The sequence below is a fragment of the Aminobacterium sp. UBA4987 genome, assembly GCF_002396985.1.
In the GTDB taxonomy this organism is placed as follows: domain Bacteria; phylum Synergistota; class Synergistia; order Synergistales; family Aminobacteriaceae; genus Aminobacterium; species Aminobacterium colombiense.
The window spans coordinates 115344-172139 of sequence record NZ_DGZF01000011.1 but is presented as its reverse complement, the minus strand read 5'-3'; the positions used below and the strand labels follow the sequence as shown (position 1 = coordinate 172139).

At 44.6% G+C, this 56796-nt stretch carries 62 protein-coding genes and 1 riboswitch (2 of these 63 running past the window's edge); of the genes, 29 read left to right on the top strand and 33 right to left on the bottom strand.

Translation table 11 applies throughout. The annotated features are described in order from the left end of the window. The 10 genes from hutH to B2U56_RS08695 form a co-directional block, all read right to left on the bottom strand. Positions 1–7, bottom strand: the 5' end (the start) of a protein-coding gene (hutH, locus tag B2U56_RS08740) for a histidine ammonia-lyase (protein ID WP_213699957.1). It extends 1529 nt beyond the left edge of the window; 7 of the gene's 1536 nt are visible here — the first part of the coding sequence; the start codon lies at positions 5–7; the stop codon falls past the left edge of the window. 160 nt (positions 8–167) lie between these two features. Continuing rightward, on the bottom strand, positions 168–1814 hold the full coding sequence (gene hcp / locus B2U56_RS08735) for a hydroxylamine reductase (protein ID WP_286953392.1): 1647 nt from the start codon (positions 1812–1814) through the stop codon (positions 168–170). Between the two features lie 28 nt (positions 1815–1842). Next, positions 1843–2610 (bottom strand): ATP-binding protein, encoded by a 768-nt coding sequence (locus B2U56_RS08730; protein WP_286953389.1) that lies wholly within the window; start codon positions 2608–2610, stop codon positions 1843–1845. Then, positions 2594–3019: an RrF2 family transcriptional regulator gene (locus tag B2U56_RS08725; RefSeq protein ID WP_286953388.1), complete on the bottom strand. Its 426-nt coding sequence runs from the start codon at positions 3017–3019 to the stop codon at positions 2594–2596. The genes B2U56_RS08730 and B2U56_RS08725 overlap by 17 nt, the downstream gene beginning before the upstream one ends. 197 nt (positions 3020–3216) lie before the next feature. Continuing rightward, a complete protein-coding gene (locus B2U56_RS08720; RefSeq protein ID WP_286953387.1) occupies positions 3217–4395 on the bottom strand; it encodes an aminotransferase class V-fold PLP-dependent enzyme in 1179 nt (392 codons plus the stop codon). 85 nt (positions 4396–4480) lie between these two features. Further along, on the bottom strand, positions 4481–5038 hold the full coding sequence (locus tag B2U56_RS08715) for a DUF4234 domain-containing protein (protein ID WP_286953386.1): 558 nt from the start codon (positions 5036–5038) through the stop codon (positions 4481–4483). A 21-nt stretch (positions 5039–5059) separates the two neighbouring features. After that, complete coding sequence (locus B2U56_RS08710) at positions 5060–5803, bottom strand: hypothetical protein (RefSeq protein WP_286953384.1); 744 nt, start codon at positions 5801–5803, stop codon at positions 5060–5062. 18 nt (positions 5804–5821) lie between these two features. Beyond that, positions 5822–7066, bottom strand: coding sequence for an SPFH domain-containing protein (locus B2U56_RS08705; RefSeq protein ID WP_286953382.1), 1245 nt, complete (start codon positions 7064–7066; stop codon positions 5822–5824). 57 nt (positions 7067–7123) lie between these two features. Then, positions 7124–8332, bottom strand: coding sequence for an MFS transporter (locus tag B2U56_RS08700; protein WP_273015394.1), 1209 nt, complete (start codon positions 8330–8332; stop codon positions 7124–7126). A gap of 23 nt (positions 8333–8355) precedes the next feature. Next, positions 8356–9354: a DHH family phosphoesterase gene (locus B2U56_RS08695; protein WP_273312035.1), complete on the bottom strand. Its 999-nt coding sequence runs from the start codon at positions 9352–9354 to the stop codon at positions 8356–8358. A 390-nt stretch (positions 9355–9744) separates the two neighbouring features. Here B2U56_RS08695 and dnaA point away from each other — a divergent pair, with 390 nt between their 5' ends. The 5 genes from dnaA (at position 9745) to B2U56_RS08670 (ending at position 15898) form a co-directional block, all read left to right on the top strand. Then, complete coding sequence (gene dnaA / locus B2U56_RS08690) at positions 9745–11073, top strand: chromosomal replication initiator protein DnaA (protein ID WP_286953380.1); 1329 nt, start codon at positions 9745–9747, stop codon at positions 11071–11073. 227 nt (positions 11074–11300) lie between these two features. After that, complete coding sequence (dnaN, locus tag B2U56_RS08685; RefSeq protein WP_286953378.1) at positions 11301–12452, top strand: DNA polymerase III subunit beta; 1152 nt, start codon at positions 11301–11303, stop codon at positions 12450–12452. Further along, complete coding sequence (gene recF, locus B2U56_RS08680) at positions 12449–13510, top strand: DNA replication/repair protein RecF (protein WP_286953458.1); 1062 nt, start codon at positions 12449–12451, stop codon at positions 13508–13510. Before dnaN ends, recF begins: the two co-directional genes overlap by 4 nt. Before the next feature lie 38 nt (positions 13511–13548). After that, positions 13549–15447 carry a tRNA uridine-5-carboxymethylaminomethyl(34) synthesis enzyme MnmG gene (mnmG, locus tag B2U56_RS08675; protein WP_286953376.1) on the top strand — a complete coding sequence of 633 codons (1899 nt, stop codon included), beginning with the start codon at positions 13549–13551 and terminating at the stop codon, positions 15445–15447. Beyond that, on the top strand, positions 15425–15898 hold the full coding sequence (locus B2U56_RS08670) for a DUF721 domain-containing protein (protein WP_213700516.1): 474 nt from the start codon (positions 15425–15427) through the stop codon (positions 15896–15898). Before mnmG ends, B2U56_RS08670 begins: the two co-directional genes overlap by 23 nt. Positions 15899–15941: 43 nt before the next feature. On the opposite strand, the gene B2U56_RS08665 is transcribed toward B2U56_RS08670, so the two are convergent. Then, positions 15942–17138 carry a M20 metallopeptidase family protein gene (locus tag B2U56_RS08665; protein ID WP_286953373.1) on the bottom strand — a complete coding sequence of 399 codons (1197 nt, stop codon included), beginning with the start codon at positions 17136–17138 and terminating at the stop codon, positions 15942–15944. Between the two features lie 168 nt (positions 17139–17306). On the opposite strand from B2U56_RS08665, the gene B2U56_RS08660 reads away from it, so the two are divergent. From B2U56_RS08660 to B2U56_RS08625, 8 genes are all read left to right on the top strand, one after another. Then, entirely contained in the window at positions 17307–18059 is a 753-nt protein-coding gene (locus B2U56_RS08660) for a hypothetical protein (protein WP_286953372.1), read from the top strand. 42 nt (positions 18060–18101) lie between these two features. Then, positions 18102–18980, top strand: a complete 879-nt coding sequence (locus B2U56_RS08655; protein WP_286953369.1) for a YitT family protein — start codon at positions 18102–18104, stop codon at positions 18978–18980. 33 nt (positions 18981–19013) lie between these two features. Beyond that, positions 19014–19865: a pantoate--beta-alanine ligase gene (panC, locus tag B2U56_RS08650; RefSeq protein WP_213700512.1), complete on the top strand. Its 852-nt coding sequence runs from the start codon at positions 19014–19016 to the stop codon at positions 19863–19865. Positions 19866–20309: 444 nt separating this feature from the next. Beyond that, positions 20310–21290, top strand: a complete 981-nt coding sequence (locus B2U56_RS08645) for an aspartate-semialdehyde dehydrogenase (protein WP_213700511.1) — start codon at positions 20310–20312, stop codon at positions 21288–21290. A 14-nt stretch (positions 21291–21304) separates the two neighbouring features. Then, positions 21305–22189 carry a 4-hydroxy-tetrahydrodipicolinate synthase gene (gene dapA / locus B2U56_RS08640; RefSeq protein WP_213700510.1) on the top strand — a complete coding sequence of 295 codons (885 nt, stop codon included), beginning with the start codon at positions 21305–21307 and terminating at the stop codon, positions 22187–22189. Next, a complete protein-coding gene (locus tag B2U56_RS08635; RefSeq protein WP_213700509.1) occupies positions 22189–22851 on the top strand; it encodes a 4-hydroxy-tetrahydrodipicolinate reductase in 663 nt (220 codons plus the stop codon). Before dapA ends, B2U56_RS08635 begins: the two co-directional genes overlap by 1 nt. Further along, a complete protein-coding gene (gene dapD, locus B2U56_RS08630) occupies positions 22821–23519 on the top strand; it encodes a 2,3,4,5-tetrahydropyridine-2,6-dicarboxylate N-acetyltransferase (RefSeq protein WP_286953365.1) in 699 nt (232 codons plus the stop codon). The genes B2U56_RS08635 and dapD overlap by 31 nt, the downstream gene beginning before the upstream one ends. Before the next feature lie 17 nt (positions 23520–23536). Next, a complete protein-coding gene (locus tag B2U56_RS08625; protein ID WP_286953364.1) occupies positions 23537–24751 on the top strand; it encodes an aspartate kinase in 1215 nt (404 codons plus the stop codon). A gap of 107 nt (positions 24752–24858) precedes the next feature. Here the strand turns inward: B2U56_RS08625 and B2U56_RS08620 are convergent, their stop codons facing one another. Genes B2U56_RS08620 through B2U56_RS08600 form a run of 5 tightly spaced genes read right to left on the bottom strand, consistent with a single transcriptional unit; the run spans position 24859 to position 27573 of the window. Next, complete coding sequence (locus tag B2U56_RS08620; protein WP_286953363.1) at positions 24859–25176, bottom strand: NifB/NifX family molybdenum-iron cluster-binding protein; 318 nt, start codon at positions 25174–25176, stop codon at positions 24859–24861. 10 nt (positions 25177–25186) lie between these two features. Beyond that, the gene (locus tag B2U56_RS08615) at positions 25187–26065 is read right to left on the bottom strand and encodes an ATP-binding protein (RefSeq protein ID WP_286953362.1); all 879 of its coding nucleotides are present in this window, start codon (positions 26063–26065) and stop codon (positions 25187–25189) included. Next, the gene (locus tag B2U56_RS08610) at positions 26062–26907 is read right to left on the bottom strand and encodes an ATP-binding protein (RefSeq protein WP_286953360.1); all 846 of its coding nucleotides are present in this window, start codon (positions 26905–26907) and stop codon (positions 26062–26064) included. The genes B2U56_RS08615 and B2U56_RS08610 overlap by 4 nt, the downstream gene beginning before the upstream one ends. A gap of 9 nt (positions 26908–26916) precedes the next feature. Further along, entirely contained in the window at positions 26917–27267 is a 351-nt protein-coding gene (locus tag B2U56_RS08605; RefSeq protein WP_213700459.1) for a NifB/NifX family molybdenum-iron cluster-binding protein, read from the bottom strand. A gap of 15 nt (positions 27268–27282) precedes the next feature. Next, entirely contained in the window at positions 27283–27573 is a 291-nt protein-coding gene (locus tag B2U56_RS08600) for a DUF5320 domain-containing protein (RefSeq protein WP_213700458.1), read from the bottom strand. A gap of 98 nt (positions 27574–27671) precedes the next feature. On the opposite strand from B2U56_RS08600, the gene B2U56_RS08595 reads away from it, so the two are divergent. Together B2U56_RS08595 and B2U56_RS08590 are read left to right on the top strand one after the other, a co-directional pair. Continuing rightward, a complete protein-coding gene (locus B2U56_RS08595; protein WP_286953358.1) occupies positions 27672–28235 on the top strand; it encodes a Fur family transcriptional regulator in 564 nt (187 codons plus the stop codon). Positions 28236–28376: 141 nt separating this feature from the next. Then, positions 28377–28811 (top strand): hypothetical protein, encoded by a 435-nt coding sequence (locus B2U56_RS08590; protein ID WP_286953356.1) that lies wholly within the window; start codon positions 28377–28379, stop codon positions 28809–28811. Positions 28812–28936: 125 nt separating this feature from the next. Here B2U56_RS08590 and B2U56_RS08585 read toward each other — a convergent pair whose 3' ends face one another. Further along, complete coding sequence (locus B2U56_RS08585; RefSeq protein ID WP_286953354.1) at positions 28937–29716, bottom strand: creatininase family protein; 780 nt, start codon at positions 29714–29716, stop codon at positions 28937–28939. 189 nt (positions 29717–29905) lie between these two features. Here B2U56_RS08585 and iadA point away from each other — a divergent pair, with 189 nt between their 5' ends. Both iadA and B2U56_RS08575 read left to right on the top strand, forming a co-directional pair. Continuing rightward, positions 29906–31087 carry a beta-aspartyl-peptidase gene (gene iadA, locus B2U56_RS08580; protein ID WP_286953352.1) on the top strand — a complete coding sequence of 394 codons (1182 nt, stop codon included), beginning with the start codon at positions 29906–29908 and terminating at the stop codon, positions 31085–31087. A gap of 220 nt (positions 31088–31307) precedes the next feature. After that, positions 31308–31925 (top strand): PHP domain-containing protein, encoded by a 618-nt coding sequence (locus B2U56_RS08575; protein ID WP_286953457.1) that lies wholly within the window; start codon positions 31308–31310, stop codon positions 31923–31925. On the opposite strand, the gene B2U56_RS08570 is transcribed toward B2U56_RS08575, so the two are convergent. The 3 genes from B2U56_RS08570 to B2U56_RS08560 are packed head-to-tail and all read right to left on the bottom strand — an operon-like array spanning position 31922 to position 34672. Then, a complete protein-coding gene (locus tag B2U56_RS08570; protein WP_286953350.1) occupies positions 31922–32797 on the bottom strand; it encodes a hypothetical protein in 876 nt (291 codons plus the stop codon). The genes B2U56_RS08575 and B2U56_RS08570 overlap by 4 nt on opposite strands. 40 nt (positions 32798–32837) lie before the next feature. Next, positions 32838–33605 (bottom strand): polysaccharide deacetylase family protein, encoded by a 768-nt coding sequence (locus tag B2U56_RS08565; protein WP_286953349.1) that lies wholly within the window; start codon positions 33603–33605, stop codon positions 32838–32840. Positions 33606–33607: 2 nt separating this feature from the next. Beyond that, positions 33608–34672 (bottom strand): class I fructose-bisphosphate aldolase, encoded by a 1065-nt coding sequence (locus tag B2U56_RS08560; protein ID WP_286953348.1) that lies wholly within the window; start codon positions 34670–34672, stop codon positions 33608–33610. A 96-nt stretch (positions 34673–34768) separates the two neighbouring features. On the opposite strand from B2U56_RS08560, the gene B2U56_RS08555 reads away from it, so the two are divergent. Continuing rightward, positions 34769–35641 (top strand): NAD(P)-dependent oxidoreductase, encoded by an 873-nt coding sequence (locus tag B2U56_RS08555; protein WP_286953346.1) that lies wholly within the window; start codon positions 34769–34771, stop codon positions 35639–35641. 52 nt (positions 35642–35693) lie between these two features. Here the strand turns inward: B2U56_RS08555 and B2U56_RS08550 are convergent, their stop codons facing one another. After that, positions 35694–36125 (bottom strand): thioesterase family protein, encoded by a 432-nt coding sequence (locus B2U56_RS08550; protein WP_213700452.1) that lies wholly within the window; start codon positions 36123–36125, stop codon positions 35694–35696. 75 nt (positions 36126–36200) lie between these two features. On the opposite strand from B2U56_RS08550, the gene B2U56_RS08545 reads away from it, so the two are divergent. Continuing rightward, complete coding sequence (locus B2U56_RS08545) at positions 36201–36635, top strand: MOSC domain-containing protein (RefSeq protein ID WP_213700451.1); 435 nt, start codon at positions 36201–36203, stop codon at positions 36633–36635. Positions 36636–36696: 61 nt separating this feature from the next. On the opposite strand, the gene B2U56_RS08540 is transcribed toward B2U56_RS08545, so the two are convergent. From B2U56_RS08540 to B2U56_RS08520, 5 genes are all read right to left on the bottom strand, one after another. Beyond that, a complete protein-coding gene (locus B2U56_RS08540; RefSeq protein WP_286953343.1) occupies positions 36697–38280 on the bottom strand; it encodes a DEAD/DEAH box helicase in 1584 nt (527 codons plus the stop codon). Between the two features lie 86 nt (positions 38281–38366). Continuing rightward, a complete protein-coding gene (locus tag B2U56_RS08535; RefSeq protein WP_333593323.1) occupies positions 38367–39218 on the bottom strand; it encodes a proline/glycine betaine ABC transporter permease in 852 nt (283 codons plus the stop codon). After that, positions 39199–40119: a betaine/proline/choline family ABC transporter ATP-binding protein gene (locus B2U56_RS08530; protein WP_286953339.1), complete on the bottom strand. Its 921-nt coding sequence runs from the start codon at positions 40117–40119 to the stop codon at positions 39199–39201. Before B2U56_RS08530 ends, B2U56_RS08535 begins: the two co-directional genes overlap by 20 nt. Continuing rightward, positions 40116–41138, bottom strand: coding sequence for an ABC transporter substrate-binding protein (locus B2U56_RS08525; protein ID WP_286953337.1), 1023 nt, complete (start codon positions 41136–41138; stop codon positions 40116–40118). Before B2U56_RS08525 ends, B2U56_RS08530 begins: the two co-directional genes overlap by 4 nt. 101 nt (positions 41139–41239) lie before the next feature. Then, positions 41240–41545: a DUF6262 family protein gene (locus B2U56_RS08520; protein ID WP_286953335.1), complete on the bottom strand. Its 306-nt coding sequence runs from the start codon at positions 41543–41545 to the stop codon at positions 41240–41242. A 217-nt stretch (positions 41546–41762) separates the two neighbouring features. Between B2U56_RS08520 and B2U56_RS08515 the strand changes: the two genes are divergently transcribed. From B2U56_RS08515 to B2U56_RS08505, 3 genes are all read left to right on the top strand, one after another. Next, the gene (locus B2U56_RS08515; RefSeq protein WP_286953334.1) at positions 41763–42023 is read left to right on the top strand and encodes a hypothetical protein; all 261 of its coding nucleotides are present in this window, start codon (positions 41763–41765) and stop codon (positions 42021–42023) included. A gap of 33 nt (positions 42024–42056) precedes the next feature. Next, the gene (locus tag B2U56_RS08510) at positions 42057–42827 is read left to right on the top strand and encodes an inositol monophosphatase family protein (RefSeq protein ID WP_286953332.1); all 771 of its coding nucleotides are present in this window, start codon (positions 42057–42059) and stop codon (positions 42825–42827) included. A gap of 141 nt (positions 42828–42968) precedes the next feature. Continuing rightward, entirely contained in the window at positions 42969–44582 is a 1614-nt protein-coding gene (locus B2U56_RS08505) for a Na/Pi cotransporter family protein (RefSeq protein ID WP_286953330.1), read from the top strand. Between the two features lie 138 nt (positions 44583–44720). On the opposite strand, the gene B2U56_RS08500 is transcribed toward B2U56_RS08505, so the two are convergent. Both B2U56_RS08500 and crcB read right to left on the bottom strand, forming a co-directional pair. Next, a complete protein-coding gene (locus B2U56_RS08500; RefSeq protein ID WP_286953329.1) occupies positions 44721–45692 on the bottom strand; it encodes a biotin--[acetyl-CoA-carboxylase] ligase in 972 nt (323 codons plus the stop codon). A 20-nt stretch (positions 45693–45712) separates the two neighbouring features. After that, positions 45713–46093 (bottom strand): fluoride efflux transporter CrcB, encoded by a 381-nt coding sequence (gene crcB, locus B2U56_RS08495; RefSeq protein WP_286953326.1) that lies wholly within the window; start codon positions 46091–46093, stop codon positions 45713–45715. A gap of 31 nt (positions 46094–46124) precedes the next feature. Further along, a riboswitch (Fluoride riboswitch) is annotated at positions 46125–46189 on the bottom strand. Between the two features lie 99 nt (positions 46190–46288). On the opposite strand from crcB, the gene B2U56_RS08490 reads away from it, so the two are divergent. Continuing rightward, complete coding sequence (locus tag B2U56_RS08490; protein WP_286953325.1) at positions 46289–47206, top strand: ketopantoate reductase family protein; 918 nt, start codon at positions 46289–46291, stop codon at positions 47204–47206. Positions 47207–47218: 12 nt separating this feature from the next. Continuing rightward, a complete protein-coding gene (locus tag B2U56_RS08485) occupies positions 47219–48244 on the top strand; it encodes a molybdopterin-binding protein (RefSeq protein ID WP_286953323.1) in 1026 nt (341 codons plus the stop codon). Here B2U56_RS08485 and B2U56_RS08480 read toward each other — a convergent pair. The 4 genes from B2U56_RS08480 to B2U56_RS08465 form a co-directional block, all read right to left on the bottom strand. Further along, a complete protein-coding gene (locus tag B2U56_RS08480) occupies positions 48241–48912 on the bottom strand; it encodes an amino acid ABC transporter permease (protein ID WP_213700830.1) in 672 nt (223 codons plus the stop codon). The two genes, B2U56_RS08485 and B2U56_RS08480, sit on opposite strands and share 4 nt — an antisense overlap. Then, positions 48905–49684 carry an amino acid ABC transporter ATP-binding protein gene (locus tag B2U56_RS08475; RefSeq protein WP_273015452.1) on the bottom strand — a complete coding sequence of 260 codons (780 nt, stop codon included), beginning with the start codon at positions 49682–49684 and terminating at the stop codon, positions 48905–48907. Before B2U56_RS08475 ends, B2U56_RS08480 begins: the two co-directional genes overlap by 8 nt. Positions 49685–49686: 2 nt before the next feature. Beyond that, the gene (locus B2U56_RS08470) at positions 49687–50361 is read right to left on the bottom strand and encodes an amino acid ABC transporter permease (protein ID WP_286953319.1); all 675 of its coding nucleotides are present in this window, start codon (positions 50359–50361) and stop codon (positions 49687–49689) included. A 115-nt stretch (positions 50362–50476) separates the two neighbouring features. Continuing rightward, positions 50477–51232 carry a transporter substrate-binding domain-containing protein gene (locus tag B2U56_RS08465; protein ID WP_286953317.1) on the bottom strand — a complete coding sequence of 252 codons (756 nt, stop codon included), beginning with the start codon at positions 51230–51232 and terminating at the stop codon, positions 50477–50479. Between the two features lie 265 nt (positions 51233–51497). Here B2U56_RS08465 and msrA point away from each other — a divergent pair, with 265 nt between their 5' ends. Further along, positions 51498–52241 (top strand): peptide-methionine (S)-S-oxide reductase MsrA, encoded by a 744-nt coding sequence (msrA, locus tag B2U56_RS08460; protein ID WP_286953454.1) that lies wholly within the window; start codon positions 51498–51500, stop codon positions 52239–52241. Here msrA and B2U56_RS08455 read toward each other — a convergent pair. After that, complete coding sequence (locus B2U56_RS08455; protein WP_286953316.1) at positions 52238–52660, bottom strand: PaaI family thioesterase; 423 nt, start codon at positions 52658–52660, stop codon at positions 52238–52240. The genes msrA and B2U56_RS08455 overlap by 4 nt on opposite strands. 126 nt (positions 52661–52786) lie before the next feature. Here B2U56_RS08455 and B2U56_RS08450 point away from each other — a divergent pair, with 126 nt between their 5' ends. The 4 genes from B2U56_RS08450 to B2U56_RS08435 form a co-directional block, all read left to right on the top strand. Continuing rightward, complete coding sequence (locus B2U56_RS08450; protein ID WP_286953315.1) at positions 52787–53911, top strand: MGDG synthase family glycosyltransferase; 1125 nt, start codon at positions 52787–52789, stop codon at positions 53909–53911. A gap of 116 nt (positions 53912–54027) precedes the next feature. Next, positions 54028–55152 (top strand): iron ABC transporter substrate-binding protein, encoded by a 1125-nt coding sequence (locus tag B2U56_RS08445; protein WP_286953314.1) that lies wholly within the window; start codon positions 54028–54030, stop codon positions 55150–55152. A 10-nt stretch (positions 55153–55162) separates the two neighbouring features. Continuing rightward, positions 55163–56233: a FecCD family ABC transporter permease gene (locus B2U56_RS08440; RefSeq protein WP_286953313.1), complete on the top strand. Its 1071-nt coding sequence runs from the start codon at positions 55163–55165 to the stop codon at positions 56231–56233. Then, a protein-coding gene (locus B2U56_RS08435; RefSeq protein ID WP_286953312.1) for an ABC transporter ATP-binding protein crosses the window boundary here: on the top strand, positions 56230–56796 show its 5' portion. Its footprint extends 189 nt past the window's final position; the window shows 567 of its 756 coding nt (coding positions 1–567); it begins with the start codon at positions 56230–56232; the stop codon falls past the right edge of the window. Before B2U56_RS08440 ends, B2U56_RS08435 begins: the two co-directional genes overlap by 4 nt.

Here is a 56796-nt window from a genome sequence, read left to right as displayed (position 1 = left end):
GACCCATTTAATCGCACCTCCTGGGAATGAACGAAATCTTGCGATTTAGTGTATACCCTAAAGTGCTGTTTTGCAACTCTCCCTTTTATCTTCGCTTCATCATACATCAAAAATGCCAGGGAAAAGCTGCCCTGGCATTTTTGTTTTATTTATACCCTTGCCGCATTCTACCCAAGGATGGCTCTCAAATCTTCCTCAGGCGTCGTTATGGCCATGAGATTCAGCTTCTCGTGAAGAACGTCGAAAACTGGCTGCTTCACGAAGGCCGGCAAAGTAGGACCAAGACGCATATTTTTAATGCCAAGATAGAGCAGTGAAAGAAGAATGCAGACAGCTTTCTGTTCATACCATGAAAGTATCAGTGATAAGGGAAGGCTGTTTACATCTGTATTAAAGGCCTCTGCCAGGGCCATAGCTATACGTACTGCTGAATAGGCATCGTTGCACTGTCCCACATCAAGCAAGCGGGGAATTCCCTCGATTTCGCCAAATTCAAGCTTGTTGAAGCGGTACTTTCCGCAGGCCAGGGTCAGGATTATAGTGTCTTTCGGCGTCATTGTAGCGAAGTCGGTGTAATAGCTCCGCCCCGGTTTGGCCCCGTCACATCCGCCAATAAGGAAGAAATGGCGTATCTTGCCGGCTTTCACAAGATCCACAACTTTTCCTGCAACTGACATTACAGTATTCCTTGCAAAGCCAATAGTAATGGTATGCTCAGGTGCATCCTCAGCAAAGCCTTGGGCCTTCAGAGCAGCCTCTATAACTGGAGTAAAGTCTTTCTCTTCACCGATATGGGTCACGCCAGGCCACGCAACAAGCCCTGTTGTGAAAATACGGTCTTTATATGAATCTTTCGGCTTCTGAATACAATTGGTGGTCATAAGGATAGCTCCGGGAAACCGGTCAAACTCTTCCCGCTGATCTTGCCAGGCTCCGCCATAATTGCCTGCGAGATGTTTATATTTCTTTAGTTCAGGATAGGCGAGACACGGCAACATCTCTCCGTGAGTATAAATATTAATGCCTTTCCCTTCTGTTTGTTTCAGCAAAAGCTCCAGATCTTGAAGGTCATGGCCCGATACCACAATGGCCTTTCCCTTGACTGGCGTTACACGCACCTTTGTAGGTTCAGGATGACCATAGGTAGATGTGTTAGCTTTATCGAGGAGCTCCATGACAGAAATATTCCATTTGCCCGCCTCCATGGCTTTCGCCACGAGATCATCCACAGTGAAGTTTTCACCGCCGAGATAGGCCATAAATTCGTGGAAAAAACCATAGATTGCAGGATCGTCCATCCCAAGGACATGGGCATGGTCTGCATAGGCAGCGCTGCCTTTAAGGCCAAAAAGTATGAGATCTCTGAGCCCTTGTACAACTTCACCATGCTTTTGGCTCCAGGCTTCAGGGGTTACCTTTTCACCATCACGAATCATATCGTCACGGTTGTCGGGAAGGGCATAGGCCGCTGGACCTCCAAGGTTCTCCGGATTTTTGCCTGATTTCCCGCAAGCTTTTTCATAGAGCAATTTTGCTTTCTCTTTCATTCGGCTTGCTTCTTTAAGCATAGTCTCCATTCGCTCTTCGTCAAAATTTACATTTGTAATGGTGGTAAAAAGGGCTTTAACCACAAAGAGGTCGATATCCGGATCAATAGCGTCAAGTTCACGGGCTTTATGGGCATACATTGAAACCCCCTTGGAGATGTGAATCAAAAGATCCTGAAGGTCAGAAATCTCTGGAGACTTTCCACAAACGCCAAAAGCGGTGCATCCTGTTCCCTTTGCTGTCTGTTCACACTGGTAGCAATACATCTCTCATATACCTCCCTTATTCTAAAAGTTACTTTGAGAACACATACTTTGTTGTCTCTTTTTCTATAATCTGACCCTGAATTCCTATTTTGACAAGTTTCAGAGCAACATTTACTTTTGCATGTTCTATAGCGGCAGTAATGAGACGTACCAGCCCGCCGCAGCATGGAACCTCCATATATACAACGGTTATAGATTCAGGTTCGTTCAAAGCTATGATTTGAGTTATTTTTTTCTCATAGGTTTGGGCATCATCAAGTTTAGGACATCCGATTAAACAGACTGTTTTTTCCCCGCCAAGGAATTTCCCATGAAAATCAGCCATAGCATAAGCTGTGCAATCGGCAGCAATAACAAGGTCGGCGTTGCGAAGGTAGGGCGCGTTATCCGGCACCAGTTTAATCTGGACAGGCCAATTTCCTAAGCGCGATTGAAGTGATTGTATTTCAACAGGTGCCTCAATTTTACTTGAAGAGACCATGTTTCTCAAATCTTTTGCCATTGTGCCAGGACACCCACAGGGAAGGGAGTCTGTTTTTAAAGCCTTACTAGCCATATGGTGTTTTACCGCCTCTTCGTCATAGGGAGCGGCTTCCCTTTCTTCAAAGGTAATAGCGCCTCTTGGACATTCGCCAATACAATCGCCAAGACCATCGCAATAAGACTCGCTCACCAGCTTTGCCTTGCCGTCAATGATCTGAATGGCTCCTTCATGGCACGCCTGGGCACATATCCCGCAACCATCACACTTCTCTTCATCAATAGTGATAATCTTTCTTTTAACTGTTGTCTTCATTCACTTCACCTCTTGCAAGCTCTGATAAATTCTTTTCTCTCAAGAAATCTCGAATTTCCTTGGTCATTTTTTTCAACATATCTCCAAAGATACAGGTGCGGAAGGGGCATTCCTTTCGATGTAACAAGCAATAGCCTCCATCCGCTTGCCCTTCTATGGCTTCGTATATATCAAGTAGGGATATGCTCTCAGCAGACCGTGCCAATTCAAAGCCTCCTCCCGGCCCTCTGGATGACGTAACAAACCCGCATCTCACAAGCCTTTGAAAAACTTTTGCCAAATGGGCCTCAGATACATTAATTGCCTCTGCCATTTCTTTTGTGCTCATTCGCTTCCCTGAAATTGCCAGCAACCCCATTCCATGAAAGGCGAGGGACGCGGCTTCCGATATAGATATAAAGGTATTCATCTCATTGATGCCTCCTGATGGAAATTCAAGAATTATGGTACCTTAATTCCTTAATTTGTCAATGTCTTATTTTATTATAATTATTCGAAATTTGAACTGATATGTGCGATGGGAAAAAGAATGGTTTTAAATAAAAAAACTTCCTGTCCGCAAAAATATGAGGGGGACAGGAAGCAGAAAATCAACGTTGATCTTTTTTATGCTTTTAGGGGTTCAGCTAAAATAGACGCAAGAGTTTCGAGACAACAATCGATATCCTCTTCAGTATTAAAATAACCTATAGAGATACGAAGAGCCCCGCCCATTGTATCTGTGCCGAGGGTTTTATGGGCAACAGGAGCACAATGAAGTCCTGGCCGAGTTTCAATACCTGCCCTTTCCACAAGTTCAGCTGCCACAATGGCATGGTCACGCCCTGTAAAGTTCAGTGGAAAAACAGGCAGGCGACCCTCCATTGTCTGCTTTCCGGCAAGAATAACGCCTGGTATTTTTTTAACTCCCTCAATAAACCGCAACCCCAGCTGTGTTTCACGAGCATGGATCTTCTCAGGCCCTTCTTTCACAAGCCACTGCAAAGCAGCCCTGAGCCCGGCGATTCCCGGAAGATTGGGGGTTCCGGCTTCGAATTTATCGGGCATAGAATCAGGTTGAAGTTCAAGATGGGAAAAACTGCCTGTTCCTCCCTCTATAAACCATTCAACCTTCTCCGCAAAATCCGGTTTCCATATAATGCCTCCCGTCCCCTGGGGACCCATGAGGCCTTTGTGCCCTGTGAAACATAATGCGGCGAGGCCCAGATCTGACACATGGATAGGCAAAACTCCGGCCGTCTGGGCCGAATCCACAACAAGAGGCACACCGGCTTCCCGACAGAGACGGGCAATGCCAGATATATCCTGAACAGTTCCACATACATTGCTTGCATGGGTTATTATCATAAGATCAAAGGAATCCTCTTTTAAAACCTTGTCCAGGTCTCGGAGGGAAAGCACCCCTTCCATATCGCATGGAAGAACTGTAATATGAACACCTCTCTGCTCAAGACGTCTGAGAGGCCGCATTGAAGCATTGTGCTCCATGCTGCTTGTTAAAACTTTCATGCCCGGTTTGAGGTACCCCTTGAGAACGATATTGAGAGACTCTGTGATATTGGATGTAAAGGTTACATATCGAGGGTCAGCGTCTTCATAGCCATGAAAAAATTCTGCTAAAAGTTCGCGACAATTCAGTACGAGGTCCATAGTGCCGAGATCCCTTTTAGCCGCCGTGCCCCGAGCTAAATTCGCACCGGAATTGACCATAAAATCATACATGGCCTGAGGAACCATGTGAGGTTTGGGCCATGATGTAGCTGCATTATTTAAATATATGGACATGAAACACCATCACCGTCCGTTATAAGATATATAGAGATATCTTATCACTAAATTTTGATAGCACAACAGAAAGGCTTCCAGTGTTTCAGTTGGCCCGTTTGAAAACCCCTATATCGATAAGGCGGTTTATATGGTACTGGATATAGAAAAACGTAAAAAAGAAGGTCATAACACTCGAGGGCGCTACGTTTAGAAGAAAATCCTTGTCGGCAAATCCTGCAACGTATTCACGAAGCATCCTTCTCATTTTGAAAGCTAGAACAATCCATAGGATCCAGGTAGCAATGCCCAGAATTCTTTCCAGATCACTTTCATTTCCACTGACAGCAAAGGAAGCTACAAGAAGAACTAGAGGCATTAGAGCGAACCAGTCAGATATCCTTTCACTAACATTCAGCTGATTAAAAGCTTTTCTTCTGAAGAAAGCCCACAGTGCCTGATAAAAACCTAGGGTCACTATGGTTAGAAAGAGCACAAACCCCACACTGACGCGCTTGAAAGATACCTTGGCTTTTTCAACAGCAGGAAAAATATGTTTTACTTGAAGGAGCGTTCCGCAATAAGCACAATATTTGGAACCTGGTTCATTGACCGCTCCACAGGAAACACAGGATAGTTCTCGTTCTACAGTGTCTGCTGCCATCACATATCCCCCTTATAGAATTTACTTCGTTCGAGCGATGAGCGCCTCTCGCGCTTCTACAAGCTCCATTAATTTTTTGATAGTCCTGATCGTATCTTCATCTTCCAGGGAGGCAGCCTCGCCTTCCACAGAAAAAAGGTCTACAGTATGGGAAAGTTCCTCAATAGTGCTCGCTATTTCTTTTTCTATATGAATAGATTCATCGCAACTTACAGGGTCCGTATATCTTACCCTCCCTACAACCTTCTGAAGTTCAAGAAGTATCTCATCATCCAGACCGTTATCCCGGGCTTGACTGAGAATACGATGCAAACGATCGGTCCAGAGACGGATCGTATAAATATCTTCTTTTTCCTGTTTTTCCCTGGCTGTGATAGAAACAGCCGCCATAAGAGTTGTTCCGCTAAGTGAGAGAAAAGTTGCCAAACCAATAATATGAGTAATGGCGTACCCTGTTACCGAAAACTCAAAACCCTTCCAGAAGAGAAGGGGGTTTACTATCAGGAATAGATCGTACAGTACAATGAGGGTTCCAAGACTGAAAAAGGCAGGAGTGGGAAGCCCTTTATCAAGGTCAATACGAATCTGGAGAAGTCCGAAAAGAAAAGAAAATACCACTCCGAGCAAAAGAAAGAAAAGGGTCATCCAAAAATGGGCGCTGCGGCTATCTGGCTCTGTCGTCATAAAAGAAACGGCAATTATAGCCGCAAGAGCCACTGCCATGACAAAAAGAAGAATGAGACTCAATTTATTTCTGATCTTCATAAAAAGCTCCTTTCATCCTTATGAGGCGGAGTCCTCATCTATTTTCTGTCCGCAGGAGGGGCAGAAGCGGGCGTCAATTTCGACGTTCTTTCCACATGAGGGGCAAATTCTTTTAATTTCTATTCCGCAGAATGGACAAAATTTCATATCTGAGTCAATGGTATGGCCGCATTGAGGGCACAGGGTAGGAACCGGAGCGCCACACTCAGGGCACTTGGCGGCATTATCTGGAATGTCATGACCGCATGATCCGCACATGTTTATTTTTCGACCGCACTGGAAACAGAAACGGGCGTCTGGATTAAAGGGGGTGCCGCAGTTTGAGCACACCTTGCTCTTTTCTGTTAATTTTTCTTGCCCCTCCGTGCTAAGGTTTTTTGTTATATGGGCCGCTGTCTGACCCAACGCACCTCCAACACCGACACCCATGCCCAAGCCAATACCTGCCTGCATGAGACCAGCACCATTCCCTTCATTGCTGGCTGCCTTTTCAAGGGTGTCAAAGCTGCGCTGCTGCTGATAAGAATATCCCAGAATATCCATTTCCGCTCTTTTTGCCAGGGCATTTTTCAATTGAATCACTACTGGGTCATCCTCTGGAACGTTAATAGAGTTCACAAAAAAATTAACGAGTTCTATGCCGTAATCCTCAAGAACAGGACGAAGTTCTTCCTCCATGTGGTAGGAAATCTCGTTGAGATAAGCATTCAGCTCAAGAATACCTTTCCTCTCTGTGATCATATAATTTGACACCAAATCCTTGATACGGGTGATGAGGAGCCCTTTAAAGAATTGGCTTATATTTTCTTTTGTAAAGGAACCCAGGCTTCCTACAAGTTTGAGCAGGAATTGTCGAGAATCAGCAATTCTTATTCCAAATTGGCCATATGAACGAACCGGAAGCCAGACACCATATCTCGGATCCTGAATCTGAATGGGGCTTGGTGTTCCCCACTTAACGTCGAGGGAATAAAGTTTGTTCACAAACCATACTTCTGCCTTGAAGGGAGACTCCCCGCCGTAGGGAAGATTGATGAAAGCAGAGAGAAGAGGAATGTTATTTGTACTTAGCGTATAGCGCCCGGCCGTAAAAAGATCGAAAGCCTGCCCATTCTTAAAAAGAATCGCTTCTTGCGCTTCCCTCACCACAAGTTGGGTCCACGTAGACAATTCATCTGAGGCTCTTGTTTTATCAGAATACTTCCATGCGAAGGCATCATGAGGGTCTGGTCCGTTATATTCAACTACTTTAATGATTCCCATTGATGATCACACCCATCTTTATGGTTTCATATCTTCTTTTCTATCAGTTTACGTCTTTTACGGCAAGGGCCTTCTGAAATCTTCTCCTTTCAGAATAAACCAGATTGTTCCCAAGGCCCCAAACAAAGAGGCCCCATAAAAATTGACTGCTGGATCCACCATCCACAGCAGGGCTCCACCGAAGGCAGCGATAGAGACCACAACGTCCCGTATCAGATAGTAGAGGCCAAACATGGCCGCTTTGCGTTCGTTTGGCGCTAGGTCGAGAATAAGGGACTTCCTTGTAGGTTCGCCAAATTCCTTAAGACCTCGAACAACAAAAGCACCTGCTAAAGGCCAGAAGGATCGGGAATGATAGAGAATAATGGGGAAAGCAGTAAAGAAACAAAAGGTAATGACTACAAAAATCTTTTTATTGCCTTTATCCGCTAACCAGGCTACAGGAATATAGATCAACATAGCCACTGCCATTTCTATGGTGGTAAGAATTCCAAACTGAAAGGCCGATACAGGATTCTCAATACTCTTCATTGCCCAAACCACAGCAAAAGCATAGGGGATCTGCTCACAAAAACGAATCAATATATCAGAGATCAATAAGTTTTTAAGAGCCGGGCTCATAAGCTTGAAGATTACCATGGGATTTTTTTCGGGCCGCTCAATGGCACTGCTGTCAGGCCGTATAAGAATTTGCTGCGCCGCTAGAGCAACGCCAGCCAGGATAAAAGCAATGGCGAAGGCAGCTCGAACTCCTGTCTTCTCCCCCCAAAGGCCTATCATGACCCCTCCCATAACAGGGCCTAAAGCCATAGGAATACGCCTTACGAGGGAATGGAGAGAGACTCCCATCGTTCGCCTATTCATGGGAAGGGCCTGGGCAATAAGTTTCATTGTCGCTGGCAAAGAAATTGCCGTCCACGACAAAAAGAAAAAGGAAGCGCCAATAACAGCCAGTTGGCTTGGTATCAGTACAACTACAAGGAAGCCAAACATGGCAAGAAGATTGAAAACGAGAAGGGACTTTTTTGTCCCCAAGCGATCAGCAAGGTAGCCCCCCGGGTAGGAATATAAAGCGGAAAGCAGATTATCAAGACCATTAAGAATGCCAATTGAAAGAGCTCCTCCTCCAAGGGCGATAAGATAGATAGGGAGAAAACGCTCTGCAAGTTTTTCCCCAAGCCCAACAAGGATGACCATCAAGAGAAGACCCGTCATATTCCTTTCAATGGCTAGAAAGTCTAAAAGTTTCTTTCCACGCACCCTCATTTTTTACTTACCTTCCTATAAAGTTAATTTTTCTGTTTATCATTCAACGCCGCTTTCAGCAAATCTCCCAGGCTTGTTCCTACAGGCTTGTCCCGCTCCTGTATGGTGCGTACGGCAGCGTCAAGAGAGCTCTTGATCTGTTCCTGAGAATAAAAGGGGGGGAAATAGAGGGCTGCTGAATCGTCATGGCCTCCTCCCCTTACTTTCTTGCCATCACGGAGAATTCCCACAACATTTCCTGCCATGGCATTACGGCTTCGCAGGGATAATACCCAGTCTCCCATAACACGCCGTGCGGCTACTGCCACAATAAGAGGCGGATTATCGAGACGGTCGAGAACAAGGCCCCCAAAATCCGAAACATCGCCAAATTCAAGAATCCCATCTTCCACAAAGGCAATATCCTTTGAACGGCTAATTATCTCAAGAGCTTTCTCGAATCGGCCCTCCTGCCGTTCTATGAAATCCTTGGCCGCATTTTCCTCAAAAGATTCCAACTGCCAGGAAGGGTTAAACGCCAGGCGGGTCAGAATACTTTCTGGACCGCATAAGGTAATCATGGCTTGCCATAACCGGCTTTCTTCTCTCTGATTAAGCCAGAGATCCCTATCGTTGGCAATGTCGACCATGCCCGCTAAGCAACGGGCAGAGGTACCAGGATCATGTTGAAGAAGCCACTCCAAATACACCTTTGCCGCGCACATGGATGTGTCCACAACAATCCACGGGCGATTTGAATATCGTTGAGCTGTGGTTTCGTGATGGTCGAATAAAAAAGGAGGCTCTTCTGGCTGATGAGTGCGGTCTATTTCTTCGATGGTGGCTTCTTTCTGACAAAAAAGATCAAGCACCACCATGGGAATGTGAGCATTTAAATTTTCAAGTATCATTCCATCTACACTGCCATACCCGGTTAATGTCACCTTGAGAGGACTTTGTTCTTTGAAATGATGCCATGCCACCGCTGCCGCTGTTACACCATCAAGGTCTGTATGGCTGATTATATGGCGGATATGAGCCATTGCCTTCCCCCCTGTGTCTTAAAATAATTTCTGCCCATATCTCATTTTAACCTGATTTTTTTAAAGATGTGTAAAAATTATCCACAAAGGTGTAAGAAAAATATGGTATGATTCCACATGCAATAGTTCAAAGCTTTCAGTTGAAAACCTGTGTTTTTTCCACATCTGTCCACAGGGAGTGAATAGAATGTGGATATGTTGTGATCCTTCTTTGTAACAGCTTGGTGAGGAATAGTCATTTTTTAATTTTAATTTTATAATCCCGCTATATATGACCCTGAGGGGCTTTATCTTTTTTTATGAGAACGTGGATACACTGTGGATATGTGGATAACTTTTGTGGATGAGCTGTGGTAAGATGAAGTAAATCCATCGGCAGAGGTGAATAAATTGGTGGATAAAGATATTAATGTACTATGGGATGACATCCTAAAGAACATCGAGGAGACGATGCCAGAGGGAACAGCCGATTTATGGCTTAAGACATGTGTTCCCCTTTCTGTTATGAACGATGTACTTGTTATTGATGTTCCCAATGTTTTTGTAAAAGAACAGATCTCCAAACGGTTCCAAAATGTAATTGAGGATGTTCTTATGGATAAGGGATACGCTCAATCACTGGAGCTTAAAGTTGCCTCGGAGGCAAGAAAGGACGAACAGCAAAGAGCAGAACGAGCTGCCCAGCATACGGGAACTCTTCCCCGAAGCGGCCTTAATCCTAATTATATCTTCAATAGTTTTGTTGTGGGAAAATCAAACCGTCTCGCCCATGCTGCCAGTCTGGCTGTAGCAGAAACGCCGGGAGAAGCCTATAACCCTCTTTTTATATGGGGAGGCGTAGGCCTTGGCAAAACCCACCTGATGCACGCAATAGGGCATTATGTGCTCAATAAAAACAATTCTTTAAAAGTAACCTATGTGAGCTCTGAAAAGTTTATCAACGAATTTATTCAATCCATAAAAAATAACAGGACCCAGGAATTCAAATCTAAATACAGAAGTGTGGATATTCTTCTCATCGATGACATTCAGTTTCTTGGAAACAAAGGAAGCAGCCAAGAAGAATTCTTCCACACCTTTAACCAGCTTCATGTAAGTAAAAAACAGATCGTCATATGCTCTGACCGCCCTCCTAAGGAGATCCAAAACATAGAGGATCGTCTTGTAAGCCGTTTTGAATGGGGATTAGTCACTGATATACAGATGCCCGATCTTGAGACCCGTATTGCGATCCTTCAGAAAAAAGCCCAAATTAGAAATTATGAGGTGCCTGAAGACGTTATCTCTTTTCTTGCCCAGAATGTGCCCAGCAATATAAGAGAACTCGAAGGAGCCCTTAATAGAATCATTGCCTGTGCCGAACTCAATAGTGAGCCCATTACCGAGGAAAATGCCACTCAATGGCTTAAAGATATTATTCGCCATAATTCAAAAGGGCCTGTAAGTGTCGACACTATTCAACAAATTGTAGCGGAAAATTTCAGTTTGACCGTTGAAGACCTTGTGGGGAATAGGCGCACATCAGATATTGCCCTTGCCCGTCAGGTTGCTATGTATCTATGTCGAAAACTCACTGATATAAGTCTTCAGCAGATAGGCTTTTCTTTCAGAAAGAAAGACCATACTACAGTTCTCCATGCTCAGAGAAAAATATCAAAACTTGTAGAAGAACAACCTAGAATGAAGGAAATTGTGGATAACATAGAGGCTAAGCTGTGAAAATAGCGTTGGACAGGATGTGAATAGTGGAATAATGTAAGTTTTTCACAATTTCACTGTGGACAATGTGTATAACTTGGGAATTATTTGTGAGTACCTATCCACAGAGAAAAGTCACTTTTCATAACGGCCCACGGCGATTTCCACATTATCCACAGTCCTTATTACTATCACTATTACTTAGATACTAAAATAATAAAGACAATAACAAGGGGAGGGAATAGATTATGAGACTCCAGGTGAGCAAACCGGATTTTATGAAAATCTGGCAAACGACAGAACGAGTTACGAGTACTAAAAGCACAATTACTTCTCTCGCCGGTATACTATGCCGAACCGATGATGCTTCTTTAACCCTCGAAGCGACAGATCTCAAAACATCTATAAAATGTATTGCTTCTGGAGTACAGATTGAAGAAGGCGGAGAAGCTATCCTTCCAGTTAAAGTTGTTGGAGAACTTTTTAAAAAAGCTCCCACTGATACATTTACAGTTTCAGTAAAGGAAGGAAAAGGGATTATTTTCGCAGGAAGAAATACCTATCGTTTTTCAACATACCCCATTGAGGAATTTCCTCATCTGCCATCTTCTGAAAATGCAAAATTCTTCTGTACCGTCAAAGCTGAAACGCTAGCCCAAATACTTAGTGAAGGAACAGTGGCAAGTACTTTAGGAGAAGAGTTTCCTAAATATTTAGGAGCAGCACTTTTTGAATTGAAGGGGAATGACATTCGTATTGTTTCCACTGATGGACGGCGTCTCTCCTTATCGAAAGTCCTTCTCGATGAGTATGGAGATACTGAGAAGATTCTTCTTCCTTTAGCAGGGTTAAAAGAGCTGCTTCGCCAACTCTCTTCCCTTGAAGGTGACAAACCTGTTCAGATACTTCATGATGATGCACTTGCCTATTTTCAAATGGGTGATATTGAATTTTCTATTCGGAAAATAGAATCTTCCTTCCCAAATTATGAAAAAATATTGAACCCTCAGAGCACTACTACCCTGACCATTGAACGAAGTGCGTTAACAGAAGCACTTGAAAGGGTAGATGTTGTGGTAAGGGATCATACCCGGATGGTTATCTTTAAACTATCTCCCAATGGAGATCTTCGTATGATGGGACGGGCTCCTGAGATAGGTGAAGCAGAAGAAATCCTTGACGCTCAAATTGACGGAGAACCCCTTCTCATAGCTTTTAATGTAGCGTATCTATTAGATGGATTAAAGGCCCTTCATGGTGAAAATGTATTTATAACCTTTAATGGCCCCGAGGGACAGATGAGCATGCTCCGTCCTGGCCGGGACGATTTTCTCTATATGCTGATGCCCATTAAATTGAGCGAATCTGATTTTATACATGAAAGGGACGAAGAGGAATAGCTTATTGCAAGCTTACGTCTTGGCACAACTTTAAGAATTTAACGCCCCGCCGTCTTGAATGGGCCGCGGGGCTCAATTTGCTTGTTGGAAATAATGGTTCAGGAAAGACTAATGCTTTGGAAGCCATTCATATTCTTTCTGGATGGGGGCCTTTCAGATCTTCTCGTAAGTCGTTTCTCGTTAATTGGGATACAGAAGAAAAACAGGCTTATTTACGAGGGTATTTTAGCGGTGAGACAAATCTGGATATTGTTGCGACTGTAGGCGAGAAAAACATTATCCAGTGTGACGGAAAACGAATAACCCATGGAAATATACGTTCACTCATCCCAGCCTTAGCTTTTCTGCCTGGAGATCTCGCTATTGTTGACGGAGCTCCGTCTGTGCGCCGTCAGTTTCTTGATCGCCTTTGCGCTCTTCTTTTTCCTCTCTATGTGAGAAAAATGAGCGATTGCCGCAGAGCATTGCGCCATCGTGTGATTCTGCTTCGAGAAAGAAAAGATCCTTCCCTTACATCAAAAGTCCTCGCTCCTCTTGTTTCATGGATTTGGTCGACCCGAGCCGCAGCCGTCGATCTGCTAAAAATAGGCATTCAGGAATTTCGCATTCTTCTGCCTTCTGATATAGTGCTTACATTTGAAAGGGGAGGCGCTTTAGACTTGCAGGATCCCATGCAGGACTATTGGGAATCTGTAAGAAAATGGAAAGAAAAAGAACATATAACAGGAGTTCCGCAAGTTGGGCCTCAAAGGGACGATATGATAATAACAACAAAGGGACAGCCTGTATCGATAGTGATGAGCCGTGGGCAAAGAAGAAGGACAGCAGTGGCCCTCATGTTGGCAGCAGGCTGGGCTGTAGAAAGAAAGCTGCGTCGTAAACCTCTTCTGATTCTTGATGAAATAGCGGCAGAGCTTGATGACAGAGGAAGAAATATCCTCATTGATGCCCTAGTAGAGTCTTCATGGCAGGTTTTTGCCGCTACAGCTGAAAGTTCAATGAATGGCTGGCCAGGAACAGTCTGGCAAGTACGTCAGGGAAATATTACATCGAGATAATTTTGAGAGATCGAGATAGAAAAGGTGAGACGAATCAAATGGAGCAAAAAAAGTATGATGTAATTGTTGTTGGCGGCGGCCATGCAGGATGCGAAGCATCTTTAGCCGCGGCACGCATGGGAGCGAGAACGCTCATGCTGAACCTTTATCTTGATAATACGGCGCTTATGCCTTGTAATCCATCTATTGGAGGGCCGGCGAAAGGTCATCTTGTAAAAGAAGGAAATGCCTTGGGAGGAGAACAGGCCCGGGCAGCTGATTATTCTACAATGCTCGTACGGTGGCTTAATACATCAAAAGGGCCGGCAGTTCAAGCGTTACGGGCCCAGTGTGACCTTCGCGATTATCATGATCATTTTATATGGACCATAGAAACAACCCCCAACTTGGAAGTACATCAAGATATCGTGACAGACCTGTGGATCGAGAATGGTTCCATTCGCGGCGTTAAGACGAAATACGGTTTTACCTATGAAGCAGGCGCTGTTATTTTAACAACAGGTACTTATTTACGAGGCCAGGTTCACATTGGTCTTTTAAACTACTCTTCTGGCCCCATGGGACAAGTGCCATCTACCGAATTGAGTCGTTCTCTTCTTGAGAATGGTATCGAAATGGGGCGCATGAGAACAGATACGACCCCCCGACTTCATATAGACACTATTGATACATCCTCTCTCATTGAACAGAAAAGTGCTGAAGAACCCCTTTGCTTCGACCTCTGGGGAGAGAAAAAGACATACACCGGATATTCCTGTTACCTGACTCGGACGAACAGTTATCTTCATAATATTATCCGCGAAAACCTTGAGCGATCTCCTCTTTGGACAGGGCTCATGAGTGGTCTTGGCCCTCGATATTGCCCTTCCATTGAAGACAAAATAATCCGTTTTCCAGATAAGGACAGTCACCTTGTCTTTTTAGAGCCTGTATCACGAAAAAATAAGGAAGTCTACGTACAAAATTTTTCAACAAGCTTGCCCTACGATGTTCAGGTTGAGATTGTTCATGCTCTTCCTGGCTGTGAAAAAGCCCAAATTACACGGGCTGGCTACGCAATTGAGTATGACTATGTCATACCAACTCAGCTTGCTCCTTCTCTTGAAACAAAAAATATACGGGGACTTTTCTGCGCGGGACAGATCAATGGAACATCAGGGTATGAAGAGGCGGCAGCACAAGGGATAATCGCTGGTATGAATGCGGTACTCTATACGAGAAAAGAAGCTCCTGTTGTACTTAAGAGGTCAGATGCCTATATCGGCGTACTCATTGATGATCTGGTGACAAAAGGCACAAACGAGCCCTATCGCATGCTTACAAGCCGCTGTGAATATCGCTTGCTTCTCCGTTTCGACAATGCTGATCGTCGTCTCGCCCCTATAGGAAGACGAATGGGCCTTATCGATGATGGCAAGTGGCAGATATTGCGGGAGAAATGGGCGGCTGTGGATCATGAAAAAGTGCGACTTTCAAACCTGAGGATAAACCCATCTGAAAAAGTTAATGATTGGTTAGTCCGCGCAGGCTCTTCTCCCCTTGAAGAAAGTGTCAGGGCGATAGATCTTTTGTGCAGGCCAGAAGTGACCTATGGTGCCATGAGACCTTTTTTGCCTCTAATAGAGCGGCCATTAACGGATGAAGAAGCCCAAAGCCTTGCTATTGAAGTAAAGTATGCTGGATATATTGAGCGCCAGCAGCGTCAGGTTATCCGGCTTAGCAAAGGTGAAAAGGTCTATATTCCTGAAGATTTCAGTTATGATGAAGTTCCTGGTCTACTTTCGGAAAGCCGACAGAAGCTCGAAAAGATCAGGCCTCAAAATCTTGCTCAGGCAAGCCGAATATCAGGGGTGACACCAGCAGATATACAGCTTCTGTCTGTTTATCTTGAAACCAGAAGGAGGCGGAAGGAGCGTGGTATTACGCCATCGTCATGAGGCAAGTTCTGTTGAGACTTTACTCGAGAGCATCTTTTCTTCAAATGGGAAAAAGCATATTCTTCTCTCTCATGTGGCCCAGCACTGGCAAAAGATAGTAGGCAACGTTCTCTCGAAACGAAGCCGGCCTTTTGCCATTGAAGGAACGTTGCTTTGTATTCGAGCAGAAAGCCCTGCAGCAGCTCAGCGTCTTTCTATGATGGGAGCTACAATTGCTCAAAAAGTCAGTAAAGAGTGGGATTTGCCTGTTTCCGGCGTTAAGGTCGTTATTGGGAAGATTTCTGCTCGGAGGATTCCAAAAACAACAGGAAAAAAACAGGTTCTTATAACACCTAGAGCAGATGAGATTTCTAAGAATCTGGAACGTTTAAAGGACCGTATTGATGACCCTGATATAGCTATCTCTCTTGCAACGTTGATGGCAACGTGGAATCGCAGATTTGGCAAATGAAACGTTCTGGGAAAATTATCCAGGGCGTTATCTATTCTGTAACTTAATTAGCGTGTGTTGCCAGATAGTGATAGGCTATGCCTGATAAAAGAGCTGAACCTGTTTTAAGAACGTCTTCATCGATCTGAAACTTTGGATGATGATGGGGGAAATCAATGCCTTTTGCGGAATTCCCGGCCCCGAGGAAGAAGAACGCAGATGGGACGTGATGCCCGAAATAACTAAAATCTTCAGAACCCATCACAAGGCGGCACTCTTCCACATTGTCTTTTCCAACAAACTCTGCGGCAACATTCATAGCCATAGAGATCATTTCAGAATCGTTGATCGTAGTCGGTAAAAATCGTTTATAATCGAGCTTGCCTTCGCAGCGGGAAGAGATGCATTCACCCTCAACAATTCTGTGCATTGCTTCTTCTATATGATCTTGAACCTGGGGGTTGAAGGTTCTCACAGTTCCGTTTATTTTGACAGAGTCAGGGATGATATTGAAACTATTTGAATTTGTCTTAAGACCACCCAAACTTACAACGGCAGTTTCCTGGGGGTCAATTTCACGGCTTACAATAGTATGAAGGGCTGTTACTATTTTAGCCGCCGCTACCGTAGGATCTACGGACAGTTCAGGGGCAGAACCGTGGCCGCCCTTCCCTTTGATCGTGAGATACCATCCATCAGCAGAAGCCATGATAGGCCCCTTCCTATAGGCCACTTTACCAGCGGGGATGGGGGACCAAATATGAAGGGCCGCAGCAGCGTCAACACTCTCTAATGCACCCTCTTTGATCATAGCTAAGGCACCGGATTTAATGCCATGTTCCTCTGCGGGTTGAAAGATGAGGCGTACTCGTCCCTGGATCTGCTCTTTTATTTCAGCTAGAATATGCGCAGCGCCGAGAAGCATGGCTGTGTGAGCATCGTGGCCACAGGCATGCATGTTATCGTTTGTGGAGGTATAGGGCAGTCCAGTTTCCTCTTTGAGGGGAAGGCAGTCAATGTCAGCTCTCAAAGCGATGCAATGAGAATTTTGTGTGCCAGTGATTTCAGCAACTACACCTGCTTCTGTGCCGCCAAAACCGACTTGAAGAATGGAGAATCCAAGAGCTTTTAATATTTCGATAATTTTTTGCGTGGTTTGTACTTCTTTCCATGATAGTTCTGGATTTGCATGGAAATGCCGCCTAAGATTAATGATTTCATCTTCATGTTTAGCAACTAATTTTGAGATTTGATTGAACATTATATATTCCTCCTGTTAAATTTATTTAAAACCGGAAATGTCTCTTGTTAAGATGAGAATAATGTTAACAGAATATAAGAAATTCACAGTGTTATAGATATATAATACAATTTAAATAAGGATTATGTATCATCAAACAAAAGAAATTGTAAATAGGGTGGTGAAACTATGAAAAAATACAAATTCTTTTGGATGATAAGCCTAAGCTCCTTGTTTTTTATTCTTTTGTGCAGTGGGGCATGGGCTAATAGTTGGGATGATCTAGTACGTTTCTACGATCTTGATAAAAGAATGACATATGAAGCCCATATTCTTCGGCAAAAGCTGCTTCAGGAAGCTTGTAACATTTCTTCAGAAGAACTTTGGCGTTCCCTGCGGCAAAACCTTACACCGAGGCAGAAAGCCGCAAATAGTCTCTTGCTTATCGAAAGGCTATGTTCTGGAAATCTACAGAATTGGGAAGAAGTGGAAGGGTTTTGGTATCCAGGGCTCATGCCTAAGCCTCTGGCATTGATAGAAGGATTTTATTTTTCGCTTTGGTCGCTGTCAGAGCTGCCTGACGAGGCCTCGCCGTGGCTCGCCTTTACTCTTATTAAAGACCTGCGCTCTTCTTCAAGGGGGAAGCTCTATTTTCTTGAAATGGCTCCCCATGAGTACGGTGTGATACTCAAACAGCTTAAAGCTCGTGGTGTTCCATTGCCTGATAACTGGTTTGATTTTGAGGAGAGAGGCTCGTTACCACTCATTCGCTCTTTTAGGGGACGGATTGGCTACGATAGCGCTCTTTTTAAGAATATGGTTTTTCTTAACAATGCCGGTCAGCCTTCCTCAAATGGTTATTATGCGTGGGACCGTGATAGGGGATATGTTTATCAGGTGTCAACCAGCAGTCGGAGACGTATTTTTATTATCTGGGATTAGTGATCCTTAAATACACTACACCAGGAGGCTGATCTTCTCAACATGCTTACTTTTTTGCCGTCGAAACTTAAACAGTTTCTTCAACGCGAGTGGCTAACAATAATCTATACTACTACCGGCACTATAATAATAAGCTTTGCACTTGTCGCTTTGATCATGCCATATAGATTTGCCAGTGCTGGACTGACAGGTATTGCCCTTATAAGTCATTATGCCTTGAATATTTCTCCAGCGTGGATCATTGCCATAGGAAATACTGTTTTATTGCTTTGGGGCTGGAAAGTACTGTCCCCCCGTTTTGTAATTTGGACTTTCTATGTGTCGATCTTAATGACCGTTTCTGTTATGTTTTTTGAACTTTTTACATATCCATTAATTCAAAATGTTTTTCTCGCGGCTATCCTCGGCGGAGTTTTAGGAGGCCTTGGAATGGGGCTCATTTTTCTGGGCGGAGGCTCCAGCGGGGGAACAGATATTATTGTTATGGCGGCGAGAAAAAAATATGGTATTGATGTAGGCATGTACTCTTTTTATATAAATATGGGGATTCTTCTTGCCTCGTGGTTTGTAGTGGATCTGGAGCAGCTTCTCATGGGTGGGGTTCTTCTCTATATTGAAAGCCTTACCATTGATAACGTGCTAAAATCATTTGATCGCAGAAAACAGCTGATGATCATTACTCAAAAGCCGGGAGAAGTAAAGCGTTTCATTATTGAAGAGCTCGACAGAAGTGCCACAATTATCGATGCCCGAGGTGCCTATTCAGGAGAACCTAAGAATATGATAATGGTGGTGCTTACCAGAAGACAGGCCATGGAACTTAAACGACACGTTGTTTCAATTGATCCCATGACTTTTATTATTCTCTCGGATGTGGCTGAAGTGGTTGGAGATGGATTCAAACATTGGAAAAACATTTAATAGGGCACAGAAGGGGAGGGCGAGACGAAACAAATGGAAATTGTAAACAATATCGATTCAATAAGGCAAAAACTAGCTTGTAGCAGACGGCAGGGAAAAAGCATTGGTTTGGTTCCTACTATGGGGTTTCTCCATGAGGGTCACCTTTCTCTTGTTCGAAGGGCGGCGAAAGAAAACGATATAGTTGTGGTGAGTATTTTCGTCAATCCCACCCAGTTTGGGCCTCAAGAAGATTTTGAGAGCTATCCCCGTGATCTTGAGCGTGATGCCCTTCTAGCCGAGGAGGCTGGCGCGAATTTTATTTTTTACCCAACAGTGGGTGAAATGTATCCTCAGAAATATGAAACCTTTGTAGAAGTAACGGAATTGACAAAGGAACTTTGTGGACGTTCCAGACCAGGGCATTTCCGGGGGGTAACCACTGTAGTTACAAAACTTTTCAATATTATTCTTCCGGACAAAGCCTATTTCGGACAAAAAGATGCTCAGCAGGCTATCGTTATCCAGCAGATGGTGAGAGATCTCAATCAGAATGTTGAAATTTGCGTTTGTCCCATAATTAGAGAGAAAGATGGCCTTGCTATGAGTTCTCGTAACACATACTTAACGCCTGAAGAGCGAGAACAATCTACTGTTCTCTCCGCATCCCTTGAAATGGCTCAGCAAATGGTTGAAAATGGGGAACGGGATGCCGCAAGAATTAGAAAAGCAATAGAAGAGCTCATACTCAGCAAAGACAAAACCCGTATAGACTACGTGGAAATTGTAAGCGCCCATAATTTGAAACCTATTCAAGTTCTTTTTGGCAAATGCCTCATTGCGTTGGCTGTAAAATTTGGGGCTACCCGTCTTATTGATAATATAATGGTAACGGTAGCTCAATAAGGAAGAAGGAATCTCAGTCTAATTGCGGGATGACGTTACCCTCGTCTAATGCGAAATCTTTTCCTTCTCTTGACAGTTTTATTTTTGTTTCGTATAATCCGACCCAATCCATGTGAAATGGAACTTTATAATTCTACATTGTTAAAGGCGATGAAACAAGGCGCTTTTCCAGGTCGAAACCTTACCAGAGATGGGTGTTCAGCGGCTGAGAGGCATCCTTAAGGGGACAGGAAAAGCCAAAAACTTGTGGAGCTGGAGTGGAAAGGTGAAAGAACTGGAGTACACTCACGAAATTGTCTTCACGTAACGAAGACCGAGTTGGGACACATGTAAAAATGTGTTCAAGCAGGGTGGTACCGCGGGCATTTAGATTTCAAGAGGCTCGTCCCTTCGGGGACGGGTCTCTTTTTTTATTGGTTGTCAGGCAAAGGAGGAGTAATAATAATGAGGGTAGCAGTTGTAGGCGCGACAGGTGAAGTGGGACGGACAATGGTTCGGGTACTTGAAGAGCAGGGAGTTAGACCGGACGAACTTCGACTTTTTGCTTCTGCCAGATCAGCTGGAACATCTTTGTCCTTTTGTGGAAATTCCTGTAAAGTTGAAGAGCTAGGGACTGAAGTCTTAAAAGAAGGTTTTGACTACCTTCTTTTCTCTGCTGGTTCCAATGTGTCGAAACAATATGCTTCCATAGCTGCAGAAGCGGGATCAGTCGTTATTGACAATTCATCCGCCTTTAGAATGACTCCTGATATCCCTCTCGTAGTTCCTGAAATTAACGGGGATCTCTTGCGAGGGTACAGAGGTATTGTGGCCAATCCAAACTGCTCCACGATTCAAATGGTTCTTGGGCTCTATGAAATTCATCGTCGTTTTGGAATAAAATCTATAGTTGTGAGCACCTATCAATCGGTATCTGGAGCGGGAAAAAATGGAATAAATGAACTTGAGAGTCAAATTTCAGGCCATGTGGAGCCTAAAAAATTCGTTCGTCAAATTCATCTCAACGTAATTCCTCAGATTGGGGCAATTCTGGAAAATGGATTCTCGGAAGAAGAGATGAAAATGGTTGATGAAACTCATAAGATTCTGCGGGACGATTCTATAGGCATTTGGGCCACCACGGTACGTGTTCCAGTACTTTACGGCCACTCGGAAACAATTTGGGTAGAAACGAGAAAGCCGGCATCTCTTGATGAGGTTCGAAAAGCCATAGAGGCGAGCGAAAACGTAGAATTGACAGATAAGGTGATCTCGCCTCTTGATGGCGCTGGAACAGATCTTGTCTATGTTTCCCGTCTTCGAGCTTTTGATGATACACGGTTCTTAATGTGGAATGTAGCGGATAATATTCGTGTTGGAGCGGCAACAAACGCCGTTCGCATCTTAAAGAAACATCGAGCTCTTAATGCTCGCAGCTTTGAATAGGAGGTGTGTGGTCTATGTTTAGCGGAACAGGAACAGCAGTGGTGACCCCTTTTAAAAGCGGGAAGGTAGATTACGAGAGTTTTGAAAGATTTTTGAACTTTCAAATCAACGGAGGCGTAGACTTTCTTGTTGTTCTTGGGACAACAGGAGAAGCGCCGGCTGTAACGGCTAAGGAACGGGAAGAAATAGTCCGTTTTGTAGTAAAAACAGTTGAGGGAAGGGTTCCTGTTGTAGTAGGAACCGGCTCCAACTCCACGGAAGCAGCCATAGAACTTTCTAATCAGGCTCTCTCGTTGGGCGTAGACGGTGTTCTTGTGGTGACCCCCTATTACAATAAGCCTCCCCAGGAAGGTTTATATCAGCACTACCGCACCATTGCCTCCCGCATTAATAAAGGGCGGCTGATCATTTATAATGTACCGGGTCGTACAGGGGTCAACATACTGCCTGAGACAGTACTTCGTTTAGCTGAGATAGAGAATATTGTTGGTATTAAAGAAGCTTCCGGCGATGAAGCTCAGGTTGACTACCTCATTCGAAAAATGCAGAAACAGCGTCCCAACTTCTTTATTCTTTCAGGCAACGATGACCAGGCTTTCCACCTTGTCAATGCCGGAGGAGACGGGGTTATTTCTGTACTTTCCAATGTGGCGCCCAGAGAAACGTCAACAATGATTCGTTTCGCCCTTGATGGCGAGATAGGGAAGGCCAGAGAGCTTCACTTGCGGCTTTTCCCCTTGATGAAGGGGCTCTTTTGCGAAACCAACCCCATTCCCGTCAAGTATGGAGTGAGTCGCCTTGGATATTGCGAGAACGAGCTTCGTCTCCCTCTTATTCCTGCATCCTCCAAAGCTATGGCCGTGGTTGATGAAGCCCTGAAAGAGAGCGGCATCTACTAATGCGTTACGGACTTGTGGGAGCTTCCGGCCGGATGGGGCAAGAAATTCAGAAGGCTTTTGCTGAGCATACCCTCTGTCTCACAGTGGATATAAACGGTGAAACATGTGACGATACTCCTCAGGTTATAGTTGATTTTTCTAATCGCATGGCATTACCGCGTACTATTGAGCTTTGCCGTTTGCACAGAGCTGGATTGGTTGTTGGAACCACGGCTATTGTGCAAGAAGACATAGAGCTCCTTCGCAAACTGGGAGAGACGGTTCCCGTTGTCCAGAGCTTTAATTTTTCCGTTGGTGTCAATATCCTTAAAATGGTGTTACGACAGTTTGCTCCGTACCTTGAGGACTGGGATCTGGAAATATGTGAAACTCATCATAACAAGAAAAAAGATGCCCCATCAGGTACAGCTATTTTGATGAGAGAGGTAACAGGGCGTAATTGCCCCACCCATTCTCTTCGAATGGGGGGAGTTCCTGGTGATCATTCCGCATTCTTTGCGAATGAGGGAGAAGTTCTTGAATTTACCCATCGCGCCCTTTCCCGTTCAGTTTTTGCCTTGGGAGCGTATCGTGCGGCCCAGTTTGTTGTTAACGCCGAGCCAGGATTTTATTCTTTCGAGGAGGTTATCGCATGCGCACCGAGGAAATCATCAAGCTTATAAAGGAATCAAAGAAGCGGACTCCTGCCAAGGCCTATCTTTCTGGAAACCTTGAGAAGTGTGCCTGGGGAGAGTTGACCTTTATTGGCAGCAACCATTTTGGCATGCTTATAGGCGACCACAAAGAAATAGAATTGGCCCTTTCTGCCAATGCGTCCCATATTGATGGGACTCATATTGAAGTGGAGGCACGAAATTCCGCTTTGCCCCTTGCGGATTTGACAAAATATGATGCTCGTATTGAGCCGGGAGCCATCATTCGCGATATGGTGGAAATAGGCAAGGGCGCAGTTGTGATGATGGGTGCCGTTATTAACATTGGCGCCGTTATCGGGGCAGGCACCATGATAGATATGAACGTTGTTGTAGGTGGGCGGGCTGTTGTTGGCGCTAATTCCCATATCGGCGCAGGGGCTGTGGTAGCTGGGGTCATTGAGCCTCCAAGCGCTACACCAGTCATGATAGATGACAATGTTTTAGTGGGAGCCAATGCTGTTATTCTTGAGGGTGTGCATATTGGGGCTGGGGCAGTTGTGGCTGCAGGGGCTATTGTAACGAAAGATGTGCCCCCAGGAGCTGTGGTAGCTGGCTCTCCAGCCCGCATCATAAAAATGGTCGATGCTAAAACTGCTGATAAAACTCAGATCGTGCAAGACCTGAGGAACCTCTGATTGGGAGGTTTTAGAAAGTGATCGTACAGAAATATGGCGGATCGTCAGTTGCGACACCAGAAATGATTCGAGCCATAGCAGAAAAAATAAAGATGCGTGTGGAAGAAGGGGAAAAGCTTATAGTGGTTGTTTCAGCTATGGGAAAAACCACCAATAATCTCATTGACCTTGCGAACCAGGTTTCTTCAGATCCCCTTCCGCGAGAACTTGACATGCTTCTAGCTACAGGGGAACAGACGTCTGCGGCTCTTCTTTCAATGTCGCTGAACGATCTTGGTGTGCAAGCAGTATCATATAATGCCTTTCAGCTTGGCATGATCACCACAGGAACTTTTTGTAATGCCCGCATCGTGGATATTGACATGAAAAAAGTTGAACGAGAGCTCAATCAGCGTGATGTAATAGTTGTTACAGGTTTTCAGGGGATCACTCCAGAAGGGGAGATCACTACATTGGGCCGAGGGGGCTCTGATACGTCTGCTGTAGCTATTGCGGCAAAAGCAGGAGCCCGCTGTGAAATATATAGTGATGTGGCCGGAATCTATACCTGTGACCCTAAAATTTGCTCAAACGCTCAGAAACTCGACTATGTCACCTATAACGAGGTACTGGAACTTTCGTCCATGGGGGCAAAGGTCCTTCATTCGAGAGCTGTGGAAATAGCAAAAAAATATAACGTTGAACTGTATTGTGCCTCGACTTTTTCAGATGAAAGGGGGACTCTTGTGGTGGGTACATTGCCTGAATGGTTGGAACAGCCTGTTGTTACAGGAGTTACATCTGATCCCAATCAGAGAAAGGTTACAATCAGCCCTATGCCTGGGGGAATACAGGCAATGAGTGCTTTGTTCACGGCATTGGCTGATAAAGGAATAAATGTGGATATGATATCCACAGTAAACGATAATGGCCATTCTTACCTTACCTTTACAGTTGTTGAAGGAAAAGGTCCAGTAGTACGCAGTACGGTGGAAGAAGTAATGGCCCCCTATGAGGGCTGGCGCGTCACTGAAGATGATAAGGTTGCAAAAGTATCAGCAGTGGGCGTAGGTATGGAATCGGCTCCCGGCGTAGCTGCGAGATTTTTCTCCGCTCTCTGCAGGGAACAGATTCGAATGTATGGAACAAGTACTTCAGAAATCAAAATATCCACTCTTGTAGCGAAGACTGATGCCAATAGGGCAGTAAGGGCTCTAGTGCATGAGTTTGGTTTAACGGAGATTGAAAATTAGTTTGAGCCGCTTCATGTGAAGCGGCTCAAACTAATTCCCTAAGCAATGACATGTTTTACTTCTTTAGCAATATATTCTGTAGTGTGTTTTGCCATTTTATTTTTCATTTACGAAAGCTCTTTTACTTTGATAAGAGCTTCTTTCAGTGTCAATCCTTCAGCTTTTATATACTTTATGCCAGCGAGTTTTAAGGCATCTTTTGCATTGGTGCCTACATGGGGAACAATCACAATATCAATATTGTATTTTGAGAGAAGCCGAACAGCAGCTCCTCCTGCGCCATGTCCTTGTTCTAAAAGAGGATTTTGTATCGTCTCAAGAAGAGTTCCCTCCTCATCGAGAATGATAAAATAGGGAGCCCGAGCAAAGCGTTCAGCAATAGAGCTTGTAAGAGAAGGTTCGTTAACAGCAGCAGCAATCCGCATACTTTTCACCTCACCTTTTTATTATGTTAATCAAATTTGTTAGATTGTTATAAATTGAGTCTATCTCCGGGCTCAGCGCTTCTAAAGGAATCTCTTTTTTTGATATGGCTTCTACAACATTTGGTCGGAAAGGAATCGAACCTAGAAAGTGCCAATTTTCCTTTTCAGCCTCATTCTTTATTTCCTCTCCCTTTGCTTCTGAGAGATCAGATTTATTGAGAACAATGGCCAAAGGAACTTCTAGAGAAGCGCAAAGCTTATTGAGACGAAGAAGATCATGAAGTCCAGACAGCGACGGTTCCGTCACTGCAACGGCCAAAGTTGCTCCTGTAAGAGCCGAGATAGCGGGACAAGAGATTCCCGGAGGCCCATCAATAACGATAAATGAAATCCCCTCTTTGAGAGCTTCCTTTCTGCTCTCCTTTTTTAAACGAGCTACAAGCATGCCTGAATTTTCTTCACCAGCATGAAGACGAGCATGCCAGAGTGGACCATAAGTTGTTGTCCCTCTCCAATATTGCCCCTGTTCATATGAATGCATGGATATCGCCTGATGGGGACATACCAGGGCGCATCCGCCGCACCCTTCACATTTCCATGGCAATGATGTGATTTCGTCATCTCTCTTTTCAAGAGCATTAAAACGGCAAAACCCGACACATCCTCCGCAAACAGTACAGCGATCAGCGTCTATTTCAGGAATCTTTCTTCCTGTAAAGGAAAAGGTTTGCTCGTCTTGTGGATGAAGTAAAAGTTGAAGGTTGGGGGCGTCTACGTCAACATCGCAAAATAGGGCTTCCCCTTCAAATAACACACATAAGGCCGATACAATTGATGTTTTTCCTGTTCCCCCCTTGCCGCTTACGATAACTATTTCTTTTGGAGTCATGACAGCACCTCTTTGACATGGTTAAGAATATCCGATGCGGCTTCATGCCATTGTTTATCAATTAAAATGGGAGCGATTCCCTTAGCATAAGCACGAGCGACTTCTTTTGAAAAAGGCAAACGCGCAAGAATAGGCAGAGCCAGATTCTTGCAAAATATTTCAGCTTCTTCAATATTACCAAGATCAGAGCGATTAATAACTACGCCTGCAGGAATATGAAGTTCGCGAACTGTTTCTGCGGCCAGGGTGAGGTCGGAGAGTCCAAAAGGCGTAGGTTCTGTTACCAGTATCACAAAATTGGACTGTTCCACCGCGGCAACCATGGGACATGCATTTCCAGGAGGGCCATCAATAATTTGGGGAAAAGGAAAAGAATCTGCTCTTTTTAGAACAGTGTGAATCAATGGAACAGGATTGGGTTCACCGATATCTAATATCCCTTCAAGAAACCAAAAGGATCCCTGATTTTTGATATTCATTATACCAATGGAAGCCTTACTATCTTTAATAGCCTTTTGAGAGCATACAAGTTCGCATACACCACATCCATGACACAACTGCATATTGACAACTGGCGCATAAGTACCGAATTGATTGAGTGCCCCAAAAGCACAATTATCAGCACAGAGTCCGCATCCTTTACAACGAGCGGCTTCTATCTGGGGGACAACTTTATAAACATTTTCTTTCTTCGGATTTTTGACCTGAAGAACCAAACCAAGGTCGGGTTCGTCAACATCGAGATCAATAGCTGTCCCCTTACTAAGAGAAAGAGCAAGGGAGGCAGCGACACATGTTTTGCCTGTTCCTCCCTTGCCGCTTGCGACTGTCAATCGAAACATGGCGAGCTCCTAAAGAGAGGAGTGGTCATGGCTGCATTGATCAGAAAGAACCTCAAGATTTTGATTGAGAAAAGCCTCTATTGTTAACTCTATAGACAGCGGCTTAACGCAGAGAACATCTATTCCTTGCGCTCGAAGCATTGCTGAAGCTCTTCCTCCGATGCCCCCAGTAATAACCACATCCGCGCCTAAAGTTGCAATCCATTGAGGCATAGCCCCAGGCACATGTTCTCCTTTAGGTGTTGCATAAATCTTTCTTTCCACTTCTTTTTGATTTTCAACGTGAACAACAAGAAACTCCTCAACGTGTCCAAAGTGTTCAGATACGGTATCTCCATTTTTAGCGATAGCGATTTTCATGGGAAAGCTCCTTCATTATTTATTTTCTTCAAGTTCCGCCAAACGCTTTCTCATATTTTCCATTTCTTCCTCAAGCACTGATAATTCTTCTTGAAGCACATTTCGTTCTTCTTCTATGGAAGGTTCGTACCCCCAACCGGGATAAACTGGAGCACCCCATCCTCCCATTCCACGACCGAAACCGAAGAAACGCCTTCCCCAACGTGGAAACCTTCTATAACCATATCCACCAAATCGGCAATAACCAAAACCGCGCCCTGTCATTGGACCTTGCCCTCGTGGTCCACTTCCATCATAACCAGGCATATATATCCCTCCTTATTGATAATGATTATCATTTGCATATATACTATTCTCTGATAAAATAATTGTCAAGCCCTATGTTGAGAAGGAGTTTCCATTCTATGGAACACAATAAAAAGAAAAAGCGACAAGATTTTTTTGATATCCTTAAAAAAGCTGGATTTCGCCTTACAAATCAGAGACAGACGATTATAGACGTACTCATCGAAGGTGAAGCGGAGCACGGGAACATCCAGCTTATATGGGAAAAGGCCCATGAGAAAGATCCCTCCATAGGTATTGCTACTGTTTACAGAACGGTGGGGCTGCTCTCTGATATGGGACTGCTCTATCGTTTTTCTCTCGATGAAGGATTTGAACGTTTCGAACTTCCTTCTTCTTCCATACATTTTCATCTTTATTGCCGTTGCTGCGGAAAAGTGCTCCATCTTAAACATGAAGAGGAGAAAGAAAAGATTATTACAGAATGGCTTGAAGAGGCAGGATTTCAACCTATTCCGCAAAGCCTCGAGTTTGCTGGAATGTGTAGTGATTGCGCTTCTGAAGTAAAAGATCATAAAAAAATGAGAGACCTTCCGTGTATCCTGGAAGGCAGGGGGAGAGGAAGAGGGCGTTGTGGCCGTAGACAGGGGTGTTTCCGTCAACAGAATAACAAGACATTTTAGAGGAGCTGATTTTTTCGGACAGCTCCTCTGTTCTTACCCCAAATAATTCTCAAAATTCGTGAAATTATGCTAGTATAGTTACCACTTATTTCCCAATATTTTTTTCTGCCCCTTAACTATTGCTGAAAGGGGAGATACATTATGTTAGAAGAAAAAAACATAAGACTAGTGAAGATCCTGCTCGTGGAAAGAAAAGAAAAAGTGGAACAGGATATTTTTCAGAGTCTTAGAGAGTTGAAGATCTTCAATACTATTCATGTTGTTGGGAGTCGCTATGAGGCTTTAGAGTACCTCCGCCAGGTTGGAAAATATTGGGATAGGCCGAAACCTGATATTGTAATGGCAGATTGCGATCTTCCAGGCAATTGTTGTGAGGGACTTTTGTTTGAAATGCGTAACGATCCTGCTCTTTGCTATATCCCAATTCTTTTTATAACATCCCAGGATGAATCCGTTCCCTTTGAAACGTCTGATTACATGGCGCGTTTTGTAGAAAAACCCTTTTCAGGAAGCAATATACTCGAAGCCCTGATGTCTTTTGACCGCTTTGGTATGGCTGTTGTTAAAGCAGAATAACAATACGTGGAGCGGGAACATAAAACTCCACTCCACGTGTCGTATCTTTCCACACCTGTGGTTAGTTTATCCACATTTTAAAGGATGCAAAGTCAGATTTTCTTTTCTGCAGGACTATGTATTATCTAACTTTTTTCTCGTGAAAGAGAAACTTTAAAATATTCTGCAATAAAACGAATCAGGTACTCGGTGACACCTTTGAGAATTTCTTCTCCCCATTCCCTGTTCGCGTCTTCTGGGGCATCTGTTCCTCCATAGGTGCCGCTCGATGTGACGTCCTTAACATCCCGAATAATCCTGACACTTCCTTTTTCGAAGGTGACGATGCTGATATGAGTATTTTGGAGGCTGTCACTTACATGGTGAATATTTGCGGGGAAAAAATCCTTCATGTTGACCCATTCAGGTTTCAAAGCCATCATTACCGATGTTTCCTGCCCTGCCCCGTGCCCACCTGCCCATTTTGCGTTCAGCTCACCGGCAAGAGTCCACCAGTCCACAATAGCGGCGAGTCCGCCCCTTTTATAGACAGCAAGGGCTGCCTTATCGAGAGAGGGTCCGTTCCCGCCATGGCCGTTAAGAAAAATCATTTTTTTAATGCCAGTGTCCATGAGGCTCATGGCGATGCGTGTCATTACTTCTGAAAGAATTTCAACGCCCATGTCAATGGTTCCTGGAAAGGAAGCATGGTAGGGACAAACCCCATAAGGCATGGTAGGAAGCACCATGATTTTATCCGGGTAGGCGGCTTCGACTCTCTTGGCAAATTCTTCGGGAATGAAGTAATCTGTACCAAGGGGAGCTAGGGGGCCATGTTGTTCAACGCTTCCGAGGGGTATGAGGGCAACAGTTTCTTCTGTAATTTTTTCTTCCAGCTTTTTCCAGGTAAGAGAAGCTAGGTACATAGGGCACACTCCTTTATAAAAGCATGATATAAGTTTAGTATACTATAGGGGGACTGGATCCCAAAGCCCAACCGGGTCTTTTTGGGTTTGCACCAGGAAGTATATTTTGTAAAGAATTTGTGGATACATTAATATGTGCGCAGATGTTGTTTCGTAAGTTAAAAAAATTTTGAGGAAAAGATGGTATGAATGATGAATCTAATACTTATTAAAAACGGAGAGATATATAGCCCAGAATATTTGGGAAAAAGCGATCTTCTCATAGCGGGAGACTCTATTTTTTCTGTGGAGTCGTCAATTTCGGAAGATGCTGTCAAAAGCATTGCCCCTCACGCCATCATCATTGATGCCGGGGGAGCTCTTGTCGTCCCAGGATTTATTGATAGTCACGTTCATTTTAATGGTGCAGGTGGAGAAGGCGGTCCTCAATTTCGAACTCCTCCCCTTCAGCTGAGCAGTTTTATACGGGCAGGCATTACCACTGCGGCTGCGCCTTTGGGAACAGATGGTATTTCTCGGTCTTTAAGAGAGCTGCTTGCAAAAGCTCACTCCCTTGAAAATGAAGGCATCTCAACGTTTATCTATAGTGGTGCTTACGGTATGCCCTCTGTTACCATTACTGAGAATGTCGTGTCTGATATTGTACTTATTGACAAAGTGATTGGCGTCAAAGTCGCTCTTTCGGATCATCGATCCTCTCACCCTACTGTGGAAGAGCTTAGACGGCTTATCTCCGATGCTCGTATTGGCGGTATGCTGGCTGGAAAGGCGGGCATCGTAGAGGCCCATATGGGGTCAGAAGACTGGGGGCTGGAAATTATTGAGGAGGCCCTTTCAGGAACTCAAATCCCCAAAAGCCAGATTCTTCCCACCCATGTCAACAGAAATGAAAAACTTTATGCTCAAATCCTGAACTATTGCAGCAACGGTGGCGTGGCCGATCTTACAACAAGTATGGGAAGTGGGGGGCATACTGTAAAGGCGAGTGAGGGGATAGGCCGAGCAGTAGCCAATCAGGTGCCTCTCTCTCACCTTACTATGAGTACTGACGGAAATGGAAGCATGCCTGAATTCAATGCTGCAGGGGAACTCGTGAAAATGGGGATTGGGGAACCCTTATCTCTGTTCGCTGAATTTAGAGACACTGTTCTTGAAGAGCGTATTCCCATGGGAGAGGCCCTATCGTTGGTAACGAAAAATGTAGCAGCACGCCTTAAACTTACTAAAAAAGGAAGACTTGTTCCTGGAGCTGCTGGCGATGTGCTCATTATTTCGCCAGATACCTTGACCTTAGAGTATGTTGTCGCAAAAGGCGTCCTTATGATGAAGGAAAGGTCTGTCATTAAAAAAGGAATTTTTGAAGAGGTATAATAAATAAAAAAGAAGAAGCCACGGAGGGTCTTTAGAGAAAAATAGCCCCGTGGCTTTTTAAATTTCAAATTTATTGAAAACCATTTAGCATACTGTGCCAAATTCAAGTCAACCATGGTTTGAATTTATGAATTCTATTGACAGTTTAGAAAGCAGCCCTATAATTCTTTATGTTATAACTTGATATTATAATAGATATAATTTTTAGGAGGACGCTGCGCTGGTTATTGACACACATTTACATTCTGAAGAGTTTTCTTCCGATAGTTTTTTACCCATAGAAGAAGCAATTCAAAAGGGAAAGAGCATGGGGCTTGATGGAATCTGCGTTACAGACCACGAAAGTATGGGGATGCGCTCCTTTGCTCGCAAGCTTTCTGTTAAGTATGATTTTCTTATACTTGTAGGCCTTGAGCTCTTAACCTATGAAGGTGACCTTCTTGTTTTTGGACTTGATTCAGTCCCAGAGAAAAAAATGCATGCTTCTGACGCCCTGGAACTTGTGAACCGGCAGGGTGGTGTAGCTGTAAGTGCCCATCCTTTTCGTGATAACGGGCGAGGCATGGGGAATTTTATCCGCTCTCTTCCTGGTCTCAGTGGCATAGAAGCTTTCAACGGGAGTACTCGTCTTACCCATAATTTTAAAGCTCATGCCCTTGCAAATGAACTTGAGCTCCCTCGTCTTGGCGGAAGCGATGCCCATTTTGTAGAGCGAGTGGGACTATATGCAACGGCTTTTCCTGGAATTATACAAAACGAAAATGATTTTATAGGAGCTATTCGTACGGGGAATGTTTACCCTGTTGTTTATGATGTGAATCGGTTCGTCAAAGTTTAAAAGAAATAGGCAATCCATATAACAGCGGTCATTATGGCTGCACTTACTGGGGCTACGAGAAGATTATCCAGTTCGAATCTAAAAATTCCTTCAGTAAAAAGCGTAACGAGCCCTCCCCAAAGGAGTATAAGCCACGGAATTTGGGCTTCCGGCACCATGAGGCCATAAATAAAACTACCAAGTAAAGCTCCAGCAAGACACGCCAGGCTTCCCTCAAGGGTCTTTCCCTCAAACCATTTCAGTTTCCCCCATCGCTTTCCCACCAAAACAGCCCAGGCATCTCCTATAGTAGCCATGACTATAGCCTGTACCGATGCAGGGTCTGGGAAAAGGGAAGCGACAAAAGCGCCGAGGAGATAACATGTTGTCCCTGATATGGATTTTTTTCTTCTTTCATAACTGGCAGGAGCAATAGCTTTAAACCACCGCTCCAAAATAGGAACGTAACTGACGGTCTTTTCGCTTATGAATGCTATGGCAGTGGCGACCATAAGGGATTTGTTTAGAGCGCTTGGTCCCCATAAGGGGTAGATGATACACGGGAATATTAGGCCGCAGTACCTGAACATTTTTCTACGGGCAAGGGGATTATGGAAAGCCTTTATAAATGAAGGTATTTCTTTTGCCAGAGTGGAACGCCAGTTTATGATGAACCACACCCCTACTGGAATAAGGGAAAGAACTCCCCAAAGGTGGGTTTCTGCGTGAACGAACCCGAGGAACATGCCAAAAAGCCACCCTATATAGGCGCAAAGAAAAGGAGCGCTATAAAGGGTCAGCCACAGAGTAATGGCAGTGAAAAGGCCTGCTGCCATCTCTAAAGGAAGCAACACAAAGGAAACGCCCCCTAATAAAATTGCTGATCCTATCATTTTTCCTCTTCCTCTTCAGTATTAATAAGAGTTCCCGGTTTTATCGCAACGGATATTCTTGCAGCGTGACGAAACGAAATCCTTTTTTTTGGAGCATAGGGATGACCTTGATCAATCCTTCCGCCGTGTCGCTTTCTGGTTGGTTCATATGACATAGTATAATGTCTCCTGCCTTTGCCTGGAGGAGTTTTTTCACAATCGCATCTTCTGATAAGGTCGCTCCTTCATCCCCGGCAATGGAGTATCCAACAACGTTGTACCCGAGATCTTCAATAAGGGCAAGAGCTACTTCGTCATAATAATTTGTACCGGAACGAAAGAAGCGAGGTTGCCGATTCGTCACCTTCTCTATTATTACGGTTGCGTCAGAAACTTCTCTCATAACTTCTTCTACGCTGCCTGTTCCCGGTATGCCGTAAGCAGATCGGCCGGAAACAGAGCAGGGGCAGTGGTTCATACCGTGATTTTCTATTTCGAAAAGCGGAGATGATGCCAGTTCTTTGGCAATTTCTTCGTTGGCATTTATCCACCGCCCTGTAATAAAGAGAGTTGCTGGAATATGATGTTTGCAAAGCCAGTTTATAAGCTTTTTATCAAAGCCGTTTCCCCTTTTTCCTCCGCAGGCATCAAGGGTAAGGGCAACAACAGGTTCTTGGGTATTAAGACGGGTTCTGACCCCGGGAATGTCCTCTCCCCATAATTGGGGAGTAGCTGGGGAAGGAGCGAGTGCGTAGCCAATCCCCCCCGCGAAACACCAGCTCCAGATACATGTCAATGTAAAGAGGAGTGAAAAGATTTGTCTTATCATAATTATGCCAAAGCGATCTCCTTTTCAAGATAGACATTTTGTACATTTTGAATGATATGAATGCCTTCTCTGAAGGGGCGTTGAAAAGCCTTTCTACCAAGAATGAGCCCCATGCCCCCTCCTCTTTTGTTGATGACCGCCGTCTTTACCGCTTCTTTCAAATCGTCAGTGCCCATAGAAGCTCCGCCAGAACTGATGAGCCCCACGCGCCCCATGTAACAATTGGCGACCTGATAGCGAAGGAGGTCTATGGGATGTTCAGGGACAAGCTTTTCATATACTTCAGAGGAAGTTTTTCCAAAATGCAGATCACGGAACCCTCCATTAACGACAGGAAGCTTCTGTTTTATAATATCCGCTTCGATGGTTGCACCTAGGTAGTTTGCCTGTCCTGTGAGGTCGGCGGCGAGATGATAGTCTTTTTCTTTCGTTTTAAAGGCCTTATTTCGAAGATAGCACCAAAGAATGGTTGCCATACCCATTTCATGGGCCATACGAAAAGCCATAGAAACTTCCTGGATTTGCCGCCGTGACTCAGGGCTTCCAAAGTAGATAGTAGCTCCTACAGCTAAAGCTCCCATATCCTGAGCTTGTTTAACAGAAGCAAAAAGAACCTGGTCGTATGTGTTGGGATAAGAGAGAAGTTCATTATGGTTAATTTTAAGAATAAAAGGAATGCGATGGGCATATTTTCTTGCCATAGAGCCAAGAACGCCAAGGGTACTCGCCACAGCGCTGCACTCAGCTTCAATAGCGAGCTTCACTATGTGTTCAGGGTCAAAATAAATAGGATTGAGAGCAAAGCTTGCCCCCGCAGAGTGTTCCACTCCCTGATCCACAGGAAGAATGGAAAGATATCCTGTTCCTCCTAGCCGGCCTGTGTTAAAAAGCGTTTGTAACGAGCGTAATACAGGAATCGGACGGTCTGTTTCTGCGGAAAGGCGATCAACGAAATTAGCTGCCGGGGGGATAAGCATTTCCGATGGGATTCCCCAGCACGTGTAGTTGAGAAGAGAGTCCCCATCGTCTCCAAGAATCTCTTTTATTTCTTCAAGATACTGCGACATGGTCTATCCCTTCTTTCTTGGTTGATAGATATATCACAACTATCGTACCATACGTTATACTCAGAATGTAAAATTTGAAAGGGGTGAAGTTGCTTCATGAAAAACATCGGATTTATTGGTCTTGGAGTTATGGGGGCCAGTATGGCTGGTCATTTGCTCAAGGCAGATTATTCCCTCCATGTTTACAACAGAACCCGGGTAAAAGCGGAAAAACTGATTGAACAGGGAGCCACTTGGGAAGAAGACGTGCCATCTTTAGCTTCTAAGTGTGACTGTATTATTACTATGGTCGGTTTCCCCCGTGATGTTGAAGAGATCTATCTGGGACAGAGAGGTCTTATTGAAAATGCGCGGACGGGAACCTATCTGATAGATATGACAACCTCCAGTCCGGAGCTGGCAGCGCGAATCTATGTTGCCTCTAAAAAGAGAGGACTTAAGGCATTGGATGCTCCTGTTTCAGGAGGGGATAAGGGCGCGAGGGAAGGGACTCTTTCTGTTATGGTGGGAGGTGACCCTGAAGATTTCGATGAAGTTCGACCACTTTTTGAAGTGATGGGCAAGAACATTGTCTATCAAGGGGAGGCCGGAAGCGGACAACATACAAAAATGGCCAATCAGATTGCTATAGCTTCAAATATGATAGGAGTCTGTGAAGCTATTTCTTACGCCATTAAGGCGGGGCTCGACCCCGATAAAGTATTGGCTAGCATTGCTCAGGGGGCTGCAGGAAGCTGGTCTCTTTCAAATCTTGCCCCAAGGATGATCGCAGGAAATTTCGATCCTGGTTTTTATGTGAAACATTTTATTAAAGATATGAAAATAGCCCTTGAATCTGCAGATAGGATGGGGTTGGATACCCCCGGCTTGGAAATGGCTCTTTCCATGTATAAAAAATTAGCCCTTCATGGGCATGATAACGAAGGAACTCAGGCCTTATTCAGACTTTACAGTGCCCAAAAGGATTAAAAGAGGAGGGGCAGTTTTCAAAGACTGCCCCCTATATTTATATGTTTTAATGTTAGGGCATTTCCCGTATTTTATTAAGTTGGTTTACTCGTTCTATAGCCCGATCCATTAAGGCCATGTGATTGACGATCACTCGCTCATGGCGGGCAGTAAGGGTTACTCCGATGGCATCGGAGGCTGTAATCTCAAAGAAGAGACGGTTCCCTTCTATGGATGTTAGAGTAGCCTTGAATTCAACGGTAACACCTAACATAGACGTTGCTTCGTGAATTACTTCAATAGATTTGCCAACGGTGATGTATCCTTCAGGCAGAAAATGATCCACTGCCTTGATACATGCTCCAACAATGGCCTGAACACAGGCCGGAGTAGAAAGAAGCTGGTTGAGATGGATGTTCATATTACCAACAGTATCATCAATTTCGACAGTTTTCTTGATTGTGGCGGTAAGACCGGGTTGAAGAATATCTTTCACATCGAACATTGTCAGCCCCCCTTTAATCACTAATGTTATATTATTTTAACACTTGAGGACTATATAGACAAAGGGAGTGATAGCGTGGCAATACTTCTTGCCGTATGTATAAGCTCCAAAAGAAGTAGTCCGAAAAGGACTGTGGAAAAAGCTTTTTTCGCTTCTGGCGGAATAGAGGGAGATTCGCATTTTGGGTTCAATGAAAGAGAAGTCAGCCTCCTTCGCCGCGAAGACGTAGAAAAAACAGAGCAACAGGCAAATATTCTTTTTCCTCCGGGATCTCTCGCAGAAAACTTGCTTGTAAAAGGTCTTCCGGAAGACCTTTCTCCTGGTACTATTCTCGCCATCGGGGCTACTGTGAAACTTGAAGTTATAGAAAAAGGGAAAAAACCAGGAGAACCCCATACCTATGACTATATGGGCTGGTGTTTGCTTCCCATATGGGGTTATTTCCTCAGAGTTGTGCAGGGGGGAGAAGTTGTCCCTGGGGATCGTGTTTCTCTTTTAGAGACGAATTAGCAGGGAACAAAACCGGCTTGAAATATCCGCCATCCACCCTCTCGTGGGTGAAAATTGGTCTTTAGCTTTTTAAAGACCCTTCGATCTCGTTTATTTTTTCTTCAAATCCATAGATGGTGGGGTCAATATCATCTACTGTCTGATTGAGCATTTGCATACTTTTAAAAGAATACCCCTCAGGCAAATGATTAGCATACCGTTTGATTTTAAGAAGAGATTGCAGATAGTTTCGTTCATATGGGGCGATCAGCTGAGCGGCAAAGAGGGCTTCCGGCCGTTCCTCAGCAAAAAAGAGACGAGCCATTTCAAGATTTTCATCCGCGCTCATTTCTTCATACCAGATATTGGCCAGCAAGGCCCGGAATCGTTTTCGCTGTTGAGGTCTCACCATACGGCGCATGGCCCTGTCGATACGATTGAGACCTTGCCTTAACTCGGTTCTTAGAATGAAGGGGTCAATTTCTGGCAGAGAAAACCTGCTGATATAGTCAGCTTCCTCATTAATGTGAACTTCCCTTCGCAAGAGAGCTCCCCATGCTGGTCTTAGGGAGACAGTTGCAGCTTCAGGAGGGATGGAAAGCAGTTTCTTGAATTCATCTCCAGTGTCGTAACCTCTATGTTCACAAGGAGACTTGGATAGCCACGTAACGTAGCCTGTATCAAAAAGGCCCTTTCTTCCAGCCCTTCCTGCCATTTGAAGAAATTCATTCTTGCTAATAGGGGCATTATCGTGGAATTGCACCAGTTGGGCAAAAATAACAGATTCTGCTGGCAGGTTGACGCCTAAGGCCAGGGCATTTGTTCCAACAACTACATCAAGGATTCGTTCCCGGAAAGCTGATTCAACTAAGAGCTTTTCTTTTGGCAGCATGCTTCCATGATAGATGCCTACGCCACAGAGAAGGGGCATTTGCACTTTAGGAACGTCAAGGATCGTTGCAAGTTCATAAAGGCGGCTGCGCTGTTCTCTGGGCAGCCGGCGTCGGGTTCTGGCTATGGTATAGGCCAAATCCATAGTCCCTCGCTGAGAGAAGACAAATACAAGGGCATCGTGAACAGAAAAAAGTTGAGCGGGTTTTTTGGGAACATACACCAGCTCAGTGACCCGTTCCTGGCTTTCATAGACTGTAAAAGACCGCTCAGTGATGGTTTCGAGATAACGCCCAATGACTCCAGGCTGACTAAAGGTAGCGGACATGACAAGAATTGATGTTGTTGGGGCTGTTTCTCTTATGCCGTCAATATAGGTTCGCGCACGGTCAGGGTCTTCAAAAATATAATGAAATTCATCTATAATCAGTTTTTGATGGGGTTCCTTTGTATATTTGAGCGTGTAGATCTCCTGGGTACAGCAAATAATGGGTGCCTCTTCGTTTCTTTTAAAATCCCCCGTTTCTATTCCTACGTCAAAACCCATGCGCCTCAGGTCCATGTAGCGCTCGTTGCTCAGAGCCTTTATGGGAGCTGTAAATATAATGCGAGAAATGCCCTCCGGCATCTGGGTTTTGCCTTCCGTTGTGAGCAAGCCCGCCCAAAGATAGGCAACAAGAGTTTTTCCTGCTCCCGTAGGCGCAGAGAGAACGGAATTCTTTTCATAAATTTTGTTATACGCTTTCAGTTGCCAATTATAAAACGAGCGCTCCATCCTTTACCTCTTTTTAAAAAATATATGTTCCGTACTTATTATATATGAGCCGCCTTCCTTTAAGAAAGGCGGCTCATAAAGGGTCTTTATCTTTGGGCTTTATCCCATCGACGGGCAAATCCCTGGGTAATTCTGTCAATAGCTATGGCCATAATAACAATACTGATGCCAGCTTCAAATCCTCGGCCAACGTCGATGCGGTTGATGGAAAGCAGAACTTCCTGACCAAGGCCCCTTGCTCCGATCATTGAAGCAACAACCACCATAGAAAGGGCCATCATAGTTGTCTGGTTTACACCGGCCATAATGGTAGGCATGGCTAAAGGCACCCGGACTTCTTTTAAAAGTTGCCACTTTGTCGCTCCATAAGCTATAGCAGCTTCTTGGGCAGGTTGAGGCACCTGCTTCAGCCCCAGATTCGTCAAGCGAATCACTGGAGGCAGAGAGTAAATAAGCGTGGCAAGAACAGCCGGAACCTTACCAAGACCAAAGAACATCATGGCCGGAATAAGATACACAAAGCTTGGCATTGTCTGCATAGCGTCCAGGATTGGCTTTACAATTGGTTCCACTCCCTTTGCTTCTGCCATGAGAATCCCCACTGGAATACCAATAAGAAGAGAGAGGAATACAGAGGCTATGACGATTGCAAGAGTTCCCATAGCCAACTTCCAGAGACCAAAGCTTCCAATGAGAATTAGACTCAGAGGCAATATAACCGTTGTACTAAGGCATCGTGTTGCCTTCCACGCGAGAAAAGCAACAAAGATAATGTAAAACCACCACGGAATAATACGCAACAGGTTTTCTGTTTTTAATAGCATAGCAAGGATTCCGTTAGAAATGCTGTCGAAAGTGGGAGCCATCGCCTGAAGCAGCCAGTTCACCCCATTATTTACGTGACTTGCTATATGAAATTCAAGATTCTCTGGAAATATGATCCATCACTCCTTCGCCAGGTATTTCATCCATGCTTTCCCCGTTAACAAATGCGCCTTCATCAGCCATCTGGATCTGACGCCGTTTATCCTGAACAAAACGGGCCACATACTCGTCAGCAGGGTTGGCAAGGATTTGAGCGGGAGCTCCCATTTGGACTATGGTTCCATTTTTCATAACGGCCATCCGGTCTCCCATGCGCATGGCTTCATCAAGGTCGTGGGTAACAAAGAAAATTGTCTTCTTCAATTCTTTTTGCAGGCGGATCAATTCGTCCTGCATTTCACGACGGATCAGAGGGTCAAGGCCACTGAACGGCTCATCCATGAGAAGGATAGGCGTATCCATCACAAGAGCCCTGGCTATGCCTACCCGTTGTCTCATCCCACCGCTGAGGGAGCCGGGATAATAGTTCTCCCATCCTTTAAGGCCAACTCTCTCGAGAGCGACGTTTGATCGTTCCCGCCGTTCTTTTTCTGATACCCCTTGAAGTTTAAGTCCGAACTCTACGTTATCTATAATGGTTTTATGGGGCAAAAGACCATAATGCTGAAAAACCATGGCTATCTGTTTGCGTCGAAATTCTGTCAGATCTTTTTTGGGGAGAGAGCTTACTTCCTGTCCATTGACCCATATTTCTCCTGATGTAGGTTCAATAAGGCGAATAACGCATCGAATCAGCGTAGACTTTCCGCTTCCTGAAAGTCCCATAATAACGAAAACCTCGCCTTGTCGGGCTGCAAGAGAAACGCCCCTTACAGCTACTACTGCATCTTCGGATTTGTCGAGCTCTGTAATGAGATTCTCATTTTCAACGTCTATGTCAATATCTTTTTTTGTATAGACCTTCCACAGGTCTTTTATTTCTAATGCTTTTGAGGCTTTCGTTGTATGGATCAATCTTTTATCGCCTCCTTCTCTAGGGCCTTCTCAATCTTTGCGATAACGGTTTCATCCTCTATCCAACCCTTCCATTCCTCAGAATAGTTTTTAAGAAACCATACTGCTGCCTGTTCTGCATCTACCTCTCTTGTTTTCATGTAGGCAAGAGCCTTGTTGTTTTGCTCAAGAGTAGTGTTATATCGTTTGAAAACCTCTGTTATCTCAGGGTTTTCCTTAGCAAAGTTCGTGTTGGCGATGATGAGAACTTTCACAGAAGGGAAATCACAGCCACGGGTTGTTTCCCAAATATCTTTTTTGTAAGGCGGTTCCTCAAGTTTAACCATATTGTACATACCCATAACTTCTGTCGGTTCCCAATAATAGGCTAGAACAGGTTTGCCTCTTTCGTAGGCGGAAGCTATGGCGGTAGCTAAGGACGTTTGGGAACCCGGATCGAAAGCTGTGTAATTTTTATCCAGCCCATACGCCATTACTTTTTCTGTATTAATAGAGCTGACTTTCCATCCGGCGGGACCGTTATAAAGACGACCTTTTTTAGGTTCCTCCGGGTCTTTGAAAAGCTCCCAATACTTAGGAAGATCGTAAACGCTTTTAAGATCAGGGGCAGTAGCCTCAATGCCTCTTTCAGCATCTCCTTCTACCATATAGCGGGGAACATACCATCCTTGAGGGGCATCAGGATAATTCATGCCGAGGCTCGTAACGTTTCCCTTTTTTTGGGCTTCTTCCCACCATTCATGTACATTATCGGCCCATAACTCCATAGAAATATCGGCATCGCCCCGTTCTATTCCCATAAGGCCGGGAAGAGATTCAGCAAACATATAATCTACTTTTTTCCCGTACCCGTGGACAATAATGTAGCCTGCAATTCGATTATGTACCTGTACACTATCCCAGCTGAAATCAATAAAGGTTATAGGCCGGGCAGCTTCTGCCGCTATCGCGCCTAAAAACATAGTAGACAGCGCATAAAGGGTAATTATGATTTGTTTTTTCAAAAGATGAGTTTTCATTTAAACTCCTGCCTCCTTTAGAAATGTAAAAAATTAAACATCAGAACAAATTCTGACAGTGGTGCCTTAGACGCACAAAAAGCAAAAGGAAAGGGAGTTTCTCAAGGCTCCCATTGGTGAGAAACGTCTTCTAACTTTTGAACTCTTTCTTTAAGGAGTCTAATTTCTTCCTGAAGTTGCGGTAAGGATATTGACGAGACTCGAGATTTTTCTCGAGCAGCAGTGATTTCTTCCCGAACGATGGGGTTTCGATAAAGGGTAGAGCGGGTTATGCCCAATTTTCGCGCAACTGCTTTAAAATCAATATGCTGTTGTGACATTAACAGCTCTTCAAGAGCTGTGTGAACAGCTTCTATAAGCTCTTTTCTCTCTTTTTTTGTAGTTTGTTTATCGCTCAGACCTAGCACCTTCCTCCTTTATAGTGTATTCGACGCGTCAAAAGTGCTACAAAAGTAGCGGGGAAATAATAACACGGTATGGAAATGACGTCAAGGTAAATTGCTTGAATTTACAAAAATGAAGTTCATTTTTAACGATTTTTGTCCCTTTTTTTCACTGAGGGTTCATTATATGATCAAAAAAATATCACAAATATCTAATAAAGGGTTAGGGAGGAAGATAACAATGGAATGTAAATGGAAGATTACAGTTACAGAAGAGTCTCCTCACCCACACGAAGAATGGGTGTTGATCTATTCTATTATCCCTTCTGAAGAAGAAAAAAAGGGAGGGGACAAACCCCATATTATTTGGCAGCGGATAGGTGATGCACTGACAGATCTTGCTGTAGAATATAATTTGCCCTTTGAAGTGGTAACCGAGTATCTGAAAAAAACGGAAAAGCATGTTAATAGATATGTTTCTCTCTTCATAACGAAAAATTAAATATAAAGGAGTCTGGCGCCGTTGAAGGGTTCTATGGAAAAAATATTAACAGATCTTTTATGGGATGCAGGGGAAATTATTATGGAACAGCGTGATACTCAAATTGCCTCTCGCAGGTCAATGTCGGATTATACGACGGTTACTGATATGAGAGTAGAAGCCTTCATTACTCAACATCTTCAGAGATACTTTCCTGAGAGTGTCATTGTTGGAGAGGAGCTTTCGTCATCACGCAATTCCCTCCAGTTGAAAAGGAGTGCTTTTATTCTTGATCCTATTGATGGAACAGTTAACTTTTTCCATGGATACCCTGCTTTTGCCATTTCTCTTGCCTATGTGGAGAACTACTCCATACGGCAGGCATATATTTATGATCCAGCAAATGGCGAATTCTTTTTTGCCGCTAAAAATGAAGGGGCCTTTTTGAATGACTCTCCCATTGTGGTTTCACAAACAAGAACCCTTTCAGAAAGCCTTATAGGTTTTGGAACAGCTTACAACAAAGAGCTCGGTAAAAAAGAAATAGAGATCGTTGCAAAAATATATGAACGTTGTCATGATGTCAGACGGAGGGGGGCAGCTTCCCTGGATGTCGCTTATGTTGCCTGCGGTCGTCTTGACGGATATCTTGAAATGGAATTGAAGCCCTGGGACTTTTATGCGGGCCTTCTTATTTTGGAAGAGGCAGGAGGAAAGGCCTGTAACTGGAATGGTTTAGCTATCGATGATCTTGTTAATCAGAACCTTCTTTGTACTAATAATCTAATACATCAGGAGTTGTTCAATCTTGTAAGAGAATTTTAAATGAAAGTATTTTTTGACATGTCCTTTTTGGGCAAAAAAACTAGCATTCCTTAAGTAGAGTATGTTACAGTTAGTGGGAACATTTCACTAAAGGATTTCTTTTCAAGTTTATAGAATTTTTCTTCCGGGGGGATTTGTGCGGTGCCATTTTCAAATGCACTTCAGGTTTTGGGGGGCGTAGGGCTCTTTTTGTTTGGTATCAAACTAATGAGCGATGCCCTGCAGGACTTAGCAGGCGACAGAATGCGACAATTGGTGGGATCCCTTACGAGCACGCCTGTTCGTGGGGTCCTCATAGGTACGTTAGTGACGGTTCTTATCCAAAGCAGTAGCGGAACGACTGTTATGACCGTTAGTTTTGTGCATGCTGGCCTTATGACCTTAAAACAGGCGGTGGGAGTGATCATGGGGGCCAATATTGGCACCACTGTGATTGCCCAGGTCATAGCTTTCAAGATAAAGAGTTTTGCCCTCCCTGTCATCGGGATAGGAATGCTTTTTGCTGTTTTTGGGAAATCCAAGCGGCAAAAATATATAGGCAATGGATTGGTTGGATTCGGACTTCTTTTTCTTGGTATGCAAACAATGGAAGGGGCTATGGATTTCCTTCAGGGACGGAAAGACCTGTTTATGATGTTCAGCCGCAGCCCTCTTCTTGGTGTTCTTGCAGGAACCCTTGTGACGATGGTTGTTCAGGCGAGTTCAGCGACAATAGGTCTTACTATTGCCATGGCCAGCCAGGGACTTTTATCCCTGGATGCCGCTGTCCCCATACTCCTTGGTGATAACATTGGGACAACGATTACGGCAGTCATTGCTTCTTTAGGATCAAACAGGTCCGCTAAACAAGCAGCGGCGGCACACGTTATGTTTAATGTTATCGGTGTGGCCATATTTATGGCCATACTACCGATTTTTAAGACGGTCATCTCTATGACGTCATCGGATATTGCAAGACAGCTTGCCAATGCCCATACCCTTTTCAACGTAACTAATACCTGTCTCTTCCTTCCCTTTACTTCAGCCTTCGTTAAACTGATCCAATTTGTTGTCCCAGGAAAAAGCAGCGCTATCAATGTTGGACCCCAATTTCTTGACCCTAAGCTTGTTACAGCCTCCCCTGCAGCGGCAATAGACGCAATAAAAAAAGAAATTTCCCACATGGGTGCCATTGCTCTCTCCATGTTGCAGGATGTGAAAAATGCTTTTGTCAATGATGACCCGAAAATGATCGATCAGGTGAATGAATCAGAAAAGATCTTGAATGAGCTGACCCATGCCATCGCGAAGTATTCGGCTGAAATATGGCAGGAAAGCATTTCTAGTGAATTGTCAGTGGTTCTTTCCGCTTACGTTAATGGCATTAGCGATATAGAACGTATTGGAGACCACTGCCAAAACCTTATAGAGCTCTATGACTATAAGATTGAACATAGATTGACCTTTTCCCCTGTCGCTATGCAGGAATTCCAAGACATGTTCAATACTGTATTCAGGTCTGTTACATTAAGCCTGGAGTCGGTAGCAGAAGAGGATGTAAATAAAGCTCATGAGGTCATAGATGTTTTGGAAGTAGAAGTTGACCGTAAGGAAAAGACCCTTCGAAAGAGCCATATTCGCCGATTGAACAGGGGGGAATGCAACCCCTCTGCGGGAGTTATTTTTATTGATATTCTCAGCAACCTCGAGCGAATCGGTGACCACGCCCATAACTTATCCTTCATTGCCCTGGATATAGCAAAAACCCATCGCTAGAACTCTTTTTTGGGGCTTCCTAGGGAGCCCCAAATTTTCTTTCCCTTCCATTCTAACGGGATGCTGTTATTATGGTACGGGGACGGCTGCAGCCCCGGGGATGCAAATTCGGGGGTATTCCCGGGGAGTCTCCTTTTTTTATTCTTGGGTTCCGATATGAACTTCTCCTGAAAGCAGGGTTTCTGTAGAACCATCGCTGTGCTGAACGATAAGTCGCCCGAAGTTATCGATATCAATAGCCTTGGCAGAGAGGCGCCCCTTTGTTGTTTCGTATGTGATATGTTGTCCAATGAGATTTGAGAGTGTTCGACAGATGCGAAGATACTCTGGGTGTTCCTTTCCTTCCAAAAATTCCTTATAAAGGGGCTCAAAAGCGTTAAGAACGGCAGCCATTAGTTTCTTCCTGTTCCATGCTTCCCCTTTCTCAATGCGAACGGATGTTGCTACGGACGCTACATCGTCAGGAAAATGAGGAGTATTTACGTTAATGCCGATGCCAATGACAATATGATTGATGTGATCCAATTCGCAGCTCATTTCTGTTAAGATGCCGCAGACCTTTTTCTCTGAAAGAAGCACGTCGTTTGGCCATTTGATCTGAGGAGATAGACCGAGGTTTTCCAGTGCTTTTGCCACAGCAGCTGCTCCAATCTGGGTAATTGATGCCGCAAGGGCTGGTGAAACTTTCGGTCGGAGAATAAGGGACATCTGAATGGCCCATTCCTGCGAAGAGAACCATGAACGTCCTGAGCGGCCTCGCCCTGCCGTTTGATGTTCAGCTACAATGACCGTTCCTTCAGCGGCCCCTTCCCGTGCATATTTCCTGGCTTCAATATTTGTGGATGGCACCTCTCTGAAATGAATAATAGGGTGGCCTAGAACTTCTGTCGTCAGAAGAGGTTCTACTTCATATTCATTCAGGAGGTCAGGAACATCTATAAGGCGATACCCTTTTCGAGCCGAAGAATCGATAGTGTATCCTTCCTCTCGAAGCTGGTTGATATGTTTCCATACGGCTGTCCGGCTTACTCCCAGCTGTTCACAGAGATCCTGACCTGAAACGCAGGTTCCCTGAGCCTGTTTCAATATATTGATGATGTGTTTTTTCAAAAGGATCTCTCCCCTTAAATTTATAACGATATTGTCCTACCCAGAACAATTCCTGCCCACACAGCAAGAAGTCCAGAAATCTGACTTCCTGCAAGGTACAGGAAAGCCAGGTGGATCTTGAGTTGCTGAAAAAGTGAAAAGGCTTCAAATGTAAAAGTTGAAAAGGTGGTAAAAGCCCCCACAAAACCTGTAAGAATGTAAACAGCGTATTTAGGATTAAGCACCATGCGTTCCCTTGCCAGAATCCAGAAAAGTCCAAAGAGAAAACACCCTAAAATATTGACCGCAAATGTCCCCCACGGCAAAGGGTGAGTTACATGGCTAGAAACCCATAATGATATAAAATGACGGGAAAGAGCTCCCGTTCCTCCTGCCATGGCAAGCAATGCAAGTTCTTTCATCGATAATGTTCCCCCTCAAAAGGCTATATAAAATCACATAGGCGTCATCAGCTGAGAAAACAGCAGTTGAGGCGGAACGCCATCGCCAAAAAAATTATATCATTTAGTTGTAAATACCCAAAAGCGGCAGTGTCCATTAAAATAGAACAGGTCTGATTAGCTTGTTTGGTTTGCCAAAGAAAGGAGTGTTTCTCTATGCGCATTTGTATCGCGGGACTTGGAGGTGTTGGCGGCTACTTTGGAGGCCGCCTTGCAGTTGCCTATGAAACATCAGCTGAACATGAAATCTCTTTCCTTTGCCGGGGAGAACATATGAACCGCATTAGGGAAAAGGGACTTGTAGTTACAACCCCCCAGGAAACATTTGTCGCTCACCCCCGTGTAGTTTCAGATTCGCCAGCAGAAATAGGTTGTGTTGACGTACTCTTTTTCGCAGTCAAGGGATACCACTTGCAGGCCTTTGCCAAGGCTGCCCGTCCTCTATGCCATAATCAGACCCTTCTAATTCCTCTTGGAAATGGCGTAGATAATGCGGATATCCTTTGTAAAGAAAAAATTCCAGGCATTCTTTTCAATGGTTGCGTTTACATTTCTGCCTTTATTGCCTCCCCCGGCGAAATTCACCAGGTTGGAGGAAATTGTAAAATGATTGTAGGTCCCGTGAATGACCACATCGAGAAACATCGTTCCTTTGAAAAAGTGATGAAAGAAGGAGGCATTCTTTTCGAACTCACTCCAAAAATTGACTTGGCGGTCTGGACAAAGTTTATTTTCATGAGCCCCATGGCCGCGGTAACAACCCTCAAGAGAGCGTCTTTTGGGGAGGTTCTTTCTCAAAAGAGAACCCGAGACATGGTATTAAATCTCATGAAAGAGGTTGAATCCCTTGCTCAGGAAAAGGGGATAGCCCTCCCTGGGAATATTGTTGCGGCATCTCTTGAGAAGGCTCAATCTTTCCCGCCAGAAACTCGTTCTTCTATGGAGCTCGATGCCTCAAAGGGGCGTCCTACAGAGCTTGAAACTTTTGTGGGCGCTGTGGTTCGTCTTGCGCAAGATGCAGGGATTTCCGTGCCCCTTTACGAGAAAGTTTACAAGGCGCTGCTGCAAGAATAGAGGAGGAACATAATGAGGATAGAAAGGGTTGCTCTTTCAGAGTCGATTGGCCTTCTTTTATCTCATGATCTAACTCAAGTTGACGTGGAAAAAAGATTTAAGGGAGCCCGATTTTGTCGAGGCCATGAGGTGAAGATCGAGGATATACCCATACTTAAGGCTATGGGGCGAGAAGAACTGGCGGTGCTTTTTCTCGAGGAAGGAGATGTTCATGAGGATGAGGCTTCCCTTCGCCTTGCCCAAAAACTTGCAGGGCCAGAGTTGGCAATAGAAGGTCCCAGTGAAGGAAAATGTTCCCTGGTTGCCCAGCAAAAGGGATTTTTATTGTTCAATGAAGAAATTATCCATAAGATTAATAGGGATTTAGACTGGGTTCTGGCCACACTGCCCTCAGGTATCGCTGTGGAAAGAGGAGAGCGTGTCGCTTCATTCAGAGTTGCCCCCCTCGTCATTAAGGAGGAACAGATAGCCAGAGCGGAAGAGATTGCAGAGCCCTTGTCTCTTTTGCTCTTTCAGCACTATTCTGTGGGTCTTGTCACTACAGGCAAGGAAATTGTCGACGGGCACGTCCAGGATGCTTTTGAGCCCAGGCTTAGACAAAAACTTCAATATTATGGGGCTATCTTTGCCGGTCAGACAATAGTGGGAGACCTTAGGGGGGAAATAATCAGCGGTGTGCAAGGGTTCCTGGAGGAGAGAACGAAAATCATTATTTGTACCGGCGGCATGAGCGTTGATGTAGAAGATAGGACGCCCGGGGCTATTGCCCACGTGGCAGACGAAGTGATCTTTCAGGGAATTCCTGTATTGCCAGGCTCCAATCTTATGTTGGCGAGAAAAGGGGAAACTTACATTATTGGAGCCCCAGCCTGTGTCGTAGCCTGTAACCGAACATCCCTCGACCTATTGCTTAATCACCTTTTCGCAGGGGTTGTTCCCACTCGGGAAACGATACGCCGGTGGGGCGTAGGAGGCCTCTGCCGCAATTGTGCCTCATGCATCTATCCTGCCTGTTCTTTTGCAGTGAAACCCCGCTAGCTTTCCTGGCTCCATCCGGGGATATAAAGTTTTTTTTCAAGAAGAGAAAGAAGCCAACTGGCCAAGGTTACCATTATGAGATATATAATGCCGACAACGGTAAAGACAAGAGTATATCTGAAGGAACGGGACGCCACAATTTTCCCGGCACCGGTCAGTTCTATGTACGTGAGCATGTAGGCGAGAGAGGAATACTTGATAAGATAGATCATCTCGTTAGAACAGCCAGGGATAGCCCGTCGAAAGGCCTGAGGAAGAATAATATTCAGGATGGCTTGCCATTTCGTCATGCCCAGAGCCTGAGCGGCAATGAGCTGTCCACCTTTAACGGACTGTATGGCTCCTCGTATATACTCTGAGTTATAAGCTCCATTGCAGATAATAAAACCCAATACAGAAGCAGCAAAGGGACTTAAAGTGATGCCAAAAGAGGGAAGGCCGAAATAGAGCATAAAAAGAAGAATCAAAAGAGGCGTTCCCTTAAAAAAAATAACATAGAGCCTGCAGAGGAATGAAATAGTGTTGTTTCCGTACACCCGTCCTATGGCTATGACAGTACCTGCAGCTATTCCAAAAGGAATAGACACCACAATGAGTTTTAAAGTCATGATTATGCCTGTCAGCAATGCTGGCAGCACATCCTGCTGAATAAAAAGCAGATCATTCATTGCTCTTCCCCAGTTCTCCGTAAAGATCCATCAATTTGCGAAGGAACTGACGGGTTCGTTCGTATTGAGGGGTATTAAGCAATTTGTCAGGAGACCCGCTTTCAAGAATTCTGCCTTCTTCCATAAACATAATTTCGTTTGCTACAGAACAGGCAAAACCCATTTCGTGGGTTACCACTAGCATTGTCATTCCGCCTTTAGCGAGATTGCGCATAACTTCAAGTACTTCTCCAATAAGCTCTGGGTCAAGGGCAGATGTAGGTTCATCGAAAAGCATAACGTCAGGATCCATGGCTAAAGCTCTGGCTATAGAGACTCTCTGGGCTTGCCCTCCTGAAAGCTGTGTGGGATAGTGATCAGCAAAAGCCGCCATACCTACACGCTCAAGTTCAAGCATTGCTTTTTCCCGGGCATGTTTTTTATCCATGCCTTTTACTTTTAAAAGAGCAATTTCCACGTTACGAAGGGCTGTCAGGTGATCAAAAAGATAGAAATTTTGAAAGACCATCCCCATTTTCTGACGTAAGACGTTGATACTTTTCTTCGAATGAGTAACCTCTTCGCCGTGAAGCCAAATCTGGCCAGAATCAGGAATGGTAAGCTGATTGATGCAGCGAAGCAACGTGCTTTTGCCCGTTCCTGAAGGACCAATAAAAACCTTGGTCTCACCTTTGCGAACGGTGAAGGAAATCCCTCTTAAAACTTCAACGCCGCTGTAGGATTTATGAATATCCTCAACTCGCAAAATAATGTCCTTTGTTTTATCACTCATTGTTACCGTTCTCCATTTCCATAGCCAGGAATTCTCATTTTATTTTCTATCATGTGAAGCAAGCGCATACCGCCATAATTTAAAAGAATAAAGATAATGGCGCAGGTTAAAAATATAGGCATAGGCTTATAGGTTCTTGAGACCACAAGGTTTGCCCTTGTAAGAATTTCAAGAACGCCTATTGCATAGGTTACCGAAGAATCTGTAAGAAGGATAGGATATTCATTTGACCAGCCCGGCAGAGCAATGCGTAATGCCTGAGGCAGAATAATCCATATAATGGCCTGTAATTTACTCATCCCCAAGGATCGGGCCGCTAGCATCTGCCCCTCCCCAAGAGAGAGGATGCTGCCCCTGAAAATCTGAGATTGATAGGCGGCGCTTCGTAATCCGAGAACAACCACAGCAGTAGAAAAAGCCGAAGCATCTATCCTAAGAGAGGGAAAAATTCCAAAAAAGAAGAGGAAAAGCAATACGAGATTGGGAAGCCCCCTAAAAATCCATACGTAGGTTTTTACCAGTTTCTGTACGGGGGCAGAACCATATACCTGACCAATGGCCAAAGGAAGCCCCATACATAGACCAAGGGCCAGGGCCAGGACTACAATTCTTAGCGTGACCAGTGTCCCTTGCAACAAATATGGTAAGGACTGAACAACAACCTCAATGTTTTCCATCTTCCTGAATCTCCCTTGTCAAAATCATAACAAAATCAACGTTGTAACAGAAAAAAAGGGGAATGAGCCTCATTCCCCTCATGTTTCAGGTAATTCTACCTCAAGGTGAACTGGTTTAAAACATCTTATATTTTAATTTTAATTCATTCCACATTGGGGATGTCATGAGGCGGTCAAGGCCTTCATTGATGAGGTCGTGAAGTTCCTTGTCCTCTTTCCTCATAGCTACGGCATATTCCTCGCCTGTAGAGATTGTTCCGATAATTTTCATATCTTTACCTTCAACAGCCTTTGCCACAATTACATCATCCATCATAGCAGCGTCTATCCGGCCATTTTCCAGGTCTTTTGCCGCTAGTGGGAAATTATCATAAAGTTTCAGATTTTGACTGGGAATTATTCCTGTTTTGACCACATAATCTTCAAGCCACATAGCTGCAGTGCAGCCGCGCTGGGTTCCAATGGTGTGCTTTCCATCAAAAAGGTTTCCCATATTTGTGTCGGTATTGTTTCGAACGCAAACAGCTTGATTAATGATCCAGTAGACCTTGCTGAAAGTTACCACTTCACGGCGCTCCGGAGAGGCTGTCATGCCAGAATAAACCATATCGATCTTTTTAGCGAGAAGGGCTGGAATAATTCCGTCCCACGCCATGGGCTGAACCTTGACTTCGAAACCCATTTCTTTGGCGATCCATTGAATGGATTCTACGTCAAAGCCTGCGGGTTTTCCATCTTGGCCAATAAAAGAATAAGGATAGTAGTCACCGTCAATTCCTACTATATACGTTTTCTTGTCAGCGGCAAAAACATTGCTTGCCCCAAGAACAACAAATATACAGCACAACAAAAGTACACCAATTTTTTTCATAACGTTACCCCCTCAGTGAAATAATGATTCTTTCAGATAACAATTCATCACGCTAAAGCGCCAGTCGAGTAAAGATTATAGTGAAATAAAGGGGTGCTGTCAACAGATTTGGCCATTTCTTCTTGGGTGGGGTTAGATATACGAAGTTTTTTAGTGTATCATAATAAAAATAGGGATGTGGGGTAAGATTAAAAAGATAAAGTGATGTTTGTCATTAAAGAGAGGGCAAGAAATGTGGAAACGGAGAGAATGTCTTTTTAACGGCATGACCATTATTGTCATAGGGGTGTTCCTTGCTATTTCTCTGGGTATTATTTTTGCCGAAGAATCTAATATGGAAAAGGAGATGGTATTTATGGAAAATATCTTTCCCGCCATAGATAACGTAGAGCATAAAAGAACTGCGTTAGCAACCTTTGCCCTTGGCTGATTTTGGGGGCCAGACGCCCAGTTCGGGCTTCTTTCAGGTGTTATCAGTACAAAAGTAGGGTATACCGGAGGAGACAGGCCAAATCCCACTTATCATACGTTAGGAAATCATACGGAAAGCATTCAAGTCATATATGATCCGGATGTTATTTCTTACGAGAGTCTTTTAGAGGCCTTTACAGAAGGACATGACCCCACGCTTCCTATCTTTTCGCGGCAATATATGTCTGCCATCTTCTATGAGAACGAAGAGCAGAAGGAAGGGGCTGAGGGCTGGAAAGAACATTTGGAGCAAGAAACAGGCCGTCCAGTGCGAACGCAAATCCTCCCCCTTGAAACATTTTATCTGGCTGAGGCCTATCATCAGAAATACTGGTTACGTATGGACAGCGTTTTTTTCCAGGAATATAAGAAGATCTATCCTTCTCTGGACAAACTTTTGCAGTCTACGGCCGTTGCAAGGGTTAACGGATATCTTGGCGGCTACGGTACCCTAAAAGAACTTGAAGCGGAACTCCTCCTCCTTGGTCTTTCTGAGGAAGGACAAAGGAGACTTAGAAACATTGTTTTGAGCCGTTAACTATTAGGTCCCATAGAGATGAAAAGAGCTGAAGCACTGGCTGCCTCTTGACCGGTACTATTTTTTAAGAGAGCTGATGTGCGAATCCTCTTGCCTAGGACAGAATCAATTTTCCCATAGAATGTGTATTCTTCACCTATCTTGACTGGTTGTCTGTACCGTATTTCAAAAGTAGCTGTTACAGCCCAGATACCAGTTTCTTTCTTTACTGCCCATGCCATGGCATCATCGAAAATGGAAGCGATAATCCCGCCATGCACAATTCCTTCATACCCGCAGTGAGAGGAGTCGGGGGTTAATCGGATAATGGTATTCCTCCGTTCACTGTCCCAGTAGATTGCGAGCTTAAGGGACCGAGGATTCGTGTTAGTGGCGTCACAGACAAAGCATCCTTGCGACCCTTCCAGTTTCTCTATCATTTCTATTCAACTCCTTTGCATAGAGGTAGATTTTTTAGAAAAAGCGGATTTAAAAAACGCTATAATAATACATAAAAGGTATTTGATTGCGCAATGAAGTAATATTAAACAAGGAGGTTAGATACTGTGAGACCGGTCCATCTTGTTTATGTATCGGCAGGCAGTGGGCATCGAATAGCGGCTCGCGCGATTCAGGAAGAACTTGATAGCCGCAGAATACCGAATGTCATAATGGATTTACTCGATTTTTCGAGTGATCTCTTTAAATGGTCATATAGTGACGTATATGCTTTTGTAAGTGAACACGCCCACCTGGCGTGCAAAGTCATGTATGAACTGACTGATCAGGATAGAGAAGAAAGCGCCGCCCTTCGTCTTCTTGAAAAAATAAATATGGAGAACGTAAAGAAGTTCATGCGTTACCTTGCCGAAAATCAGCCTGATGTTTGCGTGGGAACCCATTTTTTCCCCCTTTCCGTCCTTTCCTATATGAAAGAACAGGGTTTTTACAAAGGCAAAATATACGGTGTTGTCACCGATTACGGCCTTCATCGAATGTGGGTAAGTCCCCACGTAGACGCATATTTCGTTGGCGGCGCGTCGGTAAAGAAAGATCTTCTCGAAGCAGGTATTTCCAATGATAAAGTATTAATCTCCGGCATTCCAGTATTAAGGAAGTATGCTGAGAGTTATTCAAGATATACAGAAGAAAAGCCTCTTAAAACTCCCTTCTCTTTATTGTTTGTGGCGAGTAGTGTGCCTAACTCAATAGTGCTTGATATTCTCGAAGGTCTTATCGAAACAGGGATCAACCTCTCCCTCACCATCATTGCAGGTCGAAACGAAGATCTTATAGACCAGCTGGAAGGGGTGGATATTCCTCACCGGATCGATTTTAAAGTGCTTGGTTTTGTGGATAATCTGAACGACTATATGGAGGAGGCAGACCTCATGATTACCAAGCCGGGGGGACTCACTGTAAGCGAAGCGCTATGCGTCGGGGTTCCCATGATTATGATAAACCCCATACCCAAGCAGGAAATAAACAATGCCAGATATCTTGAAGCAAATGGGGCGGGGATCTGGGCAAGATGTGCAACAGATGCGGTTCATCACGTACGAGGGCTCTATACCTCTTTTGAGCGTTTGAAAAAAATAAGAGGGGCGGCGCGGAAGTTGGCCCACCCCCACTCAGCGCAAGTTATTGCTGATAAAGTGCTGCTTTCACTGAATAAGCATTCCATGTTATAAAAATGGGAAAAATAGAGTACGCCACATAAATACCTTTTGCGCTTTTCTTTTAAATGTGCTACGATTCAACAAGTTCGTGTTATTAAAATGTTTCTATTCTAAAGGGGTGTCAGTAAATGAAATGGCGTACCGGGATATGGAGTTTTCTTCTTTTATGTTCAATTCTTTTTCCCACCCAAGGTCTTGCTTCCGAAAAAATCGGCGCTTCAATGGCTATCACAGATGGTATAGGACAGCAAGTAGAGGTTTCAGCACCAATTGAGCATGTCATCTGTTCTGGTTCAGGGTGTCTTAGGCTTCTTACCTATTTGCAAGGTCAGCACCTTGTAGTGGCAGTGGAAGACAATGAGAAAAGAAAAGATTTCGGTCCCCGTCCTTATGCTTTGGCCAACCCGCATTTTAAAGGTATGCCTCTTATGGGAGAATTTCGAGGCAATGCGAACCCCGAATTGATCCTCGGTCTCAATCCTTTGCCTCAGGTTATATTTAAAACCTACCCGAATGATGGAATTCCAGCCCATGTATTGAATGAAAAAACAGGTATCCCTGTCATAGGGCTTAATTATGGCAACCTGGCCCACCTCCGGGAAGATCTTTATGCCTCTTTGCGCATAATGGGAAAGGTCATTGATCGAGAAGAGCGAGCAGAGGCTATTGTTGATTTCTTTGAGAAGAGCATTGCGGATCTTAAAAGCAGAGTACAGGATGTTCCAGAAGCCGAGCAAAGAACATGTTACGTCGGAGGGGTCGCGTCGAGAGGAGCTCATGGTTTTCGATCCACGGAGCTGGCTTATCCGCCCTTTATATTTACCAAGGCCCGACATGTGGCAACAGCTGATCATGATGCTGGGACAAAAAATACTCACGCGGATGTAGCCCGGGAAAAGCTTTTGGAATGGGATCCTGAGGTTATTTTTATAGATCTTGCCACTCTTAACGCTGGCGGGCAGGCAAGCGCTCTGTCAGAACTGAAAAATGACCCCGTTTACCAGGAACTCCAGGCCGTAAAGAGTGGGGAAGTCTACGGAGTTCTTCCTTACAACTGGTATACACAGAATTTTGGCTCCATTCTTGCCGATGCTTATTTTGTTGGCAAGGTTCTGTATCCTGAACGCTTTCAGGATATTGATCCCTCACAAAAGGCCGATGAAATTTACACATTCCTTGTTGGAAAAGGAGTTTTCAATGAAATGAACGCTCTTTTTGAGAATATGGCCTTCCAAAAAATTTCTCTAAAATAGGGATATTGCTATGCATTTGGAAGAAGGAACCCTTTCTCCGGTTTACAAAGAATATCAAGCCCAAAAAGCGCTGTGGCTTTGTGCAGGAGCTGTCCTCCTCGCTATAACAGCCATGTTGTCTATTTCCCTTGGCGCGGTCCGTATCCCTCCCATGGAAGTCCTTGCCACTGTGTTAGGAAAGGGCGAGACTTCTAAGTGGCAGCTTATTATTTGGAACGTTCGCCTTCCCCAGACACTTACAGCTTTAGTGGCCGGGGCAGGCCTTTCTGTTGCTGGTGTTGTTATGCAGTCCATACTGCGAAATCCTTTGGGATCGCCTTTTACCTTGGGAATCTCAAATGCGGCCGCATTCGGCGCCGCTCTTTCTGTGATGGTTTTTGGCGCAGGGCAAATGCAGAGCAGCCAGGTGGGTGCAGTGACTCTCTTTAATCCCCTCGCTGCCACAGGCGCTGCCTTTTTAACAAGTCTAATTGCTACCGGGATCATTGTGCTTCTTTCTAGAATGAGAGGAGCAACACCTGAATCCATGGTCTTAACAGGTGTGGCGCTGGCCTCTCTTTTTACGGCGGCGACAATGCTCCTGCAGTATTTTGCTGATGATGCCCAACTGGCGGCCATGGTCTTCTGGACCTTCGGCGATGTGGCCAGGGCAGGGTGGAGAGAGTTACAGATAATGAGTGTTTTTATCGGGGTCGTGTTGATTTACTTCTTTGCTCACAGGTGGGATTACAATGCTATTGATGCAGGTGAAGAAGCGGCCCTTGGTCTCGGTGTTCAGGTGCAGCGTATTCGTCTTGTGGGAATGCTCTGTGCGTCACTCATTTCATCGGTGGTTGTTGCTTTTGTAGGGGTTATTGGCTTTGTGGGCCTTGTGTGTCCTCACATGGTCCGTTTAATTATTGGTGATGACCACCGTTTTCTTATTCCGGGAACGGCTATTTTCGGTGCGTTGCTGCTCCTCGGTGCAGACACAGCGGCAAGGCTTGCTCTGGCTCCGAGAGTACTGCCCGTTTCAGTGCTCACCTCTTTTCTAGGAGCGCCTCTTTTTATCTGGCTTGTTTTGCGGAGGGGACGTTTATGATTCTTTCAGTAGATGATCTTCATTTTAGCTATGGGGAAACACCTATTCTGAAAAATATTTCCCTCTCAGTGAAGAATCAGGAGATGGTTATGATTCTTGGCCCTAACGGTTCGGGCAAGACAACCCTCCTACGATGTCTGAATGGAATTAACCGCCCTCAAAAGGGCACAATTACTCTAGAAGACAAGAACATGCGCCGCATGTCAGGACGTGAAATAGCCAGACGCATAGGGTATGTTCCTCAAAGCAGTGAGAAAGTGCGGCTCACCGCTTTTGATGCCATTCTTCTCGGCCGCCGCCCCTACGTAGGTTGGCGCCTTGCAGAGAGCGATATTAAGAAGGTTGACGCAATCATCCATACCCTTGGCCTTGATGAGTTAGCCCTTCGGTATCTCGATGAGATGAGCGGTGGTGAACTTCAGAAGGTGACCATAGCCCGAGCTTTAGTTCAGGAGCCTCGCATTTTATTGCTTGACGAACCTATCAGCAGTCTCGACGTAAAGAATCAGATTGAAATTATGGAAACAATGAAACATATTATTAAAGGCCATGGGCTTTCAGCT

Coding starts and splice junctions, on each gene's coding strand:
- hcp (WP_286953392.1), bottom strand. CDS start 1,814: ATGTATTGCTACCAGTGTGAACAGACAGCAAAGGGAACAGGATGCACC.
- B2U56_RS08730 (WP_286953389.1), bottom strand. CDS start 2,610: ATGAAGACAACAGTTAAAAGAAAGATTATCACTATTGATGAAGAGAAG.
- B2U56_RS08725 (WP_286953388.1), bottom strand. CDS start 3,019: ATGAATACCTTTATATCTATATCGGAAGCCGCGTCCCTCGCCTTTCAT.
- B2U56_RS08720 (WP_286953387.1), bottom strand. CDS start 4,395: ATGTCCATATATTTAAATAATGCAGCTACATCATGGCCCAAACCTCAC.
- B2U56_RS08715 (WP_286953386.1), bottom strand. CDS start 5,038: ATGGCAGCAGACACTGTAGAACGAGAACTATCCTGTGTTTCCTGTGGA.
- B2U56_RS08710 (WP_286953384.1), bottom strand. CDS start 5,803: ATGAAGATCAGAAATAAATTGAGTCTCATTCTTCTTTTTGTCATGGCA.
- B2U56_RS08705 (WP_286953382.1), bottom strand. CDS start 7,066: ATGGGAATCATTAAAGTAGTTGAATATAACGGACCAGACCCTCATGAT.
- B2U56_RS08700 (WP_273015394.1), bottom strand. CDS start 8,332: ATGAGGGTGCGTGGAAAGAAACTTTTAGACTTTCTAGCCATTGAAAGG.
- B2U56_RS08695 (WP_273312035.1), bottom strand. CDS start 9,354: ATGGCTCATATCCGCCATATAATCAGCCATACAGACCTTGATGGTGTA.
- dnaN (WP_286953378.1), top strand. CDS start 11,301: ATGAGACTCCAGGTGAGCAAACCGGATTTTATGAAAATCTGGCAAACG.
- mnmG (WP_286953376.1), top strand. CDS start 13,549: ATGGAGCAAAAAAAGTATGATGTAATTGTTGTTGGCGGCGGCCATGCA.
- B2U56_RS08665 (WP_286953373.1), bottom strand. CDS start 17,138: ATGTTCAATCAAATCTCAAAATTAGTTGCTAAACATGAAGATGAAATC.
- B2U56_RS08660 (WP_286953372.1), top strand. CDS start 17,307: ATGAAAAAATACAAATTCTTTTGGATGATAAGCCTAAGCTCCTTGTTT.
- B2U56_RS08655 (WP_286953369.1), top strand. CDS start 18,102: ATGCTTACTTTTTTGCCGTCGAAACTTAAACAGTTTCTTCAACGCGAG.
- panC (WP_213700512.1), top strand. CDS start 19,014: ATGGAAATTGTAAACAATATCGATTCAATAAGGCAAAAACTAGCTTGT.
- B2U56_RS08645 (WP_213700511.1), top strand. CDS start 20,310: ATGAGGGTAGCAGTTGTAGGCGCGACAGGTGAAGTGGGACGGACAATG.
- dapA (WP_213700510.1), top strand. CDS start 21,305: ATGTTTAGCGGAACAGGAACAGCAGTGGTGACCCCTTTTAAAAGCGGG.
- B2U56_RS08635 (WP_213700509.1), top strand. CDS start 22,189: ATGCGTTACGGACTTGTGGGAGCTTCCGGCCGGATGGGGCAAGAAATT.
- dapD (WP_286953365.1), top strand. CDS start 22,821: ATGCGCACCGAGGAAATCATCAAGCTTATAAAGGAATCAAAGAAGCGG.
- B2U56_RS08620 (WP_286953363.1), bottom strand. CDS start 25,176: ATGCGGATTGCTGCTGCTGTTAACGAACCTTCTCTTACAAGCTCTATT.
- B2U56_RS08615 (WP_286953362.1), bottom strand. CDS start 26,065: ATGACTCCAAAAGAAATAGTTATCGTAAGCGGCAAGGGGGGAACAGGA.
- B2U56_RS08610 (WP_286953360.1), bottom strand. CDS start 26,907: ATGTTTCGATTGACAGTCGCAAGCGGCAAGGGAGGAACAGGCAAAACA.
- B2U56_RS08605 (WP_213700459.1), bottom strand. CDS start 27,267: ATGAAAATCGCTATCGCTAAAAATGGAGATACCGTATCTGAACACTTT.
- B2U56_RS08600 (WP_213700458.1), bottom strand. CDS start 27,573: ATGCCTGGTTATGATGGAAGTGGACCACGAGGGCAAGGTCCAATGACA.
- B2U56_RS08595 (WP_286953358.1), top strand. CDS start 27,672: ATGGAACACAATAAAAAGAAAAAGCGACAAGATTTTTTTGATATCCTT.
- B2U56_RS08590 (WP_286953356.1), top strand. CDS start 28,377: ATGTTAGAAGAAAAAAACATAAGACTAGTGAAGATCCTGCTCGTGGAA.
- B2U56_RS08585 (WP_286953354.1), bottom strand. CDS start 29,716: ATGTACCTAGCTTCTCTTACCTGGAAAAAGCTGGAAGAAAAAATTACA.
- iadA (WP_286953352.1), top strand. CDS start 29,906: ATGATGAATCTAATACTTATTAAAAACGGAGAGATATATAGCCCAGAA.
- B2U56_RS08570 (WP_286953350.1), bottom strand. CDS start 32,797: ATGATAGGATCAGCAATTTTATTAGGGGGCGTTTCCTTTGTGTTGCTT.
- B2U56_RS08565 (WP_286953349.1), bottom strand. CDS start 33,605: ATGATAAGACAAATCTTTTCACTCCTCTTTACATTGACATGTATCTGG.
- B2U56_RS08560 (WP_286953348.1), bottom strand. CDS start 34,672: ATGTCGCAGTATCTTGAAGAAATAAAAGAGATTCTTGGAGACGATGGG.
- B2U56_RS08555 (WP_286953346.1), top strand. CDS start 34,769: ATGAAAAACATCGGATTTATTGGTCTTGGAGTTATGGGGGCCAGTATG.
- B2U56_RS08550 (WP_213700452.1), bottom strand. CDS start 36,125: ATGTTCGATGTGAAAGATATTCTTCAACCCGGTCTTACCGCCACAATC.
- B2U56_RS08540 (WP_286953343.1), bottom strand. CDS start 38,280: ATGGAGCGCTCGTTTTATAATTGGCAACTGAAAGCGTATAACAAAATT.
- B2U56_RS08525 (WP_286953337.1), bottom strand. CDS start 41,138: ATGAAAACTCATCTTTTGAAAAAACAAATCATAATTACCCTTTATGCG.
- B2U56_RS08515 (WP_286953334.1), top strand. CDS start 41,763: ATGGAATGTAAATGGAAGATTACAGTTACAGAAGAGTCTCCTCACCCA.
- B2U56_RS08510 (WP_286953332.1), top strand. CDS start 42,057: ATGGAAAAAATATTAACAGATCTTTTATGGGATGCAGGGGAAATTATT.
- crcB (WP_286953326.1), bottom strand. CDS start 46,093: ATGAAAGAACTTGCATTGCTTGCCATGGCAGGAGGAACGGGAGCTCTT.
- B2U56_RS08490 (WP_286953325.1), top strand. CDS start 46,289: ATGCGCATTTGTATCGCGGGACTTGGAGGTGTTGGCGGCTACTTTGGA.
- B2U56_RS08485 (WP_286953323.1), top strand. CDS start 47,219: ATGAGGATAGAAAGGGTTGCTCTTTCAGAGTCGATTGGCCTTCTTTTA.
- B2U56_RS08480 (WP_213700830.1), bottom strand. CDS start 48,912: ATGAATGATCTGCTTTTTATTCAGCAGGATGTGCTGCCAGCATTGCTG.
- B2U56_RS08475 (WP_273015452.1), bottom strand. CDS start 49,684: ATGAGTGATAAAACAAAGGACATTATTTTGCGAGTTGAGGATATTCAT.
- B2U56_RS08470 (WP_286953319.1), bottom strand. CDS start 50,361: ATGGAAAACATTGAGGTTGTTGTTCAGTCCTTACCATATTTGTTGCAA.
- B2U56_RS08465 (WP_286953317.1), bottom strand. CDS start 51,232: ATGAAAAAAATTGGTGTACTTTTGTTGTGCTGTATATTTGTTGTTCTT.
- B2U56_RS08455 (WP_286953316.1), bottom strand. CDS start 52,660: ATGATAGAGAAACTGGAAGGGTCGCAAGGATGCTTTGTCTGTGACGCC.
- B2U56_RS08445 (WP_286953314.1), top strand. CDS start 54,028: ATGAAATGGCGTACCGGGATATGGAGTTTTCTTCTTTTATGTTCAATT.
- B2U56_RS08440 (WP_286953313.1), top strand. CDS start 55,163: ATGCATTTGGAAGAAGGAACCCTTTCTCCGGTTTACAAAGAATATCAA.